At 61.3% G+C, this 57,671-nt stretch carries 52 protein-coding genes (2 of these 52 cut by a window edge); 33 read left to right on the top strand and 19 right to left on the bottom strand.

Annotated elements, in window-relative coordinates; translation table 11 throughout:
* From H8K20_RS10440 to H8K20_RS10375, 13 genes are all read left to right on the top strand, one after another.
* Positions 1–138 carry the 3' end of an MFS transporter gene (locus tag H8K20_RS10440; RefSeq protein ID WP_186488376.1) on the top strand. 1,140 nt of this gene lie to the left of the window's left edge, so 138 of the gene's 1,278 nt are visible here — the last part of the coding sequence; the start codon falls outside the window, past its left edge; the stop codon is at positions 136–138.
* A gap of 549 nt (positions 139–687) precedes the next feature.
* Positions 688–1,002: a hypothetical protein gene (locus H8K20_RS10430; protein ID WP_105205151.1), complete on the top strand. Its 315-nt coding sequence runs from the start codon at positions 688–690 to the stop codon at positions 1,000–1,002.
* A gap of 63 nt (positions 1,003–1,065) precedes the next feature.
* Positions 1,066–3,090, top strand: a complete 2,025-nt coding sequence (locus H8K20_RS10425) for a V-type ATP synthase subunit I (protein WP_186488374.1) — start codon at positions 1,066–1,068, stop codon at positions 3,088–3,090.
* A complete protein-coding gene (locus H8K20_RS10420) occupies positions 3,083–3,565 on the top strand; it encodes a V-type ATP synthase subunit K (RefSeq protein WP_105205149.1) in 483 nt (160 codons plus the stop codon). The genes H8K20_RS10425 and H8K20_RS10420 overlap by 8 nt, the downstream gene beginning before the upstream one ends.
* Positions 3,566–3,584: 19 nt before the next feature.
* Positions 3,585–4,175 (top strand): V-type ATP synthase subunit E, encoded by a 591-nt coding sequence (locus H8K20_RS10415; protein WP_186488373.1) that lies wholly within the window; start codon positions 3,585–3,587, stop codon positions 4,173–4,175.
* A gap of 52 nt (positions 4,176–4,227) precedes the next feature.
* A complete protein-coding gene (locus H8K20_RS10410; RefSeq protein ID WP_186488372.1) occupies positions 4,228–5,193 on the top strand; it encodes a V-type ATPase subunit in 966 nt (321 codons plus the stop codon).
* Positions 5,186–5,509, top strand: a complete 324-nt coding sequence (locus H8K20_RS10405) for a V-type ATP synthase subunit F (RefSeq protein ID WP_186488371.1) — start codon at positions 5,186–5,188, stop codon at positions 5,507–5,509. The genes H8K20_RS10410 and H8K20_RS10405 overlap by 8 nt, the downstream gene beginning before the upstream one ends.
* A 45-nt stretch (positions 5,510–5,554) precedes the next feature.
* Positions 5,555–7,327: a V-type ATP synthase subunit A gene (locus H8K20_RS10400; protein ID WP_105205145.1), complete on the top strand. Its 1,773-nt coding sequence runs from the start codon at positions 5,555–5,557 to the stop codon at positions 7,325–7,327.
* Positions 7,327–8,700, top strand: coding sequence for a V-type ATP synthase subunit B (locus tag H8K20_RS10395; RefSeq protein WP_154866781.1), 1,374 nt, complete (start codon positions 7,327–7,329; stop codon positions 8,698–8,700). The genes H8K20_RS10400 and H8K20_RS10395 overlap by 1 nt, the downstream gene beginning before the upstream one ends.
* Positions 8,701–8,745: 45 nt before the next feature.
* Positions 8,746–9,408, top strand: a complete 663-nt coding sequence (locus H8K20_RS10390; protein ID WP_105205143.1) for a V-type ATP synthase subunit D — start codon at positions 8,746–8,748, stop codon at positions 9,406–9,408.
* Between the two features lie 490 nt (positions 9,409–9,898).
* Positions 9,899–10,912, top strand: a complete 1,014-nt coding sequence (gene galE / locus H8K20_RS10385) for a UDP-glucose 4-epimerase GalE (protein ID WP_186488370.1) — start codon at positions 9,899–9,901, stop codon at positions 10,910–10,912.
* Between the two features lie 49 nt (positions 10,913–10,961).
* Positions 10,962–11,759: a sugar transferase gene (locus tag H8K20_RS10380; protein WP_186488369.1), complete on the top strand. Its 798-nt coding sequence runs from the start codon at positions 10,962–10,964 to the stop codon at positions 11,757–11,759.
* Positions 11,760–11,858: 99 nt separating this feature from the next.
* Positions 11,859–12,596 carry a YdcF family protein gene (locus H8K20_RS10375; protein ID WP_186488368.1) on the top strand — a complete coding sequence of 246 codons (738 nt, stop codon included), beginning with the start codon at positions 11,859–11,861 and terminating at the stop codon, positions 12,594–12,596.
* 92 nt (positions 12,597–12,688) lie between these two features.
* On the opposite strand, the gene H8K20_RS10370 is transcribed toward H8K20_RS10375, so the two are convergent.
* The 5 genes from H8K20_RS10370 to H8K20_RS10350 form a co-directional block, all read right to left on the bottom strand.
* The gene (locus H8K20_RS10370) at positions 12,689–14,191 is read right to left on the bottom strand and encodes a DUF1846 domain-containing protein (RefSeq protein WP_105205139.1); all 1,503 of its coding nucleotides are present in this window, start codon (positions 14,189–14,191) and stop codon (positions 12,689–12,691) included.
* Between the two features lie 148 nt (positions 14,192–14,339).
* Positions 14,340–15,296: an ROK family protein gene (locus H8K20_RS10365; protein WP_105205138.1), complete on the bottom strand. Its 957-nt coding sequence runs from the start codon at positions 15,294–15,296 to the stop codon at positions 14,340–14,342.
* Between the two features lie 160 nt (positions 15,297–15,456).
* Positions 15,457–16,170 (bottom strand): hypothetical protein, encoded by a 714-nt coding sequence (locus H8K20_RS10360; RefSeq protein ID WP_178089818.1) that lies wholly within the window; start codon positions 16,168–16,170, stop codon positions 15,457–15,459.
* A gap of 16 nt (positions 16,171–16,186) precedes the next feature.
* Entirely contained in the window at positions 16,187–16,954 is a 768-nt protein-coding gene (locus H8K20_RS10355; RefSeq protein WP_105205136.1) for a DUF5058 family protein, read from the bottom strand.
* Positions 16,955–17,006: 52 nt separating this feature from the next.
* Positions 17,007–18,431: an amidohydrolase gene (locus tag H8K20_RS10350; RefSeq protein WP_105205135.1), complete on the bottom strand. Its 1,425-nt coding sequence runs from the start codon at positions 18,429–18,431 to the stop codon at positions 17,007–17,009.
* Positions 18,432–18,761: 330 nt separating this feature from the next.
* On the opposite strand from H8K20_RS10350, the gene H8K20_RS10345 reads away from it, so the two are divergent.
* From H8K20_RS10345 to H8K20_RS14075, 12 genes are all read left to right on the top strand, one after another.
* Positions 18,762–19,415, top strand: a complete 654-nt coding sequence (locus H8K20_RS10345) for an HAD family hydrolase (protein ID WP_186488367.1) — start codon at positions 18,762–18,764, stop codon at positions 19,413–19,415.
* 14 nt (positions 19,416–19,429) lie between these two features.
* Complete coding sequence (gene prmA / locus H8K20_RS10340; protein ID WP_186488366.1) at positions 19,430–20,350, top strand: 50S ribosomal protein L11 methyltransferase; 921 nt, start codon at positions 19,430–19,432, stop codon at positions 20,348–20,350.
* 23 nt (positions 20,351–20,373) lie between these two features.
* Positions 20,374–21,099, top strand: coding sequence for a 16S rRNA (uracil(1498)-N(3))-methyltransferase (locus H8K20_RS10335; protein WP_186488365.1), 726 nt, complete (start codon positions 20,374–20,376; stop codon positions 21,097–21,099).
* 271 nt (positions 21,100–21,370) lie between these two features.
* Complete coding sequence (locus H8K20_RS10330) at positions 21,371–22,534, top strand: amidohydrolase (RefSeq protein WP_186488364.1); 1,164 nt, start codon at positions 21,371–21,373, stop codon at positions 22,532–22,534.
* A gap of 131 nt (positions 22,535–22,665) precedes the next feature.
* The gene (locus tag H8K20_RS10325) at positions 22,666–23,835 is read left to right on the top strand and encodes a M20 metallopeptidase family protein (RefSeq protein WP_105205130.1); all 1,170 of its coding nucleotides are present in this window, start codon (positions 22,666–22,668) and stop codon (positions 23,833–23,835) included.
* Positions 23,836–24,075: 240 nt separating this feature from the next.
* Positions 24,076–25,191, top strand: a complete 1,116-nt coding sequence (ytvI, locus tag H8K20_RS10320; RefSeq protein WP_186488363.1) for a sporulation integral membrane protein YtvI — start codon at positions 24,076–24,078, stop codon at positions 25,189–25,191.
* Between the two features lie 327 nt (positions 25,192–25,518).
* Positions 25,519–26,544 (top strand): 3-deoxy-7-phosphoheptulonate synthase, encoded by a 1,026-nt coding sequence (gene aroF / locus H8K20_RS10315; RefSeq protein WP_105205128.1) that lies wholly within the window; start codon positions 25,519–25,521, stop codon positions 26,542–26,544.
* A complete protein-coding gene (locus H8K20_RS10310) occupies positions 26,541–27,371 on the top strand; it encodes a prephenate dehydrogenase (protein WP_186488362.1) in 831 nt (276 codons plus the stop codon). Before aroF ends, H8K20_RS10310 begins: the two co-directional genes overlap by 4 nt.
* A complete protein-coding gene (gene aroB, locus H8K20_RS10305; protein ID WP_186488361.1) occupies positions 27,368–28,453 on the top strand; it encodes a 3-dehydroquinate synthase in 1,086 nt (361 codons plus the stop codon). The genes H8K20_RS10310 and aroB overlap by 4 nt, the downstream gene beginning before the upstream one ends.
* The gene (gene aroA, locus H8K20_RS10300; RefSeq protein ID WP_186488360.1) at positions 28,444–29,718 is read left to right on the top strand and encodes a 3-phosphoshikimate 1-carboxyvinyltransferase; all 1,275 of its coding nucleotides are present in this window, start codon (positions 28,444–28,446) and stop codon (positions 29,716–29,718) included. Before aroB ends, aroA begins: the two co-directional genes overlap by 10 nt.
* Positions 29,708–30,775 (top strand): chorismate synthase, encoded by a 1,068-nt coding sequence (gene aroC, locus H8K20_RS10295; protein ID WP_186488359.1) that lies wholly within the window; start codon positions 29,708–29,710, stop codon positions 30,773–30,775. The genes aroA and aroC overlap by 11 nt, the downstream gene beginning before the upstream one ends.
* Positions 30,776–30,798: 23 nt before the next feature.
* Complete coding sequence (locus H8K20_RS14075; protein WP_186488358.1) at positions 30,799–31,083, top strand: chorismate mutase; 285 nt, start codon at positions 30,799–30,801, stop codon at positions 31,081–31,083.
* A 109-nt stretch (positions 31,084–31,192) separates the two neighbouring features.
* Here H8K20_RS14075 and H8K20_RS10285 read toward each other — a convergent pair whose 3' ends face one another.
* Both H8K20_RS10285 and sfsA read right to left on the bottom strand, forming a co-directional pair.
* Positions 31,193–31,774 carry a methyltransferase family protein gene (locus H8K20_RS10285; protein WP_243206441.1) on the bottom strand — a complete coding sequence of 194 codons (582 nt, stop codon included), beginning with the start codon at positions 31,772–31,774 and terminating at the stop codon, positions 31,193–31,195.
* 54 nt (positions 31,775–31,828) lie between these two features.
* On the bottom strand, positions 31,829–32,557 hold the full coding sequence (gene sfsA / locus H8K20_RS10280; RefSeq protein WP_186488357.1) for a DNA/RNA nuclease SfsA: 729 nt from the start codon (positions 32,555–32,557) through the stop codon (positions 31,829–31,831).
* A gap of 649 nt (positions 32,558–33,206) precedes the next feature.
* On the opposite strand from sfsA, the gene H8K20_RS10275 reads away from it, so the two are divergent.
* Together H8K20_RS10275 and H8K20_RS10270 are read left to right on the top strand one after the other, a co-directional pair.
* The gene (locus H8K20_RS10275) at positions 33,207–33,923 is read left to right on the top strand and encodes a response regulator transcription factor (RefSeq protein ID WP_370738819.1); all 717 of its coding nucleotides are present in this window, start codon (positions 33,207–33,209) and stop codon (positions 33,921–33,923) included.
* Positions 33,898–36,306 carry a HAMP domain-containing sensor histidine kinase gene (locus tag H8K20_RS10270; protein WP_186488356.1) on the top strand — a complete coding sequence of 803 codons (2,409 nt, stop codon included), beginning with the start codon at positions 33,898–33,900 and terminating at the stop codon, positions 36,304–36,306. Before H8K20_RS10275 ends, H8K20_RS10270 begins: the two co-directional genes overlap by 26 nt.
* A gap of 109 nt (positions 36,307–36,415) precedes the next feature.
* On the opposite strand, the gene H8K20_RS14240 is transcribed toward H8K20_RS10270, so the two are convergent.
* The gene (locus tag H8K20_RS14240) at positions 36,416–38,146 is read right to left on the bottom strand and encodes an FUSC family protein (RefSeq protein ID WP_186488355.1); all 1,731 of its coding nucleotides are present in this window, start codon (positions 38,144–38,146) and stop codon (positions 36,416–36,418) included.
* Between the two features lie 221 nt (positions 38,147–38,367).
* Complete coding sequence (locus tag H8K20_RS10260) at positions 38,368–39,822, bottom strand: GntR family transcriptional regulator (RefSeq protein WP_186488354.1); 1,455 nt, start codon at positions 39,820–39,822, stop codon at positions 38,368–38,370.
* A gap of 209 nt (positions 39,823–40,031) precedes the next feature.
* Here H8K20_RS10260 and H8K20_RS10255 point away from each other — a divergent pair, with 209 nt between their 5' ends.
* From H8K20_RS10255 to H8K20_RS10245, 3 genes are read left to right on the top strand one after another with little or no spacing between them, the layout of a single operon-like run.
* The gene (locus H8K20_RS10255; RefSeq protein ID WP_186488353.1) at positions 40,032–40,391 is read left to right on the top strand and encodes an Hpt domain-containing protein; all 360 of its coding nucleotides are present in this window, start codon (positions 40,032–40,034) and stop codon (positions 40,389–40,391) included.
* Between the two features lie 29 nt (positions 40,392–40,420).
* Entirely contained in the window at positions 40,421–42,472 is a 2,052-nt protein-coding gene (locus H8K20_RS10250; RefSeq protein WP_341480838.1) for a GGDEF/HDGYP domain-containing response regulator, read from the top strand.
* Between the two features lie 18 nt (positions 42,473–42,490).
* Positions 42,491–44,512 (top strand): response regulator, encoded by a 2,022-nt coding sequence (locus H8K20_RS10245; protein WP_186488352.1) that lies wholly within the window; start codon positions 42,491–42,493, stop codon positions 44,510–44,512.
* A 94-nt stretch (positions 44,513–44,606) separates the two neighbouring features.
* Here the strand turns inward: H8K20_RS10245 and H8K20_RS10240 are convergent, their stop codons facing one another.
* From H8K20_RS10240 to H8K20_RS10230, 3 genes are all read right to left on the bottom strand, one after another.
* Complete coding sequence (locus H8K20_RS10240) at positions 44,607–45,590, bottom strand: nucleoside hydrolase (protein WP_186488351.1); 984 nt, start codon at positions 45,588–45,590, stop codon at positions 44,607–44,609.
* A 216-nt stretch (positions 45,591–45,806) separates the two neighbouring features.
* On the bottom strand, positions 45,807–46,391 hold the full coding sequence (locus H8K20_RS10235) for a GNAT family N-acetyltransferase (RefSeq protein ID WP_186488350.1): 585 nt from the start codon (positions 46,389–46,391) through the stop codon (positions 45,807–45,809).
* 212 nt (positions 46,392–46,603) lie between these two features.
* Positions 46,604–46,990, bottom strand: coding sequence for a C-GCAxxG-C-C family (seleno)protein (locus tag H8K20_RS10230; protein WP_105205113.1), 387 nt, complete (start codon positions 46,988–46,990; stop codon positions 46,604–46,606).
* A 285-nt stretch (positions 46,991–47,275) separates the two neighbouring features.
* Here H8K20_RS10230 and H8K20_RS10225 point away from each other — a divergent pair, with 285 nt between their 5' ends.
* Positions 47,276–49,015, top strand: coding sequence for a proline--tRNA ligase (locus H8K20_RS10225; protein ID WP_186488349.1), 1,740 nt, complete (start codon positions 47,276–47,278; stop codon positions 49,013–49,015).
* A gap of 116 nt (positions 49,016–49,131) precedes the next feature.
* Positions 49,132–49,875 carry a BtpA/SgcQ family protein gene (locus H8K20_RS10220; RefSeq protein ID WP_341480837.1) on the top strand — a complete coding sequence of 248 codons (744 nt, stop codon included), beginning with the start codon at positions 49,132–49,134 and terminating at the stop codon, positions 49,873–49,875.
* 184 nt (positions 49,876–50,059) lie between these two features.
* Here H8K20_RS10220 and H8K20_RS10215 read toward each other — a convergent pair whose 3' ends face one another.
* The 5 genes from H8K20_RS10215 to H8K20_RS10195 form a co-directional block, all read right to left on the bottom strand.
* Entirely contained in the window at positions 50,060–51,043 is a 984-nt protein-coding gene (locus tag H8K20_RS10215; RefSeq protein ID WP_186488348.1) for an ornithine cyclodeaminase family protein, read from the bottom strand.
* Between the two features lie 77 nt (positions 51,044–51,120).
* On the bottom strand, positions 51,121–52,092 hold the full coding sequence (locus H8K20_RS10210; protein ID WP_105205110.1) for a nucleoside hydrolase: 972 nt from the start codon (positions 52,090–52,092) through the stop codon (positions 51,121–51,123).
* Positions 52,093–52,278: 186 nt separating this feature from the next.
* Positions 52,279–52,773, bottom strand: coding sequence for a nitroreductase family protein (locus tag H8K20_RS10205; RefSeq protein WP_186488347.1), 495 nt, complete (start codon positions 52,771–52,773; stop codon positions 52,279–52,281).
* A gap of 77 nt (positions 52,774–52,850) precedes the next feature.
* Positions 52,851–53,555, bottom strand: a complete 705-nt coding sequence (locus H8K20_RS10200; RefSeq protein ID WP_105205108.1) for a M24 family metallopeptidase — start codon at positions 53,553–53,555, stop codon at positions 52,851–52,853.
* Complete coding sequence (locus H8K20_RS10195; protein WP_105205107.1) at positions 53,555–54,277, bottom strand: M24 family metallopeptidase; 723 nt, start codon at positions 54,275–54,277, stop codon at positions 53,555–53,557. Before H8K20_RS10195 ends, H8K20_RS10200 begins: the two co-directional genes overlap by 1 nt.
* A gap of 158 nt (positions 54,278–54,435) precedes the next feature.
* Between H8K20_RS10195 and H8K20_RS10190 the strand changes: the two genes are divergently transcribed.
* Positions 54,436–55,227 (top strand): BtpA family protein, encoded by a 792-nt coding sequence (locus tag H8K20_RS10190; RefSeq protein WP_186488346.1) that lies wholly within the window; start codon positions 54,436–54,438, stop codon positions 55,225–55,227.
* 257 nt (positions 55,228–55,484) lie between these two features.
* Here H8K20_RS10190 and recQ read toward each other — a convergent pair whose 3' ends face one another.
* Positions 55,485–57,329 (bottom strand): DNA helicase RecQ, encoded by a 1,845-nt coding sequence (gene recQ, locus H8K20_RS10185; protein WP_341480836.1) that lies wholly within the window; start codon positions 57,327–57,329, stop codon positions 55,485–55,487.
* Between the two features lie 160 nt (positions 57,330–57,489).
* A protein-coding gene (locus tag H8K20_RS10180; RefSeq protein ID WP_105205105.1) for a DUF896 domain-containing protein crosses the window boundary here: on the bottom strand, positions 57,490–57,671 show its 3' portion. 34 nt of this gene lie beyond the right edge of the window; the window shows 182 of its 216 coding nt (coding positions 35–216); its start codon lies beyond the right edge, outside the window — the gene reads right to left on this strand; its stop codon occupies positions 57,490–57,492.

Raw genomic sequence — 57,671 nt, 5'->3', positions numbered from 1 at the left:
GGCACCTACAAAGGCGCCTTTATCCTGGGTATCGCCATGTTCGCGCTGGCGCTGATACTGGGCAGCATCGCCATCGACATGAGCAAAAAAGAGCGCCGGGCCTACACTGCACGTCAAAAAACCGGCCAGCCCCAATAGCGCTATATGCCCTCTAAAGCGCCGCCGCACCATAAAAGTGGCGGCGTTTTTCTTTTACCCACCGTTATCGGGCCGGAGATTATTGACATTTTATTCACAATTTATCGTCACTTTTTTCACAATCTTTTCTGTCCAGCGTGTATCCTGAGAATACAGCATTTTTATACTGCCAACATAGCATTACAGCACTACAGCACCCCATATACCCCGCCGGGACGTCCTTCTCAGGGCGTCTTTTCCCTTTTTGCGGGCCCACTGCGGCGGCCGGAGCCGCCTCTGCTAGACCCGCGCCGGGGAACAGCTGCTGTCGAAACGCCGCGACCCTGCGGCCAGATTTTCCCGATTGGGCTATCAGTACAAAAATACCGATTATGTCCGCGCGCGTATCATACAAAACACACGAAAAAAACCCGTAAATTACGCCGAAAACCGGCCCGGCCAATTGTGTGACGAACGGCAAAGCAGTATAATGAAACAGAATGCTGAGCATATTCCCTACAGCGTATTTCCAGTGCATAAACAGCAGCCAAAAAAGGGTGGTGATAACAGATGGCAAAAGAGATCGTCGACCAGGTGCGCCAGGCCGAGCTTGACGCCGACAGCGCCGAGAAGCAGGCCCACCTGCAGGGCGAGGACCTGATCGCCCAGGCCCACCTGGCGGCCAAAAAGGCGCTGGCCGAGGCGGTACAGCAGGCCAAAGAGCAGGCCCGTGTGCAGCTGCAGCAGGCCAGAGAGCAGGCCGCAGCGGCCGAGGACGCCGCCGGGCAAGAGGTGCAGCAGCAGATACAGGCGCTGCGCCAGCAGGCGGCCGGCCGCCAAAAAGAAGCCCAGTCGATCATCCTGAAAGAGGTGCTGCCACAGTAACTTTTTCTGCGCTGCCGCCCAAGCGGCGGCACACCACCATAAAGAGAGGAGGAGATCGACTCCATGGCAGTATTGCCCATGAAAAAAGCGAGCATCTGCGGCCTGCAAAAAGACCGCAAAAAGATCCTGGAGATGCTGCAGCGCCGGGGCGTGGTAGAGATCAGCGACCAGATCGAGCAGGACAGCGTCTTCTCGCGGGCAGATATGTCCAGCGCCCAGGCCACTTTTGAAAAGAACATCGCCACCGCCACCGCGGCCCTGTCGGTGCTCGATCGCTACGCCACCGAGAAAAAGCCCATGCTGGCCGCACTACAGGGCCGGCAGGCCATCTCGGTAGACCGGTACGACAGCTTTGCCGACGTGCGGGAAGAGACGATGAAACACGCCTACCGGCTGTGTGCCCTGGACCGGCAGCTGGAGGAGGGCCGGGCCGAGATACCCAAGCTGCAGACCCAGATCGACGGCCTGCTCCCCTGGAGCGGACTGGATGTGCCCCTGCATTTTAAGGGCACCAAGACCACCAGCTGTTTTATCGGCACCCTGCCCGGCGAGTGGTCGCTGCAGGCACTGTTAGAGCGGCTGGGCGAATTGGCGCCCGACGCCAGCCGGGTACACGCCGACATCGTCACCGCCGACAAGGAGCAGACCCGCATATTCCTTTTGTGCCCGCAAAAACACGCTCATCTGCTGGAGGACGCGCTGCGCCAGCTCAACTTCGCCCGCCCCCCGGCCGACGCCGACTTGGTCCCGTCCGAGCGCATCCGTCAGCTGGAGGACGAGATACAATCTGTGCGCCAGCAGCTGCAGGACGCCGAGGAGGAGATCCGCCAGCTGGCCGCGCACCGGGAGGACATCCGCTTTGCGGTGGACTACTACCAGATGCGGGCCGAAAAATACGGCGTCATCGGACGGCTGGCCCAATCTAAGCGCACCTTTTTCGTCACCGGCTACGTGCCCCAGCGCGATACCCAGCGGCTGTGCCGCGAACTGGAGGACCAGTACGGCGCGGCCGTCTACCTAGAGGACCCGCTGCCGGAAGATGACGTGCCGGTGCTGCTGCAAAATAACAAATTCGCCGAGCCTGTGGAGGGGGTCTTAGAATCGTTCAGCCTGCCCGGCAAAGGCGAGATGGACCCCACCTCGGTCACGGCCATCTTCTACTACGTGCTGTTCGGGCTCATGCTGTCCGACGCCGCCTACGGCCTGATGCTGGTCATCGGCTGCGGCCTGATACTACTCAAGTTTAAAAACATCGAGCAGGGGCTGCAGAAGATGCTGCGGATGTTCTTCTTCTGCGGCATCTCCACCACCTTTTGGGGCATCGTCTTTAGCAGCTACTTCGGCGACGTGGTCAACGTGGTCTCGCGCACCTTTTTCGGGCACGAGGTCGGCATCCCGCCGCTGTGGTTCACCCCGCTGGAAAAGCCGATGCAGATGCTCCTATTCTGCCTGGCCATCGGCATCGTGCACCTGTTCGCCGGCCTGGCCATGAAGCTGTACCAGCAGGTAAAGGCCGGCCAGTATAAAGACGCGCTGTACGACGTCATCTTCTGGTACATGCTGCTGGGGGGGCTCATCCTGTGGATGCTCTCCATGCAAAAATTTGCCGATATCGTGCAGCTCAGCTTTGTGCTGCCATCCGCGGTGGGCACCGTGTCCTGTATCGTGGCCGGCGTCGGCGCGGTGGGGATCATCCTCACCTCCGGGCGGGAGTCTAAAAACCCCGTCAAGCGGCTGCTCAAGGGCCTTTATGGCCTGTACGGCGTCACCGGGTACCTCAGCGATATCCTGTCGTACTCCCGCCTGCTGGCGCTGGGGCTGGCCACCGGCGTCATCGGCTCGGTCATCAACCAGATGGGCAGCATGGTCGGCGGCGGCGCCGTGGGCGCTGTCGTCTTTATCCTGGTATTCATCGTCGGCCACACCCTCAACTTCGGCATCGAGTTGCTGGGCGCCTACGTGCACACCAACCGCCTGCAGTTCGTCGAGTTCTTTGGCAAGTTTTATGAAGGGGGCGGCCGCAAGTTCGACCCCTTTGCAGTCCACACCAAATACTACAAATTCAGGGAGGATAACGAAAATGAGTAACATGGGCATTGTATTCGCGATCTTGGGTGCGGCGCTGGCCGCCCTGCTGGCCGGCGCCGGTTCGGCTGTCGGCGTGGGCATGACCGGTGAGGCCGCCGCCGGCGTCGTCACCGAGGACCCCTCTAAATTCGGCAAGGTACTGCTGCTGCAGCTGCTGCCCGGCACACAGGGCATCTACGGCCTGCTCATCGCCTTTATGACGCTGTCGCAGATCGGCGTTCTGGGCGGCTCGGCCGAGATGAGCTTGGCCAAAGGCCTCATGTACTTCGCCGCCTGCCTGCCCATGGCCATCGTCGGCTACTGGTCGGCCATCCGCCAGGCCCGCGTGTCGGTAGCCGGCATCCACATGGTCTCTAAAAAGCCCGACCAGATGGGCAAAGGCATGATCTTTGCCGCCATGGTCGAGACCTACGCCATCCTGGCTCTGCTGGTCTCGCTGCTGGCGGTCACCGGTATCGGGGGTCTCAACATCTAAAGTTAGGAGATTTGGTTACATGACAGGATTAGAAAAGATCATCGGCGAGATCCAGCGCGAGGGCCAGATGGCCGCCGACGACATCCTGGCCGTGGCCCGGCAGGAGGCCGACCAGATCGCCCAGGCTGCCCGCGCCCAGGCCGAGGCCCAGGTGCAGAAGATCCGGCAGGAGGCCGACGCCCAGGCCGAGGATATCGCCCGCAGGGCCCAGTCGGCCGCCGACCTCAAAAAGCGCGGGGCGGTGCTGGCTGCCAAGCAGCAGCTCATCGCCCAGTGCATCGACTCTGCCCGCCGGTCGCTGGCCGAGCTGGACGATGCGGCGTACGCGGCGCTGCTCATCAAGATGGCCGCCGCCTTTGCCCATCCCGAGCCCGGCGAGATCTGCCTGCGCGCAGGCGACCTAGAGCGCCTGCGGGCAGATTTTGCCCAAAAATTGCAGGCCGCTCTGCCCGCCGGCGCCGCGCTGCAGATAAGCGGCGAGAGCCGCGACATCGACGGCGGGTTTGTGCTGGTGTACGGCGGTATCGAGGAGAACTGTTCCTTCCAGGCGCTGTTTGACGCCGACCTGGAAAAGCTGCAGGACCTGGTGCAGCACAGCCTGTTCGGCTGAGCGCCCGCTGCGATGACCGGGACTGCAACATTTCCAGAAGAAGGAGGAAGCCATGGCCGATAAACAGTACATCTACCAGGTGGCCCGCATCCGCTCCAAAGAGATGGAGCTGCTCACCGGGCAAAACATCCAGCAGCTGCTGGCCAGCGACAGCTACGACAGCTGCCTGCGCGTTTTGTCCGACCGGGGCTGGGATGTATCCAGCGGCGACGCGGACACCATCCTCGCCATCCAGCGCCAGAACACCTGGGCGCTGATGGAGGAGCTGGTGGAGGACATCTCGGTGTTTGACGTGTTCCTCTACCAAAACGACTTTCACAACTTAAAGGCCGCCATCAAGCAGGTCTGTACCCAGGAGCACTTTCAGGATATCTACATCCCCGACGGCACCGTCGAGCCACAGCGCATCGAGCAGGCGGTGTCCCAGCGGGACTTTGGCGCTCTGCCCCCGCGCATGCAAAAAGCCGCGCAGGAGGCCTTTACCGCCCTGCTGCGCACCGGCGACGGCCAGCTGTGCGACGTCATCATCGACAGCGCCTGTCTGGCAGCCATCCTGCAGGCCGGCCGCGACAGTGGCGACGCACTCATTTTGGCCTACGCCGAGCTGACGGTGGCCGCCGCCGACATCAAGACGGCGGTCCGCTGCCAGCGCACCGGCAAAGAGCTCGACTTTTTAAAGCGGGCGCTGGTGCCCTGCGACAGCCTGGATGTAGCCCAGCTGGCCGCTGCCGCGGCCGACAGCGAAGAGGCCATCTACAGCTATCTCGAGCGCACCGCCTACGCCCCCGGCGTCGAGGCGCTGCGCCAGTCGTCCGCCGCCTTCGAGCGCTGGTGCGACGACTTGATGATGCAGCGCATCCGCCCGCAGCTGCACAACGCCTTCACCATCGGCCCGCTGGCCGCCTATATTCTGGCCCGCGAGAACGAGGAAAAGACGGTGCGCATCATCCTCTCGGGCAAGAAAAACCACCTGGACGAGAGCGCGGTAGCGGAAAGGGTTCGTGATATGTATGTATAAGATCGCAGTGCTGGGAGACAGAGACAGCGTGTACGGCTTCGCCGCCGTGGGGCTGGACACTTTTTTTGCCAGCGAGCCGGAATACGCCGCCAAAAAGCTGCGGGAACTGGCCGGCGGCGACTACGCGGTGATCTATGTCACCGAGTCGCTGTGGGCCGGGCTGGATCACGAGATCGAGCGCTACCGCCAGCAGCCGCTGCCGGCTATCCTGCCCATCCCCGGCGCCTCGGGCAACACCGGTATCGGCATCACCCAGGTGCGCCGCTCGGTAGAGCAGGCGGTGGGCAGCGACATCATTTTTGGCGGCGACACTTAAGCCGCCGGCGACGAAACGAAAAGCCAGAAAGGCGAGGTTTGATATATGAGCACAGGTACCATTAAAAAAGTAGCTGGGCCGCTGGTCATCGCCCAGGGCATGCGCGACGCCAACATGTTTGACGTGGTGCGGGTCAGCGACCAGCGCCTGATCGGCGAGATCATCGAGATCCACGGCGATCTGGCCTCGGTCCAGGTATACGAGGAGACCTCCGGTCTGGGCCCCGGCGCGCCGGTAGAGTCCACCGGCGCCCCCCTGAGCGTCGAGCTGGGGCCCGGCCTCATCAGCAGCATCTTCGACGGCATCCAGCGCCCGCTGGTCGAGATCATGGCCCGCAGCGGCAACAACCTGAAGCGCGGCGTGGAAGTGCCGTCGCTGAGCCGCGACAACAAGTGGGAATTCGTCCCCACCGCCCAGGTGGGCGACACCGTGGTGGGCGGCGACATCATCGGTACCGTACAGGAGACCGAGATCGTCTGCCACAAGATCATGGTCCCCAACGGGGTGGAGGGCGAGATCACCGCCATCACCGGCGGCAGCTACACCATCGACGAGCCGGTGGCCACGGTGGCGCTGAAAAACGGCGGCACCCGCCAGCTGACCCTCATGCAGAAGTGGCCGGTGCGGGTGGGTCGTCCCTATAAAGAAAAATTGTCTCCGGACATGCCGCTGGTCACCGGCCAGCGGGTCATCGACACGCTGTTCCCCATCGCCAAAGGCGGCGTGGCGGCGGTGCCGGGGCCCTTTGGCAGCGGCAAAACGGTGGTGCAGCACCAGCTGGCCAAGTGGGCCGAGGCGGATATCGTGGTCTACATCGGTTGCGGCGAGCGCGGCAACGAGATGACCGACGTGTTAAACGAGTTCCCCGAGCTGCGCGACCCCAAGACCGGCCACTCGCTGATGGAGCGCACCGTGCTCATCGCCAACACCTCCGACATGCCGGTGGCCGCCCGCGAGGCGTCTATCTACACCGGTATCACCATCGCCGAGTACTTTAGAGATATGGGCTACTCGGTGGCGCTGATGGCCGACTCCACCTCGCGCTGGGCCGAGGCCCTGCGCGAGATGTCCGGCCGTCTGGAAGAGATGCCCGGCGAGGAGGGCTACCCCGCCTACCTGGGCAGCCGTCTGGCCCAGTTCTACGAGCGGGCCGGCCGGGTCATCGCCCAGGGCCAAGAGGGCCGTGAGGGCGCGCTGTCGGTTATCGGCGCCGTGTCCCCTCCGGGCGGCGATATCTCCGAGCCGGTGGCCCAGGCCACGCTGCGCATCGTCAAGGTGTTCTGGAGCCTCGACTCCGCCCTGGCCTACAAGCGCCACTTCCCCGCCATCAACTGGCTGACCAGCTACTCGCTGTACGTGAACAACATGGCCGGCTGGTTCAACGACCAGGTGGCCGAGGACTGGACCGACCTGCGGGCGCGGCTGATGCTGCTGCTCCAGGAGGAGGCCGAGCTGGAGGAGATCGTCAAGCTGGTGGGCATGGACGCGCTGTCGGCGCCCGACCGCATCAAACTGGAGGCCTCCCGCTCCATCCGCGAGGACTTTTTGCACCAGGACGCCTTCCATGAGGTGGATACCTACACCTCGCTGCAAAAACAGCACACCATGATGGAACTGGTGCTGCGCTACTACGACGCCGCCACCGAGGCGCTCAAAAAAGGCGCCTCGGTCGAGGGTCTGGTCAAGCTGCCGGTGCGCGAGTCCATCGGCCGCTTTAAGTACGTGTCCGATGACAAGATCGGCGAGGAGTACGCATCGATCGCCCGCGCGCTCGACCAGGAGATCGATGCGCTGATCAGTGAGGAGGAGGAGCTGTAATGCCTAAAGAATACAGGACGATCCAGGAGATCGCCGGCCCTCTGATGCTGGTCAAGGGGGTCGAGAACGTCAGCTATAACGAGCTGGGCGAGATAGAGCTGCACAGCGGCGAAAAGCGCCGCTGCAAGGTGCTGGAGATAGACGGCGGCAATGCATTGGTGCAGCTGTTTGAAAACTCCACCGGCATCAACCTCAGCAGCAGCAAGGTGCGCTTTTTGGGCCGCAGCATGGAGCTGGGGGTGTCGGAGGACATGCTCAGCCGGGTGTTTGACGGCCTGGGCCGCCCCATCGACGGCGGGCCGGAAATACTGCCCGAGCAGCGGCTGGATATCAACGGCCTGCCCATGAACCCCGCCGCCCGCAACTACCCGCAGGAGTTCATCCAGACCGGCGTGTCGGCCATCGACGGCCTCAACACGCTGGTGCGCGGTCAGAAGCTGCCCATCTTCTCGGCCAGTGGCCTGCCCCACGCCGAGCTGGCGGCGCAGATCGCCCGCCAGGCCAAGGTGCGCGGCACCAGCGAGCCGTTTGCGGTGGTGTTTGCCGCCATGGGCATCACCTTTGAGGAGGCAAACTTCTTCATCGAGAGCTTTAAGGAGACCGGCGCCATCGACCGCACGGTGCTGTTTGTCAACCTGGCCAACGACCCGGCCGTCGAGCGCATCGCCACCCCGCGCATGGCGCTGACGGCGGCGGAGTACCTGGCCTTCGAAAAGAACATGCACGTGCTGGTCATCATGACCGATATCACCAACTACGCCGACGCGCTGCGCGAGGTGTCGGCCGCCCGCAAAGAGGTCCCCGGCCGCCGCGGATACCCCGGCTACATGTACACCGATCTGGCCTCGCTCTACGAGCGGGCCGGGCGCCAAAAAGGCAAGTCGGGCAGTATCACCATGATCCCCATCCTCACCATGCCCGAGGACGACAAGACCCACCCCATCCCCGACCTGACCGGCTACATCACCGAGGGGCAGATCATCCTCAGCCGCGAGCTGTACCGCAAAAACATCACCCCGCCGGTAGATGTGCTGCCGTCGCTCTCGCGACTGAAAGATAAAGGCATCGGCGAGGGAAAGACCAGAGCCGACCACGCCAACACCATGAACCAGCTGTTCGCCGCCTATGCCCGCGGCAAAGACGCCAAAGAGCTGATGGTCATTCTGGGCGAGGCGGCCCTCACCGATATCGACAAGCTGTACGCCCAGTTCGCCGACGAATTTGAAAAAACTTACGTGTCGCAGGGCTACCACACCGACCGCAGCATCGAGGAGACGCTGGAGATCGGCTGGAAGCTGCTGCGCATCCTGCCCCGCAGCGAGCTCAAGCGCATCAAGGACGAATTTTTGGACCAGTACTACGAGGAAAAGTAGGTCCATATGCCAAATACCTGATGCGATGAGAGGGGGGAGACCAAAGTGGCAACGACCCAGATAAACCCGACCCGTATGGAGCTGACCCGGCTGAAAAAGAAACTGGTCACCGCCATGCGCGGGCACAAGCTGCTCAAAGATAAGCGCGACGAGCTGATGCGCCAGTTTTTAGACCTGGTGCGCCAGAACAAGGCGCTGCGCGAAAAGGTTGAAAAGGGGCTGGCCCGCGCCAACGCCAACTTCGTGTTGGCCCGCGCCGGTATCTCGCAGGAGGCCATGCAGGTGGCGCTGATGTGCCCCAAACAGGAAGTCACGCTCGAGACCTCGTCGAAAAACATCATGAGCGTGGATATACCGGTGTTCTCCTACAAGACCCGCACCGCCGATAAGGGGGATATCTACCCCTACGGCTACGCCTTTACCTCCAGCGATCTCGACGACGCCGTCAAGTCGCTGGAAGATGTGTTGCCCGATATGCTCAAGCTGGCCGAGACCGAGAAGTCCTGCCAGCTGATGGCCGCCGAGATCGAGAAGACCCGCCGCCGAGTCAACGCGCTGGAGCACGTGATGATCCCGCAGACCCAGGAGAGCATCCGCTACATCACCATGAAGCTGGACGAAAACGAGCGCAGCACCCAGATCCGCCTGATGAAGGTAAAGGATATGATGCTGGAGGCGGCACACCACTACAGCGAGCACGAACACTAAGCGCCCGTGCCAACACCAAGAGCCACTGCACAAGATCTTTTAACACGACATAAAAAAAGAGCGCCGACGGCAGTCCGACGGCGCTCTTTTTTGTGTTATAAGTTCTATGTTTTGCACATTTTTTGTAAAATCAGGCCGAAAAAGGTAGACATTATCGTTCTGATATCGTATAGTGGTAATATGTTAATAAACTGTGAAAACAGCAAGTTTTTGCCGCTTTTTATACCGGTATTTTACTGTGTATAGCCCCGCGTTATGCGGAACGACAAACTCTAGTTTTTCGCGCAGTCAAGCCATTTCTTGATGGCCGCCGGCATCGCCGAAAGTGATGTGCACCTCCGACCCCACCCTATCTCGCCGCCGCCACATTTCCCCCCACTATGCATGCTGTTTATTGACTGCTGTGACCAAATACGATATACTGATTGTGTCGAAAAAACACAGAACGTTTAACGATTTTTTACTTTTTATTCATATTAGGGAGTATCCTATGGCTGTATTGCTTACCGGCGGTGCCGGCTACATCGGTTCTCACATCTGTATCGAACTGCTGCAAGCGGGGATGGATGTGGTGGTCATCGACAACTTTTCCAACTCTAAACCAGAGGCGGTGCGCCGCGTGCAGCAGATCACCGGCAAGAAGTATCCCGTCTACCACGAAGACCTGCGGGACCGCGCCGCGGTGGAGAAGATCTTTGCAGAGAACACCATCGACTGTGTCATCCACCTGGCCGGCAGCAAAGCGGTAGGCGAGTCGGTGCAAAAACCCATCCTGTACTACGACAACAACCTGGTCTCCACCCTGGTTTTGTGTGACGTGATGCGGGATTACGGCTGCAAAAAGATCATCTTCAGCTCTTCGGCCACGGTGTACGGCGCCCCCGAACAGGTCCCGGTCACCGAGGAGACCCCGGTCTCGGCCGACACTACCCCCTATGGCAAGACCAAGCTGTTCATCGAGTACATGCTACAGGATATCGCCAAGTCCGATCCGGATTGGTCGGTCATCCTGCTGCGGTACTTTAACCCCATCGGCGCCCACGCCAGCGGCCTCATCGGCGAAGATCCGGCGGGCATTCCCAACAACTTAATGCCTTTTGTCACTCAGGTGGCGGCCGGCAAGTTGGAAAAGCTCTCGGTATTCGGCACCGATTACGATACCCCCGACGGCACCTGTGTGCGCGATTTTATCCACGTAGTGGATCTGGCTCAGGGCCATGTAAAGTCGATCGCCAAAGCTATGGAGAACAGCGGGGTGTTTATCTACAACCTGGGTACCGGCAAGGGTTACAGCGTCCAGCAGCTGGTGGATGCCTTCCAGCAGGCAAACGACATCGAGATCCCCTACCAGTACGCGCCCCGCCGCAAAGGCGATATCGCCCAGATCTACGCCGACTGCTCAAAGGCGCAGCGGGAGTTGGGCTGGCAGGCCCAGCACGACCTGTTTGAGATGTGCCGCGACAGCTGGAACTGGCAGAAGAAAAACCCTCAAGGGCTCGCATAGCGCAGACCTGGCCGCCCACATTTTTGACGATAAGGTGAGGATGACGATTATGGATATCCGCGAACATACCGGCACCGAATATGGTACGTCACGGGCTTCTTCCACCTCAGGCGCCGACAGCGACCTGTGTACGGTCTATGTCCCAACTAGAGCGCAGCGCCTGTATAATGCTGTTTTTAAGCGCGCATTCGGCTTTGTACTGGCGCTCCTAGCAGTGCTGCTCCTCTCTCCCATCATGCTCCTCTGTGCGATCGCGATCGCACTGGAGTCTCGTGGACCGATCATTTTTCGCCAGCGCCGGGTGGGCAGAGATGGCCGCGAGTTTTACATCTACAAGTTTCGCTCTATGCGTGTCTCGGCCCCCAAATATGTGGCCACTGCCGACCTGTCTAACGCCCATGAATACATCACCAAGGTAGGGCATTTTCTGCGCAAGACCAGTTTAGACGAGCTGCCGCAGCTCTTTAATGTGCTCAAGGGAGACATGAGCTTGATTGGCTATCAGCCGCTGGTCCCATCTGAAGGGACTATCCATCCACTGCGGGACCGGTGTGGGGTACACTATCTGCGCCCCGGCATTACCGGGCTGGCCCAGGTAAATGGACGCGACCTGGTGACCACCGAGCAAAAGGTGCGCATGGACCTGCTCTACCTAAAGCAGTTATCGCTGTGGGAAGATATAACCATCCTTTTTAAAACGGTGGCGGTCGTATTTTCTAAAAAGGATTATGCCGAGGGCAACGAGGTCTATGAGATCATGTTGCAGCAAAAATCAGTAAACGAGCAGGAGTCAGCCAAAACAAAATCTAAGCTGACCGATACGCAGGTTTTAAAAAAGATATCGTGAGCAAGAGGAGAGCGCAAGCTCTCCTTTTTTTACTTGTTCTTTTCTGCCCCCGCGATCTGTGTTACAATAGTGCTCATCTCTATCGAGGAGGTCGCCCCCTTGTTTTTTACCGTCTATCTGTCTGTTGGACTGGTGCTCCTAGCGCTGTCACTGCCGCCGTTTGTCCAACGTATCCGTCACATCGGTGTCATGCTGCCGGCTGCACAGGGGCTATGCATGGTCTCATTGGCGGCTGTTTCCCCGCTTTTACAACCCTGCGGATGGTGGGCCGCTGCACAGTGGGTGCTGCTTGGCTTCTTATTCTTGGAAGGGCTGCTGTTTTTGGCCGGCTCGCTGCTGCTGTGCCGCTTTCCCCGCTACCGGCACGGCACAAACGATAGCTGCATCGTGGTGCTGGGTTGCCGGGTGCGCGGACAGATTCCATCAAAAATGCTGGCGCGGCGGCTGCAAAAAGCGCATCAACTGCTGGTGCAGAACCCCCATGCCTGCTGTGTCGTCACCGGCGGGCAGGGGGAGGATGAGGAGGTGCCCGAGGCCGAAGTGATGGCCGCCTGGCTGGCGCAGCGCGGTATTGACGCAGAGCGCATCTACCGGGAAGACCGCTCGCGCTCCACTCGCCAAAATCTGCAGTTTGCCGCCCAGATCATCGAGCAACAGGATCTACCCCGTCGGGTGATCGTGGTCAGCGACTTCTACCACCTGGCCCGCGGCTGTATTTATGCGCGCCGGTTCGGCCTATTGCCCTGTGGAGCCGCCTGCCGCACCAACCCCGCCATGATCTTTGGCTACTGGGCCCGGGAGTTGCCGGCAATATTTAAGGCTCTGCTGGGCCGATAAGACGGATATGCATGTCCTCGACCGATCTATAACGAAAAAAGGGCAGCCCCAGCAGGGACTGCTCTTTTACACTTTATATAGGGGCGCGCAGCTCACACGTAATACAGATTTTCGGAGGGGAATACCGGATCGCAGGTCACATCTACCCCCAGTTTGCGGAAAGTCTGCTCGTCGGCCCGGTTGAGGATGGTGGTGGTGTGGGCCTGGCAGTTTTTGAGCTGAGGCAATTTCTCCATAGCCACCTGGGCAGTGGGGTTGGTCACCGCGCAGATGCTCAGAGCCATGAGGATCTCCTCGCAGTCCAGCGCGGGGCGACGGCTGCCCAGCGTTTTAGATTTTAGATCGATGATGGGCTGCAGGATGACCGGCGAGATGAGGTGGATCTCGTCGGCAATGCCGGCCAGCTGCTTGACCGCATTGAGGATCGCCGCCGCCGAGCTGTTCATCAATTCGCTGGAGCGACCGGTGACGATGGTGCCGTCCTCCAGCTCGATGGCGGTGGCCGAGAGCAGCTCTTCTCCCGTCTCGAGACCTTTAGCCGCAGCATAACTGCGGGCGCCGGCCACCACTTTGCGGTCTTCTGGCCGCAGTTTCATATCTTTCATGATGGCATCCATACGGTGGAAGGTCTCCTCGTCCATGGTGCCTTTTTTGTACTCACAGCTGGTCTTGAAATAGCGGCGTATGATCTCCTGCCGGGAGGCTTCTTTGACTACCTCGTCGTCGATGATGCCAAAGCCCACCCGGTTGACCCCCATATCGGTGGGGGACTTGTAGATAGACTCTTTGCCGGTGATCTTTTCGATGATGCGGCTGATGACCGGGAACATCTCCATATCGCGGTTGTAGTTGACCGCCGGCACCCCGTAAGCGTCGAAGTGGAACGAGTCGATGATGTTGACATCTTTGAGGTCTACGGTGGCCGCCTCATAGGCTACATTGAGCGGGTGTTTGAGCGGCACGTTCCACACCGGGAATGTCTCGAATTTAGAGTAGCTGGCCGAGCGCCCGCGGCGGTACTCGTGGTAGAGCTGGCTCAGGCATGTGGCCAATTTGCCGCTGCCGGGGCCGGGGGCGGTGACCACCACGATGGGCTTGGTGGTCTCGATATACTCGTTGGCGCCGTAGCCCTCATCGCTGACGATCAGGTCTACATCGGTGGGGTAACCTTTGGTCTTTTTGTGGGCGTAGGTCTTGATGCCCCGCATACGCAGCTTGTTCATAAACACGGTAGTAGCCGGCTGCCCGTCGTAGCGGGTGATGACCACACTGTTGACATCGAGCTGGTAGCTGCGCAGCTCGTCGATGAGCCGCAGTACATCCATATCGTAGGTGATGCCAAAATCATCACGCACCTTATTGCGCTCGATATCGCCGGCGTACACGCAGATGATGATCTCCACCTGCTCCTTCAGCGTCTGCAGCAGCTTGATCTTGGCATTGGGATCGAAGCCGGGCAGCACGCGTTTGGCGTGCATGTCCTGCATCAGCTTGCCGCCAAATTCAAGGTACAGCTTTTCACAGCTGTTGACCCGCTCCAAGATGTATTTGGACTGTTCGGTGATATATTTTTCGTGGTCAAACCCCAGTTTCATTCCTACACGTTCCCCCATCCGTCACACATCGCATTTTTGCGCGGCCAGCAGTCGCCAGCGACCCGCCGCAGCTATCTTCCTCAAAAAAACTCACAAAGATAATTCTACCATGTATGCGCGATGCTTGTAAAGCGCAGTACACAAAAAGTCACTGGGCACTCTCGAGCATAGCGGCGCCGATGATGGCCGCATCGTTGCCCAGCTGGGCCGTGGTGATGGCTGTATTTTGCTTGGAGTAGCGCGACATCACCACCCCCATCGCCTTTTGGCGAATGGGGGCCACCAGCTTTTCTCCCTCTTTAGAGATACCGCCGCCGATGACGATGAGCTGGGGTTGCAGGATGTTGACGATGTTGGCCACCCCGCAGGCCAGATAGTCGGTGTAGCGCTCGAGCACCTGTTTGGCCGCCTCATCGCCGCTGTCGGCAGCGCGGAAAGCCGTGCGGCCATCGACCGCCTCGACATCGCCGCCACATTGGGCCCACATCGCGCTATCGGGGCACTGGCGCATCTTTTCGCGGGTCATACGGATCAGGCCGGTGGCCGAACCATAGGCCTCGAGACAGCCGTTGCGGCCACAGGTGCAGGGAACGCCGTCTTTCTCAACTACCATGTGCCCCAACTCGGCCCCACCGTAATAGGAGCCGGGCCAGATCTTGCCACCGACGATGATGCCGCCACCCACCCCGGTGCCCAGAGTGATAGCCACCATGTCGCGGTAGCCGCGGCCGGCGCCGGCCACCAGCTCGCCGTAGGCCGCCACATTGGCGTCGTTGTCCATATACACGGTTTTGCCGCTGCGCTGCCGGAGCAGCGGTACTACCGGCGCATCGAGAAAAGCCAGGTTTGCCGCGTGCTCTACCTCGCCTTTCTCGCGGTTGATGACTCCCGGCGAGCCCACACCGATACTCTGGATATCGTCGGTCGTGAGACCGGCCTTTTCTACACATTGGCGGTACAGCCCGTCCATATCCGCCACCACCTCGGCCACCGGCCGGGGGGCGCGGGTCTTGCCGGCCGCCTTTGACAAAATGCGGTACTCCTCATCCACGACACCGGCCACTATATTGGTGCCGCCCAGATCTATGCCCACACGGTATGTCATCTAAAACACCTCTCCCACTGGGGCGCCTTTCACCGCGCCCATCTATGCTTCTTTTATTATAGAAAAAAACCGGCGGCGAGACAACCACAAACTGCCACTTCTACACAATAAAGAGGTCCGGAACTGTATTCCGGACCTCTTTGCGAAATGGCTATGAGATTTAGGACTTCTTGATGGCTCTCTCTTCCACCTTGATGATGCCTTTTTTGTACATGATCCAGGCAGCCAGAATGGTGACCGGGATCATGCCCACGATGGCGAAGCCCTGATAGGTGCTCAGCGGTACGCCCAGTGCCAGCATGATGGCCACGATGATCACTGCGGGGATGACTGCCAGCAGTTTGCCCTTGATGACGTACTTGCCGGCGGCGCCCGAGAAGATACCCAGGATGAGGCCGCCGAATAGAGCGGGCAGCATGTAGGTGGTAGCGGTCTTTACAGCGGGCAGGGTGAGTACCGGCTGCAGCGGCACCAGCAGGATGACGCCCAAGGCGATGATGGCCATGGTCAGGATGGACGAGGCGCTGATGGCCACGGTGGTGATGGCGTCGCCGGCGTCGGTAGACTGCTCGACTTCGGCCAGCTCGATGGCGTTGATGGCCACCGGCAGTTTTAAGTTCATGACGTTGCCGGTGATAAAGGTGATGTAGGCCGAAGAGCCCAGGACCGGCGCGTAGCTGATGACCTCAGAGATCGCGATGGGGATAAACATGGCCAGCAGGCCAGAACCGCTCTGCAGGACCAGCTTCATGGAGGGGAAGCAGTCGAAGATCAGGCAGGCCACGATGGGGATGCCCACCATGAAAGCGATGGCGCCAAAGCTGCCCCAACGGCCCCAGCGATGTATGGAATTGATATATTTCTCGTTTTTCATCTGGTATAGCCCTCCTTTAAGCCGGGAACACAGCCGACCACATCACTGCGGCGACCATGCCCAGGATCAGCGCGATGGCCAACACGAAGTTGTTGAGCCACTTGGCGCCGGTCTTTTTGGCGATCATCGTGACCAGCAGCGAGATGACCGCACTGGTGATGAGCGTGAGCGTGCCCACCAGATTGAAGTGGCCGTATCTGCCGTAATCAGCGGTGGGGTTGTAGACCTGCAGCGGCATCATGACCGACATCATAGCCATCATGAAGCAGCCGGAGAACAGTGCGCCCCAGCCGCCCTGTTTCTCGTTGAAAGAAGCCATGGAGGTCTGGATCTTTTTGCAGAACAGCGCGTTGGTGACGATGCCGCCGATGATGCCGATGCTCATAACGATCATTACGGCGCCCATCACCTGGGCGGGCTCGCCGCGCAGCTGGGTCAGTGCGCTGTAGCCCATAGCCTGACCGACCATGTCGGCGGCCATCAGCTCGTACGATACGGCGCCGACGACCGAGAGTCTGAACCATGCCCAGGGGGTGCCGATAACAGCGGCCAGCGAGAACAGGCCGATCACGATCGACAGCGAGGGTACGATCGAGAACGTACAGGAAGATGCGATTACCTTTTTAACGGTGGTGTTGGGGATGCCGAGCTCCAGGCAGTGGCCCCATGCTTTGCGCAGGAACACACCAGCCAGGAAAGCAACATACAGCAGGCCGATGATGACCAGTATGTACAGAAGACTGCTGTCTGCTACGTCCCAAAAAGTCATAGCCATTGGTGTCATAGTCGTTCACTCCTCTTTTTATCGCAGGGGATCTTTTCCCCTAACCTACAAATTAGTCCAGATAGGGCTTCACGTCGTCGGGGAAGGGGCAGTTGTACTTGCCGCCGGTCGCCGCCATGTACTCGTCGTGGGCCGGTTTTAAGATGGACGGATCGGCCAACACCTTGGCCGCTGCCAGAGCCATCGCCTTACCGGCGTACAGCAGGCCTTTATGGGCGATGCTGGAGCCCGCCTGTGCCGTCTGCTGCCAGGTGTGGCCCGGGGTGCCGATACAGCCGGTGGCGGCCGTCATCTGGGCGGTGGGGGTGACGTAGCTGACGTCGCCCACATCGGTGGAGCCGGGCATGCACAGGCTGGAAGGGGCGTAGCCCACCACGCCGTCGAACAGGTCTTTGTCGGCGTACTCGGCCGCATTGGGGAGACCCATCATGGTCAGCTGGGCCACCACGCCTTTTTTCTCGGCCTCGGTCAGCGAGTCGCGGAAAGACTGGGCGACCTGGTGGTCGTTCTCGTCAAACGGTACCGGACCCAATTCCTGCATGCTCTCGCCCAGCAGCTGGGAGAGCACGGCGTTGGGCACGTAGTCGCTCAGGCCGTCTTTGATCTGGATCTCACACTCGGTCTCGGTCATCATGGCCGCACCTTTGGCGATCTTCTCGATGCGGGCAAAGATCTCTTTGGCCTGCTCGATCTTGGGGGCGCGAATGTAGTAGTGCAGCTTGGCGCGGTCCTGCACCACGTTGGGGGCCTGGCCGCCTACATCGTGGAAAGCGTAGTGGATCCTGGCGGCGTCGATGACGTGCTCGCGCAGGAAGTTGACACCGATATTCATCAGCTCCGCCGCATCGAGCGCGCTGCGGCCCATGTGGGGGGCAGCGGCCGCGTGAGCCGTGCGGCCGTGGAATTTAAAGAACACGCTGATGTTGGCCAGACTGCTCACCGCCATGACGGCGGTGGTGTCGCCCGGGTGCCAGCTAAAGGCGCAGTCGAGTTTATCAAAGCAGCCCTCGCGGGCCATGAACGCCTTGCCGCAGCCAAACTCCTCGCCGGGGCAGCCGTAGTAGATGACGGTGCCGGCGATATTATTTTGCTGCATGTAGTCTTTGAGCGCCACCGCTGCCGCCAGCGAACCGGCGCCCAGCGCATTGTGGCCACAGCCGTGGCCCGGCGCGTCTTTGACCACCTCTTTGTGGGTGGCACAGGACGCCTCCTGGCTCAGGGACGGCAGCGCGTCGAACTCGCCCAAAAAGCCGATGACCGGTTTGCCGCTGCCAAAAGTGCCGCTAAAAGCGGTGGGGATGCCTGCCAACCCCTCCTCGACGGCAAAACCCTCTGCTTTCAGCGCGTCGATGAGCACCTTGGCCGACTTAAATTCCTTAAAACCCAGCTCCGGGTTTTTCCAGATCTCGTCGCTCACACCGGTAAACAGGTCTGCTTTGGCATCGACAAGTGCCGATATGCTCTCTTTCACAGACATGGTATGACCTCCTCTTCTTTTAAAAATATGGGGACCACGGTCATGCAACTTTTGCCGATCATTGCTGCAAAAAGTGCCGTTTGGCACTGGGCCCGCCACATGTCATTTCGGTTCATTCTACCATTTTATGAGCATTTGTGCAACAAATAATGAACGGTTTATGAATACTCGACAAACTGCGGTTGCAAAATTTGGGCAGTCGACAGACAAAAAATTTCACATTTTACTTTATGCTGTTTTATGGTAGTATAATATAGGTAATTTCAACAAAGTACGACGGTCAATTTTGTATCCGCCCCGATGGGGCCGCTTTATAGAAAGGATGTACCTATGCGCTACCAGGCTGTGATCTTCGATATGGACGGCACGCTCATCGACACCTCCCCCAGCATCATCAGTTGCGCCAAGACCTCGATGCGCCTCAACGGGGTGCCCATCCCGCCCGAGAGCGAATTCGACCGCTTTATCGGCCCGCCGCTGCGCCAGTGTTTTCAGATCGTCACCGGCATCACCGACGAGGCGCTGCTGGACCGCTTAGCCGACGGGTATGTGGCCAACTTTACCCCTGAGCTCATCGCCTTAGGGCTGGTGTACGACGGCATGCGGGAGCTGGTAGTGGCGCTGCACGACCAAGGGGTAAAGCTGGGGGTAGCCACCTTAAAGTTGACCAAATACGCACAGCAGACCACCGACCATTTTGGCCTGACCCCGTATTTTGACGCGGTGTGTGGCTCGGCCGACGGCATCAAGGCCGACAAAGAGGCTGTGATGCGCGACTGCATGCAGCAGATGGGCATTACCGACCCCACCCAGGTGCTGATGGTGGGCGACAGCCCCTACGACCAGGAGGGAGCCAAGCTGGTGGGCACCGATTTTGCCGCCGCTCTGTACGGCTATGGCTACCGCCGCGAGCAGCCGGATACCGGGCATGCGGTGTGCCTGGCCGAAGATGTGACCGACCTGGCCCGCTTTTTGGGCTGCTGAGGGGAGGAGAGAAAATGGACTGGACACAGATCGACATCGAGATAAACTGTGCCGACATCGAACTGGGCTCTTCCATCGCCCACATGGTGGTCCCCTATGGCATTTATATCGAGGATTACTCGGACTTAGAAGAGCTGGCCCCACAGATCGCCCATATCGATCTCATCGATGAGGAACTGCTGAAAAAAGACCGCACCAAAGCAGTTATCCACCTGTATATCCCCGAGGACCAGCACCCCCACGAGGCGGTGGTATTTCTCACTGACCGGCTGCAGGCGGCCGGTATCGAGTTTGCAGTGGGCTGCTCGAACATCGCCGAGGAGGACTGGGCGTTTGGCTGGAAAAAATACTATCATCCGCTGCCGATCGGCGACCACCTGGTGGTGTGCCCCAGCTGGGAGAACTATGACAAAAAGCCCGGCGAAGTGGTGGTGACACTGGACCCGGGCATGGCTTTTGGCACCGGCACCCACAACACCACCAAGCTGTGCTTGGAGCTGATGCAGCCGGTGGTAAAGCCCGGCAGCACGGTGCTGGACATCGGTTGCGGCAGCGGTATTCTGGCGGTCTCGGCCCTGCTGTGCGGCGCTGACAGCGCTCTGCTGTGCGATATCGACGCCACCGCCGTAAAGGTGGCGCGGGAAAACGCCGCACTCAACGGGGTAGAGGACCGCTGCCAATTCATCCAGGGCGACTTGGCGGCGGCAGTAGACCAGCAGTACGACCTGTTTTTCGCCAACATCGTGGCCGATATCATCATCCGCCTGCTGCCGGACGTGCGTGGTCACTTAAAGCCGGGCGGGCGCTTTATCGCCTCGGGCATCGTAGATGTGCGCCGCGACGAGGTGCTGGCGGCAGTGGCTCAAAACGGGCTGGAAGTGGAACAGATGGCCGAGGACGGCGGCTGGGTGGCGCTGCTGTGCCGGGCCCGATAGCACCGGACGGGGAGAGGTAGGACATGCCCAAATTTTTTACTTCTCAGATAGATGCGGACGCCGGCGTTATCACTGGACCGGACGTGCGCCACATAGCCCGGGTACTGCGCCACCAGCCGGGCGACGAGCTGCTGGTATGCGACGGCCAGGGGCGCGATTACCGCTGCCGCATCGCCGCCATCGAGGAAGACCGGGTTCTGCTGGCGGTGCTGGCGAGCGCCCCCTGCCCTGCCGAGCCCAGCGTGGAGCTGACGGTATATCAGGCCCTGCCCAAAGCCGACAAAATGAGCCTGATCGTACAGAAATGTGTGGAACTGGGTGCTGCGGCAGTGGTGCCGGTGACCACCCACCGCTGTGTGTCGCGCCCCGACGCCAAAGGCATGCGCGGCAAGGTGGAAAAGTGGCAGAAGACCGCCGACGAGGCGGCCAAACAGTGCGGGCGCGGCGTTTTGCCCCGGGTGGGGGATTGCCTGTCGCTGACAGCGGCGCTGCAGCAGATGGCCGGAGATGACCTGGCGGTGCTCTTTTACGAGAAGGGCGGGCAGCCCCTGACCCAACTGGTGGGCTGCAAGAGCCCCCGGCGCATCTCGATACTGGTGGGCTGCGAGGGGGGCTTTGAGGAGGCAGAGGTGGCGGCCGCTACTGCCGCCGGGGTACAGATCGCCACATTGGGCAGCCGCATTCTGCGCTGCGAGACGGCCCCTATCGCCGCCTGCGCCGTACTTATGCACCTGACCGGCAACCTGTAGGGGAGAAAGCGGTGGCGGTCTTTCCGCCGGCGGCCTGCAGGGGGCGAGGTGTACCCGCCGTTGGCCAGTTTCCAGTGGGCCACCAGATCAGAGCAAAGCTTTATTGGCCGCGGCAGTGCCGCGGCTTTTTTGCGTTTTAGACCACAGCTGTTTATGCGGCGTTTTGCCGCGTGGCCGCCGACATTGATTCTGGCGGCGAAAAGCGTTAGAATATACTTACTGAGCGACTAGACCAGCGCGCACAAAAAACAGCAGAAAGAAGGTCGTTATCGTGACTGTAAAAGAGCTGATCACCAAATATGAGCCGTACATGGTCGAGATGCGCCGGGAGCTGCACCAGCACCCCGAGATCTCGCTGCAGGAGGAGTGGACCTCCGCCCGTATCTGCCAGGAGCTGGAGAGCGCTGGCATTTTCTATCAGGTGGTGGGGCACCGCAACGTAGTGGGCGTGGTCGACAGCGGCAAGCCGGGCAGGTCCATCGCCATCCGCGCCGACTTTGACGCTCTGCCCATGGATGAGCTGGTAGACCTGCCATACAAGTCGAAAATAAAAGGGGCCATGCACTCCTGCGGGCACGACGCCCACACGGCAACTCTACTGGGCTGCGGCAAGGTGCTAAACGATCTGAAAGACAGTTTTAACGGCAAGGTGTATCTGTGCTTTCAGATCGCCGAAGAGGTGGGGGCCGGCGCCGACGAGATCGTCGCTTACCTAAAAGAGCAGGGCGGTGTAGATGAGGTCATTGCCGTCCATGTGCTGGGCGCCGAGGAAGTGGGCACTATGGTACTGCCCGACGGAGCCATGTATGCGGGCAATATGGGCTTTAAGGTGACTGTTAAAGGGGTGGGCGGCCACGGCTCGCGGCCCGACTTGGCCGTCGATCCGCTGCGCCCGGCCTGCGACATCCTGTTAAAGATCCAGGCTATTCCGGTCAACCGCCACGACCCGTTTGAGACGGTCGTCATCAGCCCCTGCATGATAAATGGCGGCACCAAAAACAATATCATCCCCGAGGCCTGCGAGATTGAGGGCAATATCCGCTTTTTCCGTGTAGGTGAAGGCGAGGAGCTGGTGGGCGAGATCGCCCGTATGGCCGAGCAGATCGCCGCCACCTATGGCGCCACGGTAGAGGTGAGCCACAGCAGTATGGCCCTGTACCCGGTGGTGAACACCGCCGAGAGCGCCCAGCGCGGCCGGGCACTGGCCAAAGAGCTGGGCCTCACGGTGCTGGCACCCCCAAACCCCAATCTGGCATCGGACAACTTTGCCGATTTCCTGCAGGCCTTTGGCGGGTTTTACGCCTCTTTTGGCGCCCACTCCCACCGGCCCGGCACCTCGGGCAACCACCACAACCCCACCTTTGATATGGACGAGGCGGCCATGCCGCTCTGGGGCGAGTTTTTGGCCGAGTACGCCTACCGCTTTTTGCAGTAGCCAAAATGGGGCCGTCCGGGCGCCGTACACATTACACGAAATCGCCCCGCTATCTTTGGCGGAAGCAGGCTTTGACCTATGCACCCGCCAGACGGTATAATGGGGGTATCTGATCATGAGGAGGAACACAGATGACTGTAAAAGAACTGGTCTTGCAAAACGAGTCGTATATCATCGAGATGCGCCGGGAGTTCCACATGTACCCCGAGCTCTCGTATCAGGAGGAGCGCACCTCGCGCCGTATCGGCGAGGAGCTCACCAAGATGGGCATCCCCTTTGAAGTGGTGGGCCGCCGCAACGTGGTAGGCATCATCAACAAGGGTAAAGCCGGCAAAAAGATCGCTATCCGCGCCGACATCGACGCGCTGCCGGTGTGTGAGGAAGTAGACGTGCCCTTCAAGTCGAAAAACGAAGGTGTGATGCACGCCTGTGGCCATGACGGCCACGCGGCCATCTTGTTGGGCATCGCCAAGAGCCTGCAGGAGCTGAAAGACGAGCTCAACGGCCAGGTGTTCCTGTGCTTCCAGGTTGCCGAGGAGGTCGGCGGCGGCGGTGCCGACGAGATCGTCGACTACTTAAAAGAGCAGGGCGGCGTAGACCAGGTCATCGGCACCCATTTGATGGGCCAGCTGCCGGCCGGCATCATCGCCATCCCCGACGGCCCCATGATGGCCGGCAACACCGGCTTTAAGATCACCGTAAAAGGTGTGGGCGGCCACGGTTCGCGGCCCGACCTGGCTGTTGACCCGCTGCGCCCGGCCTGTGATATCCTGCTGAAAGTACAGGCTATCCCGGTCAACCGCCACGACCCGTTTGAGACGGTAGTGGTGAGCCCCTGCATGATCCACGGCGGCACCAAAAACAACATCATCCCCGAGACCTGCGAGATCGAGGGCAACCTGCGCTTTTTCAAGGTGGGCGACGACCAGGCTGTTTTGGAAGTGATGCGCCAGATCGCCCAAAACACCGCGGCCGCCTACGGCGCTACCGCCGAGGTGGAAGGCATTTTGATGGCCCCCAACCCGGTCATCAACGATAGCGAGGCCGCCACCCGCGGCAGAGAGCTGGCCGCCGAGCTGGGCTTTACCGTGGCACCGCCCTCTAAGCCGGCTACCGGTTCTGACGATTATGCCAATTTCCTGGTAGATTTTAAGGGCTTCTACTGCATCTGCGGCGCCCACAACACCGAGATCCCCGGCACCTCGGGCAATCACCACAACCCCAACTTTGCCATCGACGAGAAAGCGCTGGCACAGGCAGCCGAATTTATGGGCACCTACGCTTACCGCTTCCTGCAGTAAGATCTTTCTCCATACGCAAAAAAAGAGCACTGCCCAGGCAGTGCTCTTTTTTTGTGCGCCAAGCACTATAGCCGGCCCACTGCTGACTACCAGCCGGAAAAACAGCATACACTACCTAGAGTACATCGCACAGGTGGCAGCACCTACAAAAAAACGGGGCCGCACTGTCCGGTCGCCGGCGGCATACCGGTGCGGGCGCTGCCGACAGCAGTGCTACCACATATAGAAGGGGGGAGACGTATGGATTGGCTGCGCCGGCGGGCCAGGTTCGTGGGCGACTGCATTTTGTGGTTGGCCGGGCTGACTCTGCTGTTTTTGTTCATTAAATTTGCTCTACCACTGTTTTCTCCCTTTTTGTTTGGCTTTTTGCTGGCCTTTTTGGCGGCGCGGCCCGCCCGCTGGCTAGCCACACACACCCGCCTGCGGCAAAATGCACTGCAGATCGGTGTAGTGGCGGGGGTGTATCTGGCACTGGGGGCAGCCGTCTATTTTGGCGGTGCCTGGCTGGCGGTGTGGGCAGGCGACTTTTTTTCGCACCTGCCAGATCTGTATGACCGGTTGGTGCGCCCGGTGCTAGACCAGATACAGGCGGGGGTGGCCAGTATGAGCGGCGCCTTTCACGGGCAGGCGGCTGCCGAGATCGGGGCACTGCTGCAGTCGGTGGGCGACTGTATCTCGGGCTGGCTGAGCGCGGCTTCCCGGTGGGCGCTGGGGTGTGTGGGCAGCTTGGCCGCCAGCCTGCCCGGCGCCTTTGTCTGGTGCGCCACCGCGGTGCTGTCATCGCTGTTTTTTGCCTGGGACTACCCGCTGGTGACCGGTGTCATCGCCCGCTGTACGCCCCGCTCGCTGCGACAGACCGCCTACCAGGTAAAAGACTGCCTGCAGCGCTCGGTGTGGTGTATCTGCAAGTCTTATCTCATCTTGATGGCCATTACCTTTGGCGAGCTGCTGGTGGGGCTGTGGCTGCTGCGGATACCACACCCCTTTTCGCTGGCGCTGCTCATTGCGCTGGTAGACCTGCTGCCGGTTTTGGGTACCGGGGCAGTGATGATCCCCTGGGGGGCGTTTTTATTGATCAGCAAAAATTATACATTAGGTATATCTATTTTACTATTATACGTTGTAATATCCGTGCTGCGGAGCATCCTGGAGCCGCGCATACTGGGTGGGCAGACCGGGCTGCACCCCATCGTTACCCTGATGGGCATTTATGTGGGGGGAAAACTGTTGGGGTTCGCCGGGATCTTGCTGGTACCACTTTTGCTGACGGTGGTGTACGAGCTGTACCGCTGTGGCATTTTAAAGGGGCCTGGAGGCCAAAAAAGCAGCTGTGCAGCCCCCAAAGGGCCGCTGTGATGCCGGTGACAAAACTGTTTCTCGGGGGCGCATAAAAACTTCTTGACAGCTGCCGCACAGGCGGGTATAGTATAGCTATCCCTTTAAAGGAGAAAAGCATTATGCACACGCTGCTTTCCAAGACTGCACATAACAGCTATTACGGCTACGCTTACCTGGGCTATTTTTATAGCGCGGGTCGTTTGTGTTGCGGTCTTTCGGGAGATAGGGGCCAATAGGCCCAACAGGCAGCTTTTTACGAGCCGACCACCCGGGTGACCGGGGGCCGGCTCTTTTGTTTTTACCGGCTGCCCGGCACGCCCCTGGCACAAGAGAGGAAGCACCAGTATGATCGTAATTTTCAAACCCCACACCACCGCCGAAAAAATAGACCAGTTCTCGCGCTGGGTGCAGGCCCAAGGCCTGCAGGCACACCTGTCGCGGGGTGAAAACACCACCCTGATGGGGCTGGTGGGCGACACCACCCAGCTCGATCTGGAACAGATCCAATCGCTCTCGATCGTGGAGCGGGTACAGCGCATCCAGGAGCCGTACAAAAAAGCCAACCGCAAATTCCATCCGCAGGACACGGTGGTCACGGTACCTGCAAAAGGCGGCGATATCCTGATCGGCGCCGGCCATTTTACGCTGATCGCCGGCCCCTGCTCGGTAGAGAGCGAGCGGCAGATCACCGAGGTGGCGCGCCGGGTGGGTGCCGCCGGAGCCAAAGTGCTGCGCGGCGGCGCCTTTAAGCCCCGCACCAGCCCTTACGCCTTTCAGGGCATGGGCGCCGACGGCTTACAGCTGCTGGGCATGGCCAAACAGGATACCGGCATGCCCATCATCAGCGAGGTGATGGACAAATCACAGCTGCCGCTTTTTGAAAACGTAGATATCATTCAGGTGGGGGCCCGTAACATGCAAAACTTTGAGCTGCTCAAAGAGGTGGGCCGCCAGCGCAAACCGGTGCTGCTCAAGCGCGGGCTGTCGAGTACCATCGAGGAGTGGCTGATGAGCGCCGAGTACATCATGGCCGGCGGCAACGACCAGGTGATCCTCTGTGAGCGGGGCATTCGCACCTTTGAGACGGCCACCCGCAACACGCTGGATATCTCGGCCATACCCATCTTAAAACAAAAGACCCATCTGCCGGTTCTGGTCGACCCCTCCCACGCTGCCGGCATCCCCTGGCTGATCGAGCCGCTGTCGCGGGCGGCGGTAGCGGCGGGTGCCGACGGGCTGATCATCGAGGTGCACGACTGCCCTGAAAAGGCGCTGTGCGATGGGGCCCAGTCGCTGACCCCCGACCAATTCGAGCAGATCGCATCCGGCCTGCGGCCGTTTATCAGCCTGATGGGGAGGAAGTTTTCATGAACGTGGCAATCGTAGGGCTGGGTCTGATCGGGGGGAGTTTGGCCAAGACGTTCTCGGCCCACGGACACCGGGTGTACGGCATGGATAAAAACCCCCAGACCATGGAACAGGCGTTACAGGACGGGGCGGTTGCCGATGTGCTGGACGATGTGCGGATGGCCCACTGTGACCTGGTACTGATTTGCCTTTATCCGCAAAAAACGGTAGACTATATCTTGGAAAAACAGCAGGTCTTTGCCGGTGATACAGTCGTGCTGGATGTGTGCGGTGTAAAGGAATTCGTGTGCCGTGAGATCGAGCCGGTGGCAGCGGAGCGGGGCTTTACCTTTGTGGGCGCCCATCCCATGGCCGGCCGAGAGCTCTCGGGCTACCGGGCCAGCATGGACAATCTGTTTCACCACGCCAGCATGATCTTGACCCCAAGCGCTAATACGGATAGTAATATTATTAATAAATTAGTCAATTTGTTTTACAGTTTGGAGTTTCGCAAGGTGGTCGTTGCCACGCCGCAGCGCCACGACGAGATCATTGCCATCACCTCACAGCTGGCCCACATCGTTTCCAACTGCTATGTCAAAAGCCCCACGGCCCAGGATTTTGGCGGCTTTTCGGCGGGCAGTTTTAAAGACCTGACCCGGGTGGCCAAGCTCAACGAGGAGATGTGGACCGACCTGTTTTCTAAAAACCGCCCCAACCTGCTGCGCGAACTGGATATTTTTCTAGAAAACCTGCAGCGCTACCGCGACGCTCTGGCCCAGGAGGACGACACCGAGCTGTGTGCGCTCCTGCGGCAGGGCCGCGAGATAAAGGAGGCCCTGAGACCGTGACCGAGATCCCTGTTGCCGCCCATACCCCCTATACCGTGCAGGTAGGCCGAGACTGTACCGACATCTTTATCGCACAGTTGGCCGACCGCTACGCGGGCAAAACTTTTGCCGTGATCACCGACGACCACGTAAACGCACTGTACGGCGACCGTTTTGTGGCCCAGATGCAGCGCGCCGGCCTGACCTGCTGTAAATTTGTATTTCCTCACGGGGAGACGCACAAATCGCTGGCCACGGTACAGCAGATCTGTGAGTTCTGCCACCAAAACCAGCTTACCCGCAGCGATATGATGCTGGCGCTGGGCGGTGGGATCGTGGGCGATATTGCCGGTTTTGCCGCCGCCATGTACCTGCGCGGTATCGCCTATGTGCAGGTGCCCACTACCCTTCTGGCACAGATCGACTCTTCGGTGGGCGGAAAGACGGCGGCCAATCTGCCGCAGGGCAAAAACCTGATCGGCTGTTTTTGGCAGCCGGTGGCCGTGCTGTGCGATACCGCCTTTTTAGACACGCTGCCAGAGGCGTACTTTGCCGACGGGATCGGCGAGGCGGTAAAGTACGGGGCGATCTGGGACCGGGACTTGTTTTTGCAGATGCAGGGCGGCTTTCGCGACCATTTAGAGGAGATCGTGGCCCGCTGCGTGGCCATCAAGGCCGAGGTCGTGCGGCAGGACGAGTTCGATACCGGGGTGCGCATGCTGCTCAATTTTGGGCACACCATGGGCCACGCCATCGAGCGGCACTCGAATTTTGCGGTGAGTCACGGCAAGGCGGTGGCCATGGGCATGGTCATGATGGCGGCAGCCTGTGTGGCGGGGGGGCAGTGCCCGCCCGACGTGTTGCACCAGCTGTGCCGCTGCCTGCAAAAAAACAAGCTAGCTACACATTACAGTGCACCGGTGGCAGACCTGCTGCCGGCGGCCATGGGGGATAAAAAGCGCGACGGGAGCACGATCTCGATCGTGCAGATCGCCGAGATCGGCCGGTGTGTTATCACCAAACTGGCGCTGGATGACTTTAAGGCCTTTCTGTTGGCTGCCCAGCCACTTTTAGACCGATTGGAGGGGGAACCATGCGCATAGCTGTTCGCGCTCGGGAGCTGAGAGGTACGATCACTGCACCACCCTCAAAATCCTGTTCACACCGGGCGGTGATCTGTGCACTGCTGGCCGGCGGCACCTCGGTGCTCACGCACCTGGCCCAAAACGCCGATATCCGCGCCACGCTGGCGGCGGCCAATGTGCTGGGGGCGGACTGCCGACCGCTGGGCGACAGCAGCTGGCAGCTGACCGGGCTGACGGCAGCGGCAGGCGACCGACCGGTCACCATCGACTGTGGGGAGTCGGGCTCTACACTGCGCTTTTTCGTGCCGATCGCAGCGGCGCTGGGCGTGCCGGCCACCTTTACCGGGCGGGGTCGGCTGCCCGGCCGACCTATTGCCGAATTGCTGCAGCCCATGTGCCAAAACGGGGCCGAGACCGACTATGCCGGCACGCTTCCCTGCACCGTGACCGGCCGGCTGCAGAGCGGAGTATATCCCATACCCGGCCACGTGAGTTCGCAGTTTATTACCGGGCTGTTGCTGGCGCTGCCGCTCTTAGAGGGAGACAGCGAGATATCGCTGACTTCGCGCCTGCAGTCGCGGCCGTATATCGACCTGACTCTACAGATCATGGCCCAGTTCGGCGTGCGGGCCGAGGCCACCCACCGCGGCTGGTTCGTGCCGGGCGGGCAACAGTACCAGCCACAGGAGATACAGGTGGAGGGGGATTGGTCTGGCGCGGCTTTTTACCTGACGGCGGGGGCCGTTGGCGGCGCGGTGACGGTGGCGGGCCTCAACTGCCAGTCGCGGCAGGGAGACCGGGCAGTGGCCGACATTTTGGCCCGGCTGGGGGCGCAGATACGCACTGGGGACGGAATGGTACACAGCGCCCAAGCCCCGCTGCACGGCACGGTCATCGACGGGTCGCACATCCCTGATATCGTGCCCATTTTGGCGGTGGCGGCAGCTGCGGCCAGCGGCACCACTACCTTTACCGGGGTGGAGCGGCTGCGCGACAAAGAGAGCGACCGGCTGTACACCACCTGCGCCACACTCACGGCGCTGGGGGCCGATGTCGCCGTGGGGCCCGGCGGCGACAGCTTGGTGGTGCGCGGGGGCCGCCCGCTGCACGGGGCCACCGTCTCCAGCTTTGGCGACCACCGCATCGCCATGACGGCGGCGGTCGCCGCGCTGCTCTGCGGCGGCCAGACGGTGTATATCGACGGGGCGGAGTGTATCGAAAAGTCGTATCCCAATTTCTTTGAACACTTTACCGCACTAGGAGGTGTGGCAGATGTCCTCTAGCTACGGCAGCAAATTCAAGATCTCGCTGTTCGGCGAGTCGCACGGGCCAGCCATTGGGGTGGTCATCGAGGGGGTGCGGCCCGGTCTGGTACTGGACTGGGCACACATCAGCGCTTTTTGCGCCCGCCGGCTGGCCAAAAACAGCTGGTCTACCCCCCGCCGGGAACCCGATACCCCCAAGATCCTCTCCGGGGTGGTGGACGGTGTAGCCTGCGGCACCCCCATCTGCGCCGTCATCGAAAATCAGAACACCCGCTCACAGGACTACGGCCCGGCCAGCCATATTGCCCGCCCGGGCCACGCCGACTATACCGGCTACGTAAAGTACAGCGGACACAATGATGTGCGGGGCGGTGGACACTTTTCGGCCCGGCTGACGGCGCCACTGGTGTTTGCCGGGGCCATCGCCACCCAGATGTTGGCTGAACAGGGGATTTATGTGGGAGCTCATATCGCCCACATCGCCGGTATCGCCGACACGCCTTTTGACCCGGTAGCGGTGAGTCGGCAGGACTTTGAGCAGGTGCACCGCCGCGACTTTCCGGTGTGCGACAGCACCGCCGGCGAGCAGATGATCGCCGCTATCGATGCGGCGCGGCGCGACGGCGACTCGGTAGGCGGGGTGATCGAGTGTGCAGTGATCGGGCTGCCCGCGGGGATCGGCGATCCGATCTTTGGCAGCGTGGAGAGCACTTTGGCCGCCATGCTCTACGCGATCCCCGCGGTAAAAGGGGTGAGTTTTGGAAACGGCTTTGCCGGCAGCATGCTGCGCGGCTCGCAAAATAACGACCCCTTTACCATAAAAAATGGACAGGTGCGCACCACTACCAACCGAGCCGGCGGCATACAGGGGGGCATTACCAACGCCATGCCGGTACTGATGCAGGTGGCCTTTAAGCCCACCCCCTCGATCGCCAAAGAGCAGCAGACGATCGACTTTGTGCAGGGCACTGTGCTGCAGCACTGCATTCAGGGTCGGCACGACCCCTGTGTGGTGCCGCGGGCGGCAGTTTGTGTAGAGGCAGGGGTAGCCATCGCCCTGCTGAACATGCTGTAAATTCCACCAGAAGGAGCGATATTGTGGAAAACAAGAGCGACCTGACGGCGCTGCGCGCCGCAATAGACGAGATAGACCGCCAGTTGCTGGACCTGTTTTGCCAGCGGATGGAGGTAGTAGCCCAGGTGGGGCTGTACAAAAAGGCCCAGGGGCTGCCCGTTTTGCACCCCGCCCGCGAGCAGGAGATCCTGGAGCGGGTACGCCATAACTGCCCCGACGAGATGGGCGACTACGCCAGCGACTACTTTGCCCAGATGATGCGCATCAGCCGCGAATACCAGCAGCACATTTTAAAGGGGGAGCAGTAGACGGTACGGCAACACCCATATGACCGTTTGTCTGTCCCAATATATCAGCCAAAAGCCCGGCGGAGAGCACTTCTCCACCGGGCTTTTATATGTAAAACTATGCATCTGCTCACCGGCGGCGGCCCCAGTAACGACGGACCTGCCGGCAATAAGACGTGTAGGCCTCACCAAAAGCCGTGGGCAAAAAGGCTTCCTCCTGCAGTATTTGCCGGTGCAACATTGCAATGGCAAACAGCGTACACAGCAGAAGTAGAGGGTTAAAGCAGAGCAGCAGTACGCCCAGATACATCACGTCAAACCCCAGGAAAGCCGGGTTGCGGCTGTAGCGGTAGATGCCGCTGTGCACCAGCTGAGTGTTTTGGCCCTGGGCGATACCGGCCCGCCAGCTGTCGCGCATGGTGTATACAGCCGCCAAAAAGATGCCGTCGCCCACCAGCCCCAGCACGGCGCCGGCTGCCCGTGCCGACACCGGCATCATCGACCACCCACACAACACGCTGACTGCCTGCACTGCCGCCAGCAAAAAGGTGGCCACCTTCATCACCAGCTCGGTGCGGCGCACCGAGCTGGGCTTATCGCCTTTGGCCATCTGGTCGGTCTGTATGCCCCGCCGTCGCTGGCAGAGCATCTTTCCCAGATAGGTGCCATAAAAGCAAAGCAATATAGCGGCGGCCAAAAATCGGTACATCATGCGCGCTCCCCACTCTGCCCGGTGGTGTTGCGGGTTCCGGGCTATATTTTAAATTTAAAACCCATCTTCTGCGCTGGCTGGTGTGTGCAAATCGATCGGCACCGGCCGCCCCAACGACAGCGTATTCTGACCCACTGCACAGTCGTAGGCCAGCAGCTGTACGCCCGCCTTTTGGGCCCGCTGCAGAGCGCGGCCAAAAGCCGGATGGGTGAGCCAGTTGGGGGCCATACTGGAAACTGGGCGCAGGGCGATGACAAATACCGCGAAACAGGAGTAGCCCGCCGCCACTGCACCGGCCAGCTCATCCAGGTGCTTTACTCCCCGTTGGGTGGGCGCGTCGGGAAAGCGCGCCTGTCCGCCGACCTCCAGCGTGACGCCTTTTACCTCGACCAGCGCGCGGCGATTACCTTTTTGCAGGTAAAAATCGAGCCGTGAGGCCCCGTAGCCGTATTCCGGCCGCACGACATCGGGGCACGCAAAACCCGGAAATACCAGCGCACCGCTGAGCAGTGCCTCTTTTACCACCGCATTGGGGGCCTGTGAGTCGATATTTACCAGCATGTCGCCCTTTTTGACGCCGATGAGTGAAAACTCGGTCTTGCCCGGCTTTTCGGCGCCGCGCCGGTCCTGTAAAAATACAGTGGCGCCGGGCAGCAACAGTTCACGGCAGCGGCCGGTATTCTTGACGTGGCAGCGATGGGTGCGGCCCTCTATCTCGCACAGCGCCACGAACCGGTTGGGCCGCTGCAAAAACTTCCCGGTCACTACCTGCGCATACTCCATACTTTTTACCCCCACCTGGCCGGGGGAGCAGGATAACGCCCGTCCCCGGTCACATCTGTTTTCCACTATACCGCCCGGCGCCCGGCGCTGTCAACTGGGGGCTAGTATAAGGAGCAGGGATGAGTTGGCACCAAACCCGCCCATAAAAAATGCGGGGTGCTCACCCCGCCCCGCGACTGCGCTCAGCCCCAGCGCAGCGCCCGATAACCGATGGTCAACAGACCCGCTGCCAGCCAAAACAGACCGGCCGCCGTGCCGATGCTCCCACTCACCGCCATGCCGTCACCTCCTTTTTACCAGATTATGAAAAACAGGAGCGGTGGGTTCCTGCAAACGTTGCAGTAAGGCGGTAGCGCGCCAGGCGGTATTTTTTAAAAACTGCAGTGGGCGGGAATGATTATAAAACTTATACCCGTCGGGGGAGACCCAGCCACCGACATATTAAGAAAGTCTTCAAAAATTCGCGCCGCTGCCAGTAAGAAATAGGCGCTATCCTTAAAGCTGTAAGACGGGCGCTCGCCAGCGCCCCCCTGTCTGTGGTATACTAAGTGTGTATACGCCCAAGTAACATCGAGTGGGCACAGCGGCCTGTTTTTGCCGAACAGGCGGCGATCTCACTTTTTCCACAGAGAATATACAGGAGGACGACATGCAGAAGACCAGCGGAATGGAAGGGCTCAATGTACTGGTGGTGGACGACGACCACGAGATCGTGGATGTGATCGAGATCTACCTGAAAAATGAGGGACTCAATATTTTAAAAGCCTACGACGGTATCGAGGCCATTGAGATGCTGCAGCAAAATACCATCCACTTGATCTTGATGGACATCATGATGCCCAAACTCGACGGCATCCAGACCACCCTGAAAATTCGCGAAAAAAATCAGATCCCCATCATTTTAGTCTCGGCCAAGGGGGAGGATACCGACAAGATCATCGGTCTCAACCTGGGGGCCGACGACTACATCGTCAAGCCCTTTAACCCGCTGGAACTGGTGGCGCGGGTACGCTCACAGCTGCGGCGATACGTGTCTTTTTCCAGCGACTTTGGCCAGAAAGACGACGTGGTGGAGTGTGACGGGCTGGTGGTGAACAACACCACCAAAGAGGTGGCGGTGGACGGCAAAAAGGTGCGGCTGACCCCCATCGAGTACAAGATCCTCTACCTGCTGATGCAAAATCAGGGACGGGTGTTCTCGATCGACGAGATCTACGAGCGGGTGTGGAACGAGCCCAGCTTTAACGCCGAGAACACCGTGGCCGTCCATATCCGCCGTATTCGAGAGAAGATCGAGATCGATCCCAAAAAGCCCAAATATCTAAAGGTGGTGTGGGGACTTGGCTATAAGATCGAAAAAGCGTAAACAGAAAAAAGCCGCCGAGCAGGCGGCACTGGCGATAGACAGCACCCAAGAGGCTGCGCCGCCGCAAAAAAAAGTGCGCCGCCGGCACCCCGTCATCGTGTTCGCCGTATTTTTGTTTTCGGTGGTGCTGACACTGTACTGCGTGGGCTGCACGGTGGCTTTTGGCGTGAGCGGCGGCAACGAGTCGTATTACGACACCTCCTCTTTTGCCAGCGGGGTCAACACCCTGCTCAACATCTGTTCGTCGTCGCTGGCTACCGGCAGCGAGATCGCCGACGAAGAGGACGACTACATCCGCGACCCCGAAAAGGTCGTTCGCGAGCAGGTGCAGGACAACTACGACGGCGTGCTGGTATTTACCTACAACAGCACCACCGGCAAGAGCTACACCAACTCGTCTTACGCGGATATCGACGAGTTTTTGCGGGTGTACAGAAAGCAGCAGTCGGCGGCCGAAAGTCAGGGCGACCGCGTGGTGCCCCAGTTTGTGTTGGAGCTGAAAAACGGTACCACTACCGTCTCGTCGGCAGACCCATACTGGGATGACGCCGGTGTAGCGCAGTACAGTTTTGACGGCTATTACGGCCGCGGCAGCACCTACTATTACTACGACGAGTCGGAATCTGACATCCACACCGCCATCGTCATCCCGCGGGTGGCTGAATTCAGGTCTGACTACAGCGACCTGAGCTACTACACCTGGGCCGACTTGTACAGCCAGGCCGAGGTGGTGCCGGGCCTGGTGTTTTTGGCGCTGCTTGGCTTTGGCATCTGCTTTTTGCGGCGCAAGACGCTGCGCATGTTTGGCGTGCGGGTGGCCGCGCGCATTCGGCGGGTGCCGTACGAGCTCAAATACGGCGTCAGCATCGTGGGCATCATCGGCTTTTTCATCTCGGCCATGGAGGGCCTCACCTCTATGTACGCCAGCGGCTACGTGTGGGGCTCGGTGCTGTCGCTGACCGTCGTGTATCTGCTCATTTTGCTGCTGTACTACGACCTGAAGCACAACGGCACCGCCACCTTCCGCAACAGCATCCCCGCCTGGTTCATGCGCATCATCAAAGGCGGCAACATGAGCTACCAGTTCCAGCGCAAGATCCGGCGGCAATTCACCAATTTTGCGCTCTCTATCCTGGGGTTGTGCATTCTGTCGCTGGTGATATTGCTGCTGTCGGTGGCCGCCAGCTCTACGGTGCTGTTCATCCTGTTTTTGGCGGTGATCACGGTGGCGTTCGTGCTCACCTGCCGCGTGGTAAAGGATTACTTTAAGATCATCGGCCAGCTGGGACAGGTCATCGACCAGGTGGCTACCATCTCGCAGGGGAACCTGGATGAACACATCCCGCTGGACCCCCAGGACGACCTGTACCCGCTGTTTTACGCCGTGCAGAACATGCAGACCAGCATAAAGGCCTCGATCGAAAACGAGGTGAACAGCGAGAAGATGAAGGTGGACCTGATCACCAACGTGTCGCACGATCTGAAGACGCCGCTGACCTCGATCATCAGCTATACCCAGCTGCTCAAGGCAGAGGAGCTGCAGCCGCCGGAGGCCAACGACTACGTGTCGATCATCGACCGCAAATCGCAGCGGCTCAAAACGCTGGTACAGGATATTTTTGACCTGTCTAAGGCCACCAGCGGCAACATGGATCTGGTGCTGGAGCCGCTGGATATCGCCCAGCTGCTGGAGCAGGCGGTAGGCGAGTTGGAGCAGCCCATTCAGAACAGCCAGCTCACCGTTACGCTGTCGGGCACCGGTGAAAAAGTGTATGTGCTGGCCGACGGCGTAAAGCTGTATCGGGTGCTGGAAAACCTGATCATCAACATCACCAAATACTCGCTGACCGGCTCGCGGGTATATATCGATCTGGTCAGCGGGGGCGGGCAGGTGTCGCTCATCTTTAAAAACATCTCCTCTTACCCCATGAACTTTACCGGTGACCAGATCAAGGAGCGGTTCGTACGCGGCGATCTGTCGCGCACCACCGAGGGCAGCGGCCTAGGCCTGGCCATAGCCGACAGCTTTGTGGCGCTGATGGGGGGACAGCTGGACCTGTTGGTAGACGGGGACCTGTTCAAGGCTATCCTCACCTTTGCCACCATCAGGGCGCCCGGCCGCGGCGCTGACACAGACGGTGTGAGCGCGAGCACCGAAGAGGCCGGCGAACCGACAGAGACACCGGCGGACACCCAGCTGCCGAGCGAAGACGCGGCGGCTCTGCAACAGGATATTACCGGCATCCAGGCACCGGTGCACAGTGTGGCCGGCCCGGTGGCGCCGACTAAACCCATCCCCCGCTTTGACCCCTATACCGGCCAGCCGCTGCCCGGCTTTGAGTCGGCGATACGCGGCCAACTGGACGGCGATAAAAAACAGTAACAGCCAAATGAGGGACGGCCCCGGGCGAAACTGACGTTTCATCCGGGGCCGTTCCTTTTTACACACATATGTTGGCGGCGGTACGGTTCACCTACACCTAAACCTGCACCTACACCGCCTGCGGCTGCATGCAGACCGCCAGCTGCCGGGGCAGACGGGCGGCGCGCACCTTTTGACGGCTGACCTCTAGCTTGGGGTCCAGATCCGCCCAGCCGGCGGCGCCGGCATTCTGCAGCAGCTTTTCCTCCATCAAGTACGCCTTGAGCACCAGCGTGTAGTAGAGCTGGCTGTCGCTGCTGCCGCTCTGGCACATCCTCTGCAGCAGTTCCGCTGTATAGGCATACTTCTCGCCCAGCTGACGGGTGGCGCGCTCGCGGTCGTACGGCCACAGCACGCGGCAGCACAGCAGAGAGATGGCAATGCCCAGGAACACATAGGCCAGCCGCACAGCCAACATGCCCCCCACCGCCCACGGGTCGGTCACCCCGGCGATGACGGCGCCGCCCAGCGCCCCCACCGTAGAGCAGCCGAAGGTGCCCACATAGCTGCCAAAGTAAAAGGTGAGATAGCCCGAGAGCATCATCACCGCTGTGCGGGCACCGGCGCTAGGCAGCAGTGAAAACAGCAGCGCCCCCACCGCCCCGCCGGCCAGTGTGGCCAGCAGGCGCTGGCGGGCCTTGCGGGGGATATCGTCGGCATAGGGCAGCGACACCGAGGCCACTGTGAAAACCAGCCACTTGCCGTGAGGCAGCCCCAACAACTGTACGGCCAGCGTGCAGAGCGCCAGCAGCAACCCCACCCGCAGCGCATACACCACCCGCACCTGGCTGGCCCCCAGCGCGGCCTTGAGCTGTACGCGCAGGCCGAGGGCGGTGCGGCGGCAGCGGCGGTGGGCGGGATCGGCCATGCGGACCAGATCGGCCTGGACGGCGGCTGCAGTTTGCCACAGCGCCCGCAGTTGGGGCGCGGCGGCAGGCGGGTCGGCGAGGGGCGGCAGCGCGTTTACCTGCCGCTGCAGATAGCGGGCAAACAGCCGGAGCTGTGCCTGTATCTGCCGGAGCACCGCCCGGCGGTCGTCGCCGATCGGCCCCTGGAGCGCGTAGAGCTGTAGGATGAGCTGCTCCAGGTCGCGGCCGGCATCGACCATGGCAAACCCCGCGTCGGTGACGCCCAGTACCCGGTGGCGCCGCTGGTATACCGTTTGACTGAGGGCAAACAGATTCTCGCGCACCTTTTGCGGGGCGTCGGGCGTGCCCGCACCGGCCAATAGGCACTCAAGGCAGGTATCGGCCTCTTGCAGGATATCGCCCAGGCACTGCCGGGCGGTGCGCGCCACCCGGCGGCGGCCCATCACCAGCTGATAGAGCACGATAGAGACCGCGCCCGCCAACATGGCCAACATCCTTTTGGGCAAGCCGCTGGGCGGTACCGGGGCCAAAAAGATCAAGAACAGGTAGGAGAGGATATAGGGAAAATATAGGTGATCCATATACTCGTAGGTAAAGGCGTACAAAATGAGCACCAGCGCCACCAGATTGACCGGCAGGGCCAGCCAGGGGCCCAGGGCGGTGACGGCACAGGCCGCGGCGGCCATGAGTACCAGAACCGCGCTCTGCAACATTAGGTGGCGCAGGGGCGTGGCGGTCATATCGCGCAGCATGGAGGCCCCCATAAGGATGGTGAAGATCATGCCGACCGATGAATTCTCGGGGCCAAAAAGGCGGCCGAAGAGCCCGATATAGGCGACGATAAATAAAAAATCCAGCGTGGCAAAGCGAAAATTTTGCCGCAAGCTGGTTTTGGCCCTCGTTAGGGCAAGTTTGCATTTTTGTAAAAACACGTGGCGTTTCTCCTTTCTACCTACCAGTGTAGCACCAGAAAAACGCAATGCAACAACGCTATAAATTGTAAATTTTTTGTAAACCGGGGGGCTAAACTCGCCAAAAAGAGGAAAAACAGCGCCAAATCGTGCTTTTGGGCCCCATCTGGTAAAACGCGGCGCCCGGTGAATGGTGCGGAACTGGACAGCGGGCAGACCGACCGCCAGGAGAGCCCCGCTTTTTAGGACGGGCCAGCCGGCAGTGGGGGGAGCTGTGCCAGCAGGGCACACACCTGCTGATACAGGGCGTTAAAGTTGTGGGACAGCGCCGCCACAAAGGCGTCGCCGTCCTCACGTGCGACGGCCTGCAGCAGCTGCTGCGCGCCGCTACTGGCCCAGTCGTGGCCGCGGTGGAGCACCTGGGGGGACACCTGCAGGTAGTAGCCCCAGAGCAGCAGCTCATTGAGCTGGCTGTAGATATTTTGCAGCGCGTGGTGCGGCGAGAGCGCCACCAGGCAGCCCATCATGACCTGGACCAGCGCGGTGTCGGTGTGCATGGTGCAGCCCAGCTGCAGCCGCTGCTGCATGCGCGGGAGCCAGGAGGCCGAGAGGTGGGGAGCCACCGCGGCCGCGGCGGCGGGGGCGGTGATGGCGATGATCTGCAGCGCCTGGGCAAACAGCTGCAGCCGCCGGCGCACCAGCGGGTCGCTCAGATCGGACATCTGATAACCGGCATCGCCGCGAGCCACCACTGTACCGCGGCGGTTGAGCGTCTGCACGGCGCCGATACGGTTTAAAAAGGTCACGGCCCGGCTGGCGGTATCTTTGGTGACGTGATAGGTGCGCATGAGCTGGGGGATGGAGGGCAGGTACTTTTGGCCGGAGAACTCGCCCCCGCCGATGCGCCGCAGCAGCGACATGGCCACCCGCAAATAGAGCTCGGACCGACCCTTGGAGACAAACCAGCAGTGCTCGCCGGCAGCGGCGGGAAGCGGGCCCACCGCCCGGGCGAGAGCGGCCATATACCGCTCGACCGCGGCGCCGGCACGCCGGTACATCTGCCCCAGCTGCCGCTGCAGGGCGGACGGGTCGCCGCGCCGGATATTTTGGGTGGCGGCGGCCAAAAAGCTCTGCACCTGCCCGGCGGTGATGAGCGACGGGTCTTTGACCCGGGCCAATGGGTTGTAGGGAACGCGCAGAAAATTCTCGGCGTCGGACTGCAGGTCCATCATCAGGTCGCTGCCGAAGGGGCGCAACAGGCGGGTAAAATAGATATTGGCACAGCTGTAGATCTGGGCCTGGCTCATTGTGGGAGATATCTGCTCGACTGTTTGCCGCAGGGCGGCCAGATCGCGCTCTTTTAAGAGCTGTGCGCCGGCGGCGTACAGCGGGGGCATGAGCACCCCGAGGCCGCCAAAGGCGTCGGCGATATCGGCCCGGCGGCGCAGCACCGCCAGCGCATACTGCCGGGGCGCGGCGGTGTAGCTGACCACTGCCGGCTGACCGGGCGGCTGGCGGATATAGCCCTGCCGGGCCAACTGGGCCACGGCGCGGCGCACCGTGGTGATGCCCACATTGTACTGGGCGCAAAGCTGGGGCTGCGACGGCAGCGGCTGGCCGCACGGCAGATACCCGCACTCGATCTGTGTGCACAGCGAGCGGTACAGGTCGCTGTACAGGTGCCGGTCTTGGCGCAAGTGGTCCCCCTCCTCTACTGATCTGTGTTTCGCGCGGCCGGGTGGCGGAGCGCGGCGGCCTGTATCCAGGTCTGTGTTTGGGTGTGTTTTAGTCTGTGTTTATTTTAGCACGGAAATAATGCGCCAGCAAATTGCTTTATGACGGCGATTGCGCTACAATAGACCCATAGCTAAAACAGGAAAGATATACACAGGGGGGAAATACGGCCATGACGACAGAAGAGCTCTACCGCCAGATAGGCGGCGACTATGCCGACACGCTGCGGCGGCTGGGGAGCAGCGAGCGGATACAGCGTTTTTTATCTCTGTTTTTGCGGGAGGACAGCTGCCGGGCACTGGCCGACGCGCTGCGCGAGGGGCGGGCCGAGGACGCCTTTCGGGTGGCCCACTCGCTGAAGGGGATGTGCCTGAACCTGGGACTGCGGGCGCTGGGCGCGGCGGCGGACACCATGACCGAGGCGCTGCGCGGCGGCCGGATACCGCCGGCGGCAGATGCGCTCTACGCCGAGGTGAAACGGGCCTATGACCAGGTGGAAGCGGGCACCGCACTGCTGGACACGCCCAATTGACGGCGGCGGGCGAGAGGGGCGAGGAAAAGGTGGCAAAGACGAAGACCGACCTGATCTTGATCGTAGACGACACCGAGATGAACCGCGCGCTGCTGGCGGATATGCTGACACCCACCTACCGGGTGCTGGAGGCCGCCGACGGGCAGCGGGCCATAGACCTGTTGCAGCAGTACCAGAGCGAGATCGCACTGGTACTGCTGGACATCGTGATGCCCAAGCTGGACGGCTTTGAGGTGCTGGCCGTGATGAACAAAAACGGCTGGATCGGGCGCATACCGGTGATCACGATCTCGGCGGAGACGGCCTCGACCTACATCGACCACGCCTACGATCTGGGGGCGGTGGACTACATCAGCCGGCCCTTTGACGAGCGGGTGGTGCAGCGGCGGGTGAAAAACACCATTATGCTCTACTCGAAGCAGCGGATGCTGGAGGGGATGGTGGCCGACCAGATCGTAGAGAAGGAGCGCAACAATTACCTGATGGTGGAGATCCTCTCGAACATCGTGGAATTTAGAAACGGCGAGAGCGGCCTGCACGTGCTGCACATCCGCACCTTGACCGACCTGTTTTTGCACCAGTTGCAGCGCACCACCGACCGCTACCCGCTGAGCTCGAGCCGGATAGCGATGATGGTGAACGCCTCGTCGCTGCACGACGTGGGCAAGATCTCGATCCCCGAGCAGATACTCAACAAGCCCGGCAAGCTGACCGCCGAGGAGTTTGCAGTGATGCAGACCCACAGCGCTCTGGGGGCGCAGATCATGGCCGACGCGCTGCAGCGACACCGGGAGGAGCTGCTGCAGCTGGCCTATAACATCTGCCGCTGGCACCACGAGCGCTACGACGGCGGCGGCTACCCCGACGGGCTGCGGGGCGACGAGATCCCCATCGAGGCGCAGGTGGTGGCGCTGGCCGACGTGTATGACGCCCTGACCAGCGTGCGGGTGTATAAGCCGGCTTACCCGCACCAGCAGGCGATGGAGATGATACTGGGCGGCGAGTGCGGGGCCTTTAACCCCCTGCTTTTGCAGTGCCTGTGCCAGGTGGGGCCCCGCCTGGAGGAGGAGCTGCGGCTGCGCTCGCCGGGAGATATGGCCGAACAGAGCATATTGGCGCTGTCGAGCCAGGCGCTGTCGGCGGGCCAGGCCTCCAGCCGGACGCTGACGCTGCTGGAGCAGGAGCGCACCAAGTACCAGTTTTTTGCCGCTATGTCCAGCGAGATACAGTTTGAGTACCACTACGCCACCGATCTGCTCTCGATGTCGGAGTGGGGGGCCAGACAGCTGGCACTGCCCATGCTCATCGAGGACCCCGCCGGCGACCGGCAGCTGGCGGCGGTGCTGGACCCCGCGGACTACCGGGACCTGCAGGCCAAGCTGCGCGCCGCCACCCCCGACTGCCCCATCGTCGATGCGGTATACCAGCTGTACGTACAGGGGCAAAAGCGGTGGTACAAGGCGCTGGCCCGGCCGCTTTGGGAGGATGAGGAGAGCGGCCAGATGGAGGGTGTCATCGGCAAATTTGTCGACGTGCACGAGAGACAGCTGCAGCTGCAGACCTTACAGCAGCGGGCCGAGCAGGACTCGCTGACCGGTATGCTCAACCACGCCACGGCCAGAGAGCGCATACAGCCCTACCTGGCCCAGAGCGGCCGGCAGTATGCGGTGGCGCTTTTGGACCTGGACCACTTTAAAGAGGTCAACGACCGGCTGGGGCACATGTTCGGCGACCAGGTGCTGCAGTACACCGCCCAGCGGGTGCGCCGCGGCGTGCGGGCCGGGGACATTACCGCCCGCATCGGCGGGGACGAGTTCTTGCTGTTTTTAAAGTGCCGACAGCCGGTAGAGCCGGTCATCCACCGCATATTTTCGGGGCTGGGCGGCAAATTTCACGGTTTTGACATCGCCATGAGCATGGGGGTGGCGCTGTGCCCGCAGGACGGCGAGGACTATGAGACGCTGTTTCACAAGGCTGACCAGGCGCTGTACGCGGCCAAAAAGGCCGGCAAGGGGCGCTGTTTATTTTACGAGGACAAGATGCGTGATCTGTTGAGCGCGATATCGCCCATAGACCGCTGAGGTGCAGGGGGAAAGCCGATGGGGCAGAGCAATGTGAGCAGGGGACTAGAATACGAGTACGAGCTGCTGATGACCTCGCTGCATGTGAGCGTGAGCAAGCACCTGATGGACGAGTACTTTACCGTGATATGGGCCAACGACTACTTTTACGAGAGCACGCTGTACACCAGGGCGGAGTACGAGGCCATTTACCAGAACCGCTGCAGCGACTACTTTAAACAGGACCTGCAGGAGTACACCAAGTTTGCCGCCGCCATAGACCGGGCCGTAACGGCCGGGGAGAGCGGCTACCAATGCGTGTGCCGCATGCCGCAAAAAGGCGGGCGCCACATTTGGATCAAGATCGTGGGCACCTTTTCGGAGGAGCGGGTGGGCGGCGTGCCGGTCATCTACTCGACCTTTACCGACGTGACCGACACGGTCCACCAGCAGCAGATGCAGAAAAAGCTGGAGGAGCAGACCCGCCAGCTGGCCCAGGCGCTGCAGCAGGCCGAGGAGGCCGGGCGGGCCAAATCGGACTTTTTTTCGCGGATGTCACACGATATCCGCACCCCGCTCAACGCCATACTCGGCATGCGGGACATTGCTATGGCCCACCTGGACGACTGCGACAAGGTGCGCGACTGCCTAAAAAAGATCGGGCTGTCGGGGCAGCACCTGCTGGGGCTTATAAACGACGTGCTGGACATGTCGAAGATCGAGAGCGGCAAGATGGCCCTGCGGGCGGATGCGGTGTCGCTGCCGGACGTGCTGGAAAATGTGGTGGCCATTATGCAGCCGCAGTTTAAAGAGCGGGGCCAGCACTTTTCCATTCGGCTGCACGATGTGGTGCACGAGCAGTACTGCACCGACGCGCTGCGGCTGCGGCAGGTGCTTTTGAATATTTTGTCGAACGCCTGCAAGTTCACCCCCCGAGCGGGACATATATCGGTAGAGGTGCAGGAGGGAGCCGGGCCGCAGGCCGGGACAGCGGCGCTGACCTTTACCATTACCGACAGCGGAGCGGGCATGCAGCCGGAGTTTGCGGCGCAGATATTTGACGCCTTTACCCGCGAGCGGGACAGCCGCACCGACACGGTAGAGGGGACTGGACTGGGCATGGCCATCACCAAAAAGATCGTAGACCTGCTGGGCGGCACCATAGAGGTGCAGAGCGCGCCGGGGCAGGGCAGCACCTTTGCGGTGACGCTGCCGCTGGCCATAGAGGACACGCCCCCGTTTGCGGGCCATCTGCCCGACCTGCGGGTGCTGGTGGTGGACGACGACACCGCCATGTGCGCCTACACCGCCGAGATGCTTGAGCAGCTGGGGGTGTACGCCCAATGGGTGGACAGCGGCACCGACGCCGAGGAACAGATACGCGCCGCCACCGCCAGCGGCCGGGCCTACGATGCGGTGCTGCTGGACTGGCGCATGCCCGGCCAGGATGGGTTGCAGACCACCCGCCACATTCGCCGGCTGTGCGGCCGGCAGCTGCCGGTGCTCATCATCTCGGCGTATGACTGGTCGGACATTGAGGAGCAGGCGCGCGCGGCCGGAGTGACCGGATTTATGCAAAAGCCGGTATTCGTGTCCACCCTGTGCCGGGCGCTGCAGCGGTACGTGTTGGGTGGCACCGACGCGCTGCCCGACCGCCGGCAGGCGCTGCGGGATATCCGCTTTGACGGGCGCCGCTTTTTGCTGGTGGAGGACAACGCCCTGAACCGGGAGGTGGCCACCGAGCTGCTGGAGGACACCGGGGCGGCGATCGATACCGCCGTGGACGGCGCCCAGGGGCTGGCAGCTTTTGCCGGGGCCCCGGCGGGCACCTATGACATGGTGCTGATGGACATTCAGATGCCGGTGATGAACGGCTACAGCGCCGCCCGGGCCATACGGGACCTGGCGCGGCCAGACGCCGCCGTGATACCCATACTGGCCATGACCGCCGACGCTTTTGCCGAGGATATCGCCGCGGCCAGAGAGGCCGGGATGAACGGGCACCTGGCCAAGCCGCTGGACGCCGAGACGCTGCGGCGGGAGATACATAAATACCTGTGATCGACGATCGGCGGTCGACAAAAACAGGGGCAGCCCCCGCCACTGGCCGGGAGCTGCCCCTTATTTTATATGCCGGCGCCGCGCGGGGAGCCTGTCACCGTGCCAACTTGGTGAACAGGTCGCCGATGATGCGGTCGCGGTTTACGCTGTAGACGTAGAGGATGGGGTGATTGCAGCGGCTGATGCTGTAGTAGCCGTCGTACGACGGGATGGGGGCGGGCTCGAACCGGGTCTCGGTGCAGTCCATATCCATGAGCCACGCCACCGGCGCCACATCCCAGATGGTGCGGCTCCAGAACGGGCCCTGCCGGTTGAAGGCCGCCTCTTGATGGGTGATATCGCACAGGTAGTCGCACAGGGGATTTTTGCCCTTGAGCCAGTAATCGACCTCCGGCCCGGTGGTGGTGAGGGCCGAGACCACCCCTTTACAGGGAAACTGCACCACCGGTACCCCGCACCCGAACAGGACGCGGGCGGCAGAGACATCCTGCAGCATGTTGAACTCTTTGGTGTTAAACCACTCCAGCGCGTGGCCGCCCAGCCACAGCACCACGATCTTGCGGGCGATAGCCGGCTGCATGAGCAGCGCCGAGGCCACGTTGGTGATGGCGCCGATGGCGATGACATACAGCGGATCGCCGTCGGGGCGGGCCATAGCTCTTGCGACCAGGTCGCGGGTGGCGGGGGACTCGACCGGGGTGTAGGCATCGGCCAGGAACTGATCGGAGCCGCGAAACACCTTGCCGGCCATCTGCCCCTCTTTGCCCAGCAGTTTTAAGATGGTGGCGGTCTCCTGATAGCTGCGCTCCATGCCGATGGCGGCTGTGGCCGCCTTTTTGTTCTGGAACGGGGCGGCGTAGATGGCCTGCAGGTCGATGACCTCTGGCGAGCGCAGGATATAGGCGATCGCGTACTGGTCGTCGATCTCGTTATAGGCATCGGTATCCAGCACGGCGGCGACTTTGCCGGTGGGCTTTTTGAGCCGGTCGACAATGAACGCGGGCTCGATATCGTGAGCCGGGGCCGGGTGGTCGTAGTGGATGTCTAGAAATTCGTCGAGCAAGCTGTTATAGCGCATAGATAAACCTCCCTGATCTTGGCGGCGGGCGGGGCGCCGCCATCTTTTGGGGCGGGCGGCCAAAAGGCAGACCGCCAGAGCAGCCCGCCGGTACCGCCGCACATTGCCTATACCGGCATTTTACCATATAATTTTTATCTCCGCCATTTTATTTTGGCCATTTCGGCACAAAAAAGAACAAAAGGGCGGGGCCGAAAAACGGCCCCGCCCAGGCGGCTACCCGGCAGCTGTATCGGCCGGGCGGCGCATATAGATCTTGTGAGAAAAACCCATCTGCCGGGGGTGGCGGGCCGCCACCTGGCCGCAGACGGTAAAACCCAGCTGCCGGTAGCAGGCCTGGGCGCCGGTGTTTACGTCGGTGACGTCGAGCAGGTAGTCGGCGTAGCCGCCCCGGCGCAGGATATACTGCAGCAGCGCGGTGGCGACCCCCTGACGGCGGGCGCTGTCTGCGACCGCCACGAACTCGATATACCCGGTGGTGGGCGGGTAGGAGAGCGCGCCGGCAAACTCTTCCCTTAAGACGACGGCGGCCAGTACGCCCCTCAAAAAGCCCAGATGGCGGCGATAGGATGCCGGGACGATGGCCATAGCCCGGCCCTGACAGCTGGCGACCGCCGCCACACCGACGATCTGCCCGCCGCGCTCGGCGACGAAAAAGCGGTCGCTCTGCACCCCGGGCGCCAGCGCTTTGGCCACCCGGCCGGGATCGCGGCAGATAGCGGCAAAGTCGGCGGCAAAAGCCCGGGCGATGATCTGGGCAATGGCTGCCTGGTCCTGTGGGCGGGCGGGGCGGATCTGCATAGCGGTACCTCCGTCAGGCGGGCGGCAGCACTTTGCTGCCGCGGCACGATCTGTTACAGCCGCTGCGTACAGTGGGCGACACCGGCTCGCGCCGGGCCGCAATAGCGATCACCGCGCGCACAGAGCCGCTTTGGCACCGCAGACGGCAGCTGGCCAAACCGCACCAGGGCCGCATGAAGGCTGTACCGGGACTGTATCAAGTCTGTATCGGGCTACTTTTTGTATTTTTCCATCAGGCGGGCGGTGAGAGCCACCACCTCGTCGCAGCGCCGGCCCTGACTCTTGTAGCGGGGGGCGATATCGGCGCACATCTCGCTGCCAAAGGCCTGTTTAAAGTCGGCCACCACGCCGGCGGCAGCCTGCGAGAACGCCTCGCTGCGCTGCTGGGGGTCGCGGATATAATAGGCGGCCAGTGCGGCGATGGCCCCGGTGAGAGCCCCGCAGACATTGCCGCAGCCAAACCCGCCGCCGTATCCGCGCATGACGCACATGGTCTGGTCGCAGGGGGACACGCCCCACTCGTCGCACCCACCGTGGAAGGTGGACATGGAGCAGTTGTGGTCCTGGCCAAAATAATCTACACACCGTTTTTCGAGCATGAAAACACTCCTCTTTTCTACTGGTCACCGGGCCGCGCGCGGCCCCGTTTTTACCAGTATAGCATAAAAAGCCCGTCCGCGTACGGCCGAGCGGTGCGCCGCCGCCGGTGCAGGGGCGAAAAAACCGCACCAAAATGCGGTCTGCGTTGACAAGCACCCCAAAAAAAGCTAAACTAAAAAGGCACCGACGGCACCCCGGTGGGGCGGCTGTGGGTCTGCTGTGTTACCCGGCGCCGGGGGCGGGATACGCCCGGCGGCGCTTTTACAGGATAAGGAGAATAGGTTATGAAGCTGAGCGCACTTATCGGCGAGAGATTTAAGGAGTGGCCCTCCGAGGCGCAGCTGGCCAGCCACGGCCTGCTGATCCGGGGCGGCTATATGCGGCAGGTGGCCGGCGGTATCTACACGCTGCTGCCCCCGGCCAAGCGGGTGGCGGCCAAGATCGAGAACATCATCCGCCAGGAGATGGACCGCATCGACGGCCAGGAGATCCTCATGCCGGTGGTGCTGCCCCGGGAGCTGTGGGACGAGTCGGGCCGCTACGAGAGCGTGGGGCGGGAGCTCTTGCGCTTTCGCGACCGCACCGGCCACGACATGCTGCTGGCCATGACCCACGAGGAGGCGGCGGTGCACCTGGCCCGCACCGAGGCCAAGAGCTACCTAAAATACCCCTTTATGATCTACCAGATTCAGACCAAGTACCGCGACGAGGCGCGCTCGCGCGGGGGGCTCATTCGGGTGCGGGAATTCACCATGAAAGACGCCTACTCGTTCCACACCTCGTGGGAGGATCTGGAGAAGTACTACTACCGCTGCCACGAGGCCTATGAGCGCATCTACAAGCGGGCCGGGCTGGGACATGTGGTGTCGGTCAAGTCGGACTCGGGCATGATGGGGGGCGCCATCGCCCACGAATTCATGTTTTTGTGCGACGACGGCGAGGACACCATCGCCATCTGCCCCGCCTGCGGTTACCGGGCCAACATGGAGGTGGCCACCGGTATTTTAGACCTGGTGGGCGACATGGGCCCCGAGGGGCTGGATGTCGAGGAGGTAGCCACCCCCGGCTGCAAGGAGATCGACAGCCTGTGCAAGTTTATCGGCATCCCCGAGAAGATGCTGATGAAGGCGGTGGTGTTTACCAAAGAGACCACCGGCACCCCGGTCATTGTGTTCGTGCGCGGCGACCTGGAGGTAAACGAGGCCAAGGTGCGCCGGCTGATCGGCAGCGATGTGAGCGCCCGGGTGGACGAGGACGGCAGCGACGGCATCTGCTACGGTTACATCGGCCCGGTGGGGCTGGACATGGACAAATTCGAGGTGTACTTTGACGAGTCGCTGCGGGGCATGTACAATGTGGTGTGCGGCGCCAACAAGGTGGACACCCACTACAAAAATGTAGACCTGCGCCAGCTGCCGGCAGAGAAGTTTGCCGACGTGAGCAAGGTGACCGAACAGATGGTGTGCCCCCAGTGCGGCAAGGCCCACATCACCCTGAAAAACGGCATCGAGGTGGGCAACATCTTCCAGCTGGGCGACAAGTACTCCAAGACCATGGGCATGACCTACGCCGACAAAGACGGCAGCTTAAAGACCCCCATCATGGGCTGCTACGGCATTGGCGTGGGGCGGCTGCTGGCCAGCGTGATCGAGGACAGCCACGACGACTACGGCCCCATCTGGCCCATCTCCATCGCCCCTTGGCAGGTACATATAAACGCTATCAAGCGCGCCGACGACCAGGTGCGCCAGCTGGCCGACGGCCTGTACGAGCAGCTGAGCGACAAGGGCTTTGAAGTGCTGTACGACGACCGCGACCTGTCGGCCGGGGTGCAGTTTGCCGACGCCGACTTGCTGGGCACCCCCATCAAGGTGATCGTGAGCCCCCGCAACCTAAAAGACGGCGTGGTGGAGATAAAGACCCGCGACAAGAGCATTGCCGAGAAAGTGCCGGTGGAGAACGCCGCCAGCCGAGTGGCCGAGATCGCCGCCGCGCTGCAAAAGCGCATCGACGACACCCTGTGACCCTGTAAAATGCAAAACATCACCGGCGGCACTGCCGGTGTGCGTATCAGCTCCGAGCACTGGTTCGGGGCTGATATTTTAACATCTATTCGCGACCGGAGAGAGGACGGATCTGTGTGAAGAACAAAAACTTTTTAGACCTGTTTGCCCACGACAAGCCCATTATGGCCATGCTGCATTTAAAGGGCGAGACTGCCGACGAGCGCTTTGAGCGGGCGGTGCGAGAGCTGGACCTGCTGCTGGCGGGCGGGGCGGACGCGGTGATCGTGGAGGACTACTTCGGCACCGCCGACGACGTGGAGCGGGTGCTGCGCTATATTGTAGCGCAGCGGCCGGATATCGTGTACGGGGTGAACATTTTGCACGACTACCGCCGCGCCTTTAGCCTGGCGGCGCAGTACGGGGTAAAATTCATCCAGATCGACTCGATGGCCGGGCACCTAAAGCCGGAGGACGACGGGGCCTACGGCGAGGAGATAAACCATCTGCGCCGGCAGAGCGACGCCTTCCTTATCGGCGGGGTGCGCTTTAAGTATCAGCCCTACCTGTCGGGCCGCAGCCTGGAGGAGGACATGGATATCGCGCTGGGGCGGTGTGACGCCATCGTGGTGACCGGCACCGGCACCGGCATCGCCACCGATATCGAGAAGATCCGCGCGTTTCGCCAGCTCATCGGCGACCGGGCGCCGCTGGTGATCGGCGCCGGGCTGACCCCCGAGAGCTGTGGGGAGCAGTTCGCCCACGCCGACGCGGCCATTGTGGGCAGCTACTTTAAAGATACCTACAAAGATACCGGCGATGTGGACCCCGCGCACGTAAAGACGTTTATGGACGCAGTGCGGGCGGTGCGCAGCAGGTAATCTTTTTGCCCACCCGCAGGTAAAAAGGGGCGGCCCGCACATGGCGGGCCGCCCCTTTTTATGTGGACAGATCGGCGGGCACAGTGGCCGGGGGCCGCGGGTGGGGCCGCTCCGCTCGCTGTGACAAAAGAGGACCGCACTTAAAGTGCGGTCCTCTTTTTAGTTTGGTGGAGCGCGCGGAAAGTCACCAGGTAAAGAGCGCGCCCCTGTTTTGCTGCTGGGCCCGCTCGTACACCAGCTGGGCGGCGGCCAGGTCTTCGACGGCGATACCCACCGACTCGAACAAAGTGATCTCGTCCCGGCTGCGGCGGCCGGGCAGTTGGCCGGCCAGCACAGCGCCGATCTCGCCGGCCAGGCTGTCGGGAGTGAAGGCTCCTTCCCTGATGGGCAGCACCAGGTCGCCGGTGTCGCGCAGTGCGGCCTCGGCCCAGTCGACGAACACGCTGGACCGCTGGATGGTGGCGGTATCCACCTCCCGCACCTGGGGGGCGCAGGCGCCCACGGCGTTTATGTGGGCGCCCGGCTTAAGCCATTCGCCCCGCACCACCGGCTCGCTGGCCTGGGTGACGGTGCAGATGATATCGGCGTCGACCACCGCCTGCTGGGCCGTTTGGCAGCGCACCGTCTCGAGGCCAAACTCTTTTTGCGCCCAGTCGCAGCAGCCGGCGGTGGCCGCCTCGGCAATATCCCACACATAGAGCTTTTTGATTGCGCGCACCGCACAGATGGCCTGCACGTGCAGCCGGCCGATGCGCCCGGCCCCCAGGATGGCCAGCGTTTGGGCGTCTTCACGGGCCAGCGCCCGGGTGGCGGCAGCACTGGTGGCGGCGGTGCGCACCCCGGTGACCCCTTCGCCGTCGACGATGGCCAGCAGACGGCCGGTCTGGGTGTCGAAAATGGGGATGATGCCCTGACTGCTGCCGGCCATTTTGGCCTGCTGGCCGGGGAACACGATCACTTTGCAGCCGGCCCGCTGCTGGGCGGTGAGACTGGAGCCCATGATGGCGAACATGTTGCCCGCCGGTTGGGGGATCATATCCCGCTGGAGGTTGACCGTTTGCCCGGCCCAGACCTCGCGCAGCGTGCGGTCCATGACGTCGATACACTGCTGCATGTCCAGCAGCTCTGCCACGTCGCTCTCTCTGAGTATACGGGTCACCTTTTCCATCGCTCGTTTGCCCCTCTCTGTTTTTAGGCCAAAACAGCCGGGGGCGGCAGGCCCCCAGCTGTAGCGTGATACGCGGTCTAGGCGCGTTTTTTGCTGTTTTGGATGCAGGATCTGAGCCAGCCGAGGAAGATATCCATATCGACTTCTTCGGCCACGTTGCAGTTGGGCGTAAATTTGCCAAAACGGTCGTCTTTGGCGACAAAGGTGTGGCCAAAGGTGTAGGTGCCGGCACACTCGGTATCGACGAAGTAGCGGCTCGTCTTTACCACTCCGGGCACACAGGCGGCGGCCACCGCCAGCGCGTCGTGCATGAGCGTGTCCTCGCCGCCGTACTCGTCGCGGCGCATGCGCATAAAGTCGAGGATATCGGCGACCACGGTGGCGTCTTTGGTGCCGATGGCCCGGATCTCGTCGCAGGCGGCGTCGGGTACGGCCGCCTTCTCGGTGACGTCGAGGCCGACCATGGTCATATCGATGCCGCTCTGCATGACCAGGTGCGCGGCCTCGGGGTCGCAGAGGATGTTGAACTCGGCCACGGCGGTGGTGTTGCCGCCGTAGGCTGCGCCGCCCATGAACCAGATGTGGGCGATGAGGTCTTTTAAGTCGGGGTGGCACAGCAGGGCCAGCGCCACGTTGGTCATGGGACCGACGGCGATGAGCTCGAGCTTGCCGCCGCAGGCCAGCGCCTCCTCGTAGATGGTCTCGACGGCGTTTTTCTCGTAGAAGTCGCCGCCACACTGGGGCAGCGTGACGTTGCCCATACCGGTCTGGCCGTGGGTGGAGATGGTCCCTTCGTCCTCGTTTCCGACCAGGCGGATATCGTTTAGGTCGCGGCAGATGGGTTTGGGCGAGCCCTGGGCCACCTTTACGTCGAAGCCCAGCATGCGGCAGAGGTTGAGGGTGTTGGGGGCAGTGTAGCACAGGTCTACATTGCCGGAAACGCAGGTGATGGCCCGCACGTCCAGTGCGTCGCAGTTGAGTGCCGCAACCAGAGCGATCGCGTCGTCGGTTCCGGTGTCGCAGTCGATGATGACAGGTCTCTTCTCCATAAACAGTTCCTCCAAAAATCGGTGTGGTGGCTAATGGGCGGGGCCGCCGGGCAGTTGCGCCTGGCGGCCCGTCTTTACACTGTGTAGTGTACCGGTTTTGAGCGCCGCTGTCAATCGCTTCGCGGCAGCATAAAACCGCATGGATATGCGGTTTATCTTGCTAACAGGGCAGTGTGGCAGCCAGCGCTACCACTGCTCCCAGTGGGTGTGGCCGGCAGGGTCGCGGTCGGGCTGCGGTTTTTCTTCGGCCGGGTAGCCCAGCACGATGAGAGAAAAGGCCTCGACCTGATCGGGCAGGCCGAACAGCTGTTTAAAGCCGGCCATCTCCTGCTCCAGAGGATAGATGGCGCACCAGCAGCTGCCCAGACCCAGCTCGGCGGCTTTGAGCAGCAGATTTTCGGTGGCGGCGGCGCAGTCTACCGGCCAAAAGCGCTCGTTTTTGTGGCGGTCGCCGCAGACGATGACCGCCGCCGGAACCTGGCTGATAAAGGCGCAGGAGTGCTGCACGGTGGGGATCGCATCGAGCTTTTGGCGGTCGGTGACCACCAGGAAATCCCACGGCTGCTGGTTTCTGGCCGAGGGGGCCAGGCAGGCGGCGGCGATGAGCTGCTCGATGGTGTGTTTGGCGACCGACTGGGCGGTATACTTGCGGATGCTGCGCCGAGTATCGATAACAGACATAGATGGGGCCTCTCTTTCTGGCGGCGGGGCCGCCGGCTATGTAGCTGGGGGTCATGAGGGGGTATGGGCGCGGCGATCTAGAGCTCGCAGAGCTTGCCGTCATCGCCGAAGTAGTAGATATTTTCGCGCTTGACGCCGAAACCGGTACCGGGGCAGCTGATGTGGGGCTCGAAAGTGAAGCCCACATACTCACTGAGCTTGTGCGCGTTGCCTTTTTCGATATACACCCGGTCCTGCTGCAGGATCTCGACCGAGTGGCCGAGATTGTTGGCGTAGTCGAGGTTTTCAAAGCCCAGGGCAATAATCAGGGCGTTGGCGTTGGCAAACAGCTCCTCGAAGGTGGTGTCGGGGGTGACCGTCTCCATGAGGTAGTGGTGGAGCTTGAGCTCGGCCTCGATGCCGCGCTGGTGGTCGGGTTGTTTGAGGTCGGCATAATTTTGCACCGGCAGGCCATCTTCGACGAAGATGGTGCGGGCAAAATCGCCCCAGCAGGTGTTGAGGGTGGGGGCTAAATCGAGGGTGATGACATCGTTTTCTTTGACGGCGGTATCGCTGACCCGGTACTCGCGGCCGCCCTGACTGACCAGCGAGCGCTCGCCCACGTGGATGAGCGCGCCGATACCGTGGTACCAAAACGAGGTGGAGCCGTTCTCGATGAGGTAGATCTCGGCCAGCTTTTTGATCTCGCGCTCGGTCATGCCGGGGCGGATCTCCTGCTTGAGGCGGTCAATGGCCTGACGGGCCATGTTCTGTGCCGCCGTGTACTCCTGAAAATTTTTCATCAAAGCACCTCCAGTGTGTCGTCTGTAAAATAGTAGATGTTCTCCCGCTTAAAGCCGCGGGTGGGCGCATTCGCACGGGCAATGTGGGGCTCGAAAGTAAAGGCGGCGCAGTCGCACAGGCGCTGGTGGCAGTCGGGCAGCAAAAAGCGGCGCTTTTTCTCGTCGCGCTCTACCGAGTGCCCCAGGTTGCCGGCAAAGTCGAGATTTTGAAAGCCGTCGTCTTTGATCTGACGGCTGAGCACCGAAAACAGCTGGCTGAAGGTCATTTGCGGCCGCGCGGTGTGCAGCAGCACCTGGTGCAGGTGCAGTTCCTCGGCGATACCGGCGGCCAGCTCGCCGCGCAGGCGGCTATAGTCGGTGACCACCTGGCCCCCCTGCAAAAATACGGTGCGGGCAAAGTCGCCCCACTGCCAGTGTACAGCCGGGGCCAGATCCATCACCACGCAGTCGTCGGCGCCCACCGGAGTGTCGGTGACGGCGTACTGCCGGGTGGAGGCCGACTGCAGTGTGCGCGGCCCCACATGGACGGTGGCGCCGATACCATAGCGCCAAAAGGAGTGGGCCCCCTCGTCGATGAGGTACATCTCCACCCGTTTTTTGATCTCGCGCTCGGTCATACCGGGGACGATCTCGGCCCGCACCCGGGCAAAGGCGCGGCGGGCGATCGCCTGCGCCTGTTTACAGTGGGCGAGCACCACCTCGCTACCAGTTTGCGCACTCATTATACCACCTCACTTCTCGTTTCATCATATTACACTTCGCACAAATAATCAATAAATCCGCAAAAAGAATTGCAACCATTCCATAAAAATGCTACACTGGAAACGGTTTTATGACTGCAAAAAAATACAGCACAGCCAGATAGAAGGAGAGAGCATCTATGCGCACATTCAGCGATTTGTTCGGCGGCAAAAAAGCCATTATCGGCATGGTCCACCTGCAGCCCCTGCCCGGTTCGCCCCGCTACGGCGGCGAACTGGACGCGGTGTACAGGGCGGCGGTAGAGGACCTGGAAAACCTGCAGAGAGCCGGCGTGAGCGCGGCCATCATCGAGAATTTTGGCGACGTGCCGTACGGCACCGACAACGACTTTATCACCTTGGCATCGATGACCTCTATTGCGGCCCGGCTGCGTGAAAAGACCGATATGCCCCTGGGGATCAACGTGCAGTTCAACTGCGCCAAAGAGGAGTGGGCCATGGCTTATGCCACCGGCGGCGACTTTATTCGGGTCGAGGCCTTTGTAGAGACCCGGGTGGGCACCCACGGTATCACCTATCCGGCCGCGCCGGTGCTGATGCGCGAGAAGGGCCGCTACCCCGCCGATACGCTGCTGTTTTGCGATATCAACACCAAGCACACCGAGCCGCTGGTGCCTTCGGCCATAAAAGACAACATCCACGCCGCCATTGAGGAAGGCGCCGACGCCCTGATCGTGACCGGGGTGGTGACCGGCCAAAACCCCACCCTGGAGCAGGTGGAGGAATTTAAACAGAACAGCGGCAGCGTGCCGGTACTGCTCGGCAGCGGTATCAACGCCGACAACGCGGGCGACTTTTTGGCCATTGCCGACGGCGCGATCGTGGGCTCGAGCTTTAAGTACGACGGCGACGTGTTCAAACAGATCGACCCGGCCCGGGTAAAAGCCTTTATGGAGCGCGTACAGCTGTAGCGCTGCCGGGCAAGAGCTGGTGAGATAAAAAGAGAGTACTGTGTTGTGCTCTCTTTTTTTGCGGGTGGGGAAGCGCCGCTTTGATCATCCGCTGCCTAGAGGGGCGTGCGGCGGGCTGTTTTTGGCCTGACACCGCTTGCCGCGACAGCCAGCGCGGGACGGAGACAAGCGGACGCCTTTGGCCCATACAGGCGGGGGCCATACACACCGGCAGATGCCCCTAAAATACGAGAGCGGCGCCAAAGCGCCGCTCTTTTTTATTGTTGCCCGTCTGTGTAAGTGGTGATCTCCTCTAAAAACGCCTGGCCATACCGGCGGACCTTGGCCTCGCCCACACCGGAGACCGCCAGCATCTCCTGCTCGGTGTGGGGCTTGGCTGCTGCCAGACCGCGCAGGGTGGCGTCGGTGAACACCACGTAGGCCGGCACGCTCTGCTGGCGGGCCAGTTTTTGCCGCAGCGCGCGCAGCCGCTCGAACAGCTGCGTGTCGTAATCGCCGCTGTCGGCGGCGCGGCGGGTGGCCTCACGGGTCTTTTGCCGGGTCTTTACCAATACCTGCTGACCGTCCTCCAGTACCGGCCGGGCCCCCAGGCCAAACCGCAGCAGCGGGTATTGGCCCGGGGTGACCTGCAGCACCCCCTGACTGACCAGCTGGCCAATGCGCTCTTTGATGGTGGCCAAGCTATATGCTGCGAGCGCGCCGAAATGGGGGTTATCCTCGAGTGAAAACTGCTGTACGCGGCTGCTCTGGCTGCCGTGGAGGATGTCGGATACCACCCCGGCCCCAAAGCGCCCGCCCACGCTCTGTACACACAGCAGTACCTGGCGGGCCAGATCGGTGATATCCTCGGTGCGGTAGTCGCCCAGGCAGACCGAGCAGCCGCCACAGCTGGGCGGCGCCTGCTGGCCAAAATAGGCCAGGATCGTCTGCCGCAGGCAGTTGGTGCCGGTGCAGTAGCGCTCCATCTGGCGCAACTTCTGGTAGGCGCGCAGCCGCAGTTCCTGCGCCAGCTGCGGGTCTTTCTCGGCCAGTTCGCTCTCCTCTTGGCTGTTTTCGATGAGGAACTGATTGGTGCGCAGGTCTTGCGGGCTGTAGAGCAGGATACACTGGGCGGGGGTGCCGTCGCGGCCGGCACGGCCGGCCTCCTGGTAGTAGCTCTCCATATCTTTGGGCATGTTGTAGTGCAGCACATAGCCCACGTTGGACTTGTCGATACCCATGCCGAAGGCGTTGGTGGCCACCATGACCCGGCATTTATCGAAGAGAAAGTCCTCCTGGTTCTGGCGGCGCTCCTGCGGCTCGAGCCCGGCGTGGTAACGGGTGGCGGGGACCCCGGCGGCCACCAGCGCGGCGCACACCTGCTCGACATTTTTGCGGGTAGAACAGTAGATGATACCGCACTTATCGGCATTTTTGGCCGCGTAGTGCTGCACCCAGCCCAACCGGTCGCGGGGCTGCTCGACCCCAAAATAGAGGTTTTCGCGGTCAAAGCCGGTGATGATGGTATAGGGGTCTTGCAGGTCGAGTATCTCCAGGATATCGCGGCGCACCGTATCGGTGGCGGTGGCGGTAAAGGCGGCCACCGGCGGCCGGTGGGGCAGCCGCTGCAAAAACTGGGGGATCTGCAGGTAGCTGGGGCGGAAATCGTGGCCCCACTGGGATACGCAGTGGGCCTCGTCGACGGCCAGCAGCGATATGTTCGCCGCGCTGGCAAAGTCCAAAAAATCGGGGGTGAGCAGTCGCTCCGGCGCCACGTAGATGATCTTATACACCCCGTCGCGGGCATTTTGCAGCGCCCGCAGATACTGGGGCCAGCTCAGGGAGCTGTTTAGGTAGGCGGCCCGCACCCCCATCTGCACCAGCGCCCCCACCTGGTCTTTCATCAGCGAGATGAGCGGGCTGACCACCAGCGCGATACCCGGCCGCACCAGCGCCGGCAGCTGATAACAGATAGATTTGCCTGCCCCGGTGGGCATGATGGCCAGCACGTCGCGGCCGGCCAGGGCTGCGGCCACCGTCTCCTGTTGCCCCTGGCGAAAATCTGTGTAGCCGTAGTAGCGGCCAAGCAGCTGTTTGGCCTGCTGCATATCTGCCTGTTCCAATGGTCTGCTCCTCTTTTTTAGGCCCGTGCGGCGGGCCGTCTCTCTGCTGTATGCGGGTATATAGGTGGATTTTTATTACTTATCGTATTATTTTTGGCAATATATACAGTTCTGCCAAAAAAGAGGACTGCCAACACAGCAGTCCCCAAGCGGTGCTACGCTAGTTTTTGGACGGCTTTTTGGGCACGATCTTGTGCCTGCTGCCGTCGGGCTCTACGATCTCGATGGCGTCGAGCTGACGCTTTAAGTCGCCGCGGAACTCGGCCACATATTCCTGCCGCAGGCGCTGCTGCTCCTGCTTTTCATCTTCGCTGAGGCCCTCGGCTTTGGCCTTTTTGGCCA

Origin of the sequence: Neobittarella massiliensis (ex Bilen et al. 2018), assembly GCF_014269355.1 — a bacterium.
GTDB classification, from domain to species: Bacteria; Bacillota; Clostridia; order Oscillospirales; family Ruminococcaceae; genus Neobittarella; species Neobittarella massiliensis.
Note: the sequence above shows the minus strand (reverse complement) of the source record. Positions and strands in the feature narration are given on the sequence as shown.

Coding starts and splice junctions, on each gene's coding strand:
- H8K20_RS10370 (WP_105205139.1), bottom strand. CDS start 14,191: ATGAAACTGGGGTTTGACCACGAAAAATATATCACCGAACAGTCCAAA.
- H8K20_RS10420 (WP_105205149.1), top strand. CDS start 3,083: ATGAGTAACATGGGCATTGTATTCGCGATCTTGGGTGCGGCGCTGGCC.
- prmA (WP_186488366.1), top strand. CDS start 19,430: ATGGACTGGACACAGATCGACATCGAGATAAACTGTGCCGACATCGAA.
- H8K20_RS10360 (WP_178089818.1), bottom strand. CDS start 16,170: ATGAAAAACGAGAAATATATCAATTCCATACATCGCTGGGGCCGTTGG.
- H8K20_RS10395 (WP_154866781.1), top strand. CDS start 7,327: ATGCCTAAAGAATACAGGACGATCCAGGAGATCGCCGGCCCTCTGATG.
- H8K20_RS10210 (WP_105205110.1), bottom strand. CDS start 52,092: ATGGAGAAGAGACCTGTCATCATCGACTGCGACACCGGAACCGACGAC.
- H8K20_RS10275 (WP_370738819.1), top strand. CDS start 33,207: ATGCAGAAGACCAGCGGAATGGAAGGGCTCAATGTACTGGTGGTGGAC.
- H8K20_RS10400 (WP_105205145.1), top strand. CDS start 5,555: ATGAGCACAGGTACCATTAAAAAAGTAGCTGGGCCGCTGGTCATCGCC.
- aroF (WP_105205128.1), top strand. CDS start 25,519: ATGATCGTAATTTTCAAACCCCACACCACCGCCGAAAAAATAGACCAG.
- H8K20_RS10415 (WP_186488373.1), top strand. CDS start 3,585: ATGACAGGATTAGAAAAGATCATCGGCGAGATCCAGCGCGAGGGCCAG.
- H8K20_RS10335 (WP_186488365.1), top strand. CDS start 20,374: ATGCCCAAATTTTTTACTTCTCAGATAGATGCGGACGCCGGCGTTATC.
- H8K20_RS10215 (WP_186488348.1), bottom strand. CDS start 51,043: ATGGAAAAGGTGACCCGTATACTCAGAGAGAGCGACGTGGCAGAGCTG.
- H8K20_RS10190 (WP_186488346.1), top strand. CDS start 54,436: ATGCGCACATTCAGCGATTTGTTCGGCGGCAAAAAAGCCATTATCGGC.
- H8K20_RS10380 (WP_186488369.1), top strand. CDS start 10,962: ATGGATATCCGCGAACATACCGGCACCGAATATGGTACGTCACGGGCT.
- H8K20_RS10345 (WP_186488367.1), top strand. CDS start 18,762: ATGCGCTACCAGGCTGTGATCTTCGATATGGACGGCACGCTCATCGAC.
- H8K20_RS10350 (WP_105205135.1), bottom strand. CDS start 18,431: ATGTCTGTGAAAGAGAGCATATCGGCACTTGTCGATGCCAAAGCAGAC.
- H8K20_RS10230 (WP_105205113.1), bottom strand. CDS start 46,990: ATGCTCGAAAAACGGTGTGTAGATTATTTTGGCCAGGACCACAACTGC.
- H8K20_RS10405 (WP_186488371.1), top strand. CDS start 5,186: ATGTATAAGATCGCAGTGCTGGGAGACAGAGACAGCGTGTACGGCTTC.
- H8K20_RS10355 (WP_105205136.1), bottom strand. CDS start 16,954: ATGACACCAATGGCTATGACTTTTTGGGACGTAGCAGACAGCAGTCTT.
- H8K20_RS10255 (WP_186488353.1), top strand. CDS start 40,032: ATGACGACAGAAGAGCTCTACCGCCAGATAGGCGGCGACTATGCCGAC.
- galE (WP_186488370.1), top strand. CDS start 9,899: ATGGCTGTATTGCTTACCGGCGGTGCCGGCTACATCGGTTCTCACATC.
- H8K20_RS10325 (WP_105205130.1), top strand. CDS start 22,666: ATGACTGTAAAAGAACTGGTCTTGCAAAACGAGTCGTATATCATCGAG.
- aroC (WP_186488359.1), top strand. CDS start 29,708: ATGTCCTCTAGCTACGGCAGCAAATTCAAGATCTCGCTGTTCGGCGAG.
- H8K20_RS10235 (WP_186488350.1), bottom strand. CDS start 46,391: ATGCAGATCCGCCCCGCCCGCCCACAGGACCAGGCAGCCATTGCCCAG.
- H8K20_RS10225 (WP_186488349.1), top strand. CDS start 47,276: ATGAAGCTGAGCGCACTTATCGGCGAGAGATTTAAGGAGTGGCCCTCC.
- H8K20_RS10310 (WP_186488362.1), top strand. CDS start 26,541: ATGAACGTGGCAATCGTAGGGCTGGGTCTGATCGGGGGGAGTTTGGCC.
- sfsA (WP_186488357.1), bottom strand. CDS start 32,557: ATGGAGTATGCGCAGGTAGTGACCGGGAAGTTTTTGCAGCGGCCCAAC.
- H8K20_RS10365 (WP_105205138.1), bottom strand. CDS start 15,296: ATGACATACCGTGTGGGCATAGATCTGGGCGGCACCAATATAGTGGCC.
- H8K20_RS10205 (WP_186488347.1), bottom strand. CDS start 52,773: ATGTCTGTTATCGATACTCGGCGCAGCATCCGCAAGTATACCGCCCAG.
- H8K20_RS10425 (WP_186488374.1), top strand. CDS start 1,066: ATGGCAGTATTGCCCATGAAAAAAGCGAGCATCTGCGGCCTGCAAAAA.
- H8K20_RS10285 (WP_243206441.1), bottom strand. CDS start 31,774: ATGATGTACCGATTTTTGGCCGCCGCTATATTGCTTTGCTTTTATGGC.
- H8K20_RS10245 (WP_186488352.1), top strand. CDS start 42,491: ATGGGGCAGAGCAATGTGAGCAGGGGACTAGAATACGAGTACGAGCTG.
- H8K20_RS10410 (WP_186488372.1), top strand. CDS start 4,228: ATGGCCGATAAACAGTACATCTACCAGGTGGCCCGCATCCGCTCCAAA.
- H8K20_RS10430 (WP_105205151.1), top strand. CDS start 688: ATGGCAAAAGAGATCGTCGACCAGGTGCGCCAGGCCGAGCTTGACGCC.
- H8K20_RS10195 (WP_105205107.1), bottom strand. CDS start 54,277: ATGAGTGCGCAAACTGGTAGCGAGGTGGTGCTCGCCCACTGTAAACAG.
- aroA (WP_186488360.1), top strand. CDS start 28,444: ATGCGCATAGCTGTTCGCGCTCGGGAGCTGAGAGGTACGATCACTGCA.
- H8K20_RS10240 (WP_186488351.1), bottom strand. CDS start 45,590: ATGCGCTATAACAGCTTGCTCGACGAATTTCTAGACATCCACTACGAC.
- ytvI (WP_186488363.1), top strand. CDS start 24,076: ATGGATTGGCTGCGCCGGCGGGCCAGGTTCGTGGGCGACTGCATTTTG.
- H8K20_RS10200 (WP_105205108.1), bottom strand. CDS start 53,555: ATGAAAAATTTTCAGGAGTACACGGCGGCACAGAACATGGCCCGTCAG.